Source organism: Bacteroidales bacterium (assembly GCA_023229505.1).
Taxonomy (GTDB): Bacteria; Bacteroidota; Bacteroidia; order Bacteroidales; family JAGOPY01; genus JAGOPY01.
In genome coordinates, this window is sequence record JALNZD010000014.1 from 1 (window position 1) to 57,671 (window position 57,671).

49 protein-coding genes (1 of these 49 running past the window's edge) are annotated in these 57,671 nt (G+C 41.7%); 23 read left to right on the forward strand and 26 right to left on the reverse strand.

Annotation, left to right across the window (positions count from 1 at the left end):
- Positions 1–125 precede the first annotated feature (125 nt).
- The 3 genes from M0Q51_06645 (at position 126) to M0Q51_06655 (ending at position 6,875) form a co-directional block, all read left to right on the forward strand.
- Positions 126–3,458, forward strand: coding sequence for a T9SS type A sorting domain-containing protein (locus M0Q51_06645; GenBank protein ID MCK9399659.1), 3,333 nt, complete (start codon positions 126–128; stop codon positions 3,456–3,458).
- A gap of 30 nt (positions 3,459–3,488) precedes the next feature.
- Positions 3,489–6,323: an immunoglobulin domain-containing protein gene (locus tag M0Q51_06650; protein MCK9399660.1), complete on the forward strand. Its 2,835-nt coding sequence runs from the start codon at positions 3,489–3,491 to the stop codon at positions 6,321–6,323.
- 369 nt (positions 6,324–6,692) lie between these two features.
- On the forward strand, positions 6,693–6,875 hold the full coding sequence (locus tag M0Q51_06655) for a hypothetical protein (GenBank protein ID MCK9399661.1): 183 nt from the start codon (positions 6,693–6,695) through the stop codon (positions 6,873–6,875).
- 302 nt (positions 6,876–7,177) lie between these two features.
- Here the strand turns inward: M0Q51_06655 and sppA are convergent, their stop codons facing one another.
- The 3 genes from sppA to M0Q51_06670 are packed head-to-tail and all read right to left on the reverse strand — an operon-like array spanning position 7,178 to position 10,981.
- Entirely contained in the window at positions 7,178–8,947 is a 1,770-nt protein-coding gene (gene sppA, locus M0Q51_06660) for a signal peptide peptidase SppA (protein MCK9399662.1), read from the reverse strand.
- The gene (locus M0Q51_06665; protein MCK9399663.1) at positions 8,944–9,732 is read right to left on the reverse strand and encodes a UDP-2,3-diacylglucosamine diphosphatase; all 789 of its coding nucleotides are present in this window, start codon (positions 9,730–9,732) and stop codon (positions 8,944–8,946) included. The genes sppA and M0Q51_06665 overlap by 4 nt, the downstream gene beginning before the upstream one ends.
- A gap of 55 nt (positions 9,733–9,787) precedes the next feature.
- Positions 9,788–10,981, reverse strand: coding sequence for an AhpC/TSA family protein (locus tag M0Q51_06670; protein ID MCK9399664.1), 1,194 nt, complete (start codon positions 10,979–10,981; stop codon positions 9,788–9,790).
- Between the two features lie 168 nt (positions 10,982–11,149).
- On the opposite strand from M0Q51_06670, the gene M0Q51_06675 reads away from it, so the two are divergent.
- Positions 11,150–11,545, forward strand: coding sequence for a hypothetical protein (locus M0Q51_06675; protein MCK9399665.1), 396 nt, complete (start codon positions 11,150–11,152; stop codon positions 11,543–11,545).
- 9 nt (positions 11,546–11,554) lie between these two features.
- Here the strand turns inward: M0Q51_06675 and M0Q51_06680 are convergent, their stop codons facing one another.
- Both M0Q51_06680 and lpxK read right to left on the reverse strand, forming a co-directional pair.
- A complete protein-coding gene (locus M0Q51_06680; GenBank protein MCK9399666.1) occupies positions 11,555–12,382 on the reverse strand; it encodes a purine-nucleoside phosphorylase in 828 nt (275 codons plus the stop codon).
- Complete coding sequence (gene lpxK, locus M0Q51_06685; protein ID MCK9399667.1) at positions 12,354–13,421, reverse strand: tetraacyldisaccharide 4'-kinase; 1,068 nt, start codon at positions 13,419–13,421, stop codon at positions 12,354–12,356. Before lpxK ends, M0Q51_06680 begins: the two co-directional genes overlap by 29 nt.
- Positions 13,422–13,572: 151 nt before the next feature.
- On the opposite strand from lpxK, the gene M0Q51_06690 reads away from it, so the two are divergent.
- The 5 genes from M0Q51_06690 to M0Q51_06710 all read left to right on the forward strand — a co-directional run bounded on the left by M0Q51_06690 (position 13,573) and on the right by M0Q51_06710 (position 19,403).
- Entirely contained in the window at positions 13,573–14,667 is a 1,095-nt protein-coding gene (locus M0Q51_06690) for a Nif3-like dinuclear metal center hexameric protein (GenBank protein MCK9399668.1), read from the forward strand.
- An 11-nt stretch (positions 14,668–14,678) separates the two neighbouring features.
- Entirely contained in the window at positions 14,679–15,485 is an 807-nt protein-coding gene (locus M0Q51_06695; protein MCK9399669.1) for a C4-type zinc ribbon domain-containing protein, read from the forward strand.
- Between the two features lie 120 nt (positions 15,486–15,605).
- Positions 15,606–16,070, forward strand: coding sequence for a PspC domain-containing protein (locus tag M0Q51_06700; protein ID MCK9399670.1), 465 nt, complete (start codon positions 15,606–15,608; stop codon positions 16,068–16,070).
- Between the two features lie 3 nt (positions 16,071–16,073).
- Positions 16,074–16,994: a DUF5668 domain-containing protein gene (locus M0Q51_06705; GenBank protein MCK9399671.1), complete on the forward strand. Its 921-nt coding sequence runs from the start codon at positions 16,074–16,076 to the stop codon at positions 16,992–16,994.
- A 96-nt stretch (positions 16,995–17,090) separates the two neighbouring features.
- A complete protein-coding gene (locus M0Q51_06710) occupies positions 17,091–19,403 on the forward strand; it encodes a TonB-dependent receptor (protein ID MCK9399672.1) in 2,313 nt (770 codons plus the stop codon).
- A 17-nt stretch (positions 19,404–19,420) separates the two neighbouring features.
- Here M0Q51_06710 and M0Q51_06715 read toward each other — a convergent pair whose 3' ends face one another.
- Complete coding sequence (locus M0Q51_06715) at positions 19,421–20,125, reverse strand: response regulator transcription factor (GenBank protein MCK9399673.1); 705 nt, start codon at positions 20,123–20,125, stop codon at positions 19,421–19,423.
- Positions 20,091–21,413, reverse strand: a complete 1,323-nt coding sequence (locus M0Q51_06720) for a HAMP domain-containing histidine kinase (protein ID MCK9399674.1) — start codon at positions 21,411–21,413, stop codon at positions 20,091–20,093. The genes M0Q51_06715 and M0Q51_06720 overlap by 35 nt, the downstream gene beginning before the upstream one ends.
- A gap of 142 nt (positions 21,414–21,555) precedes the next feature.
- On the opposite strand from M0Q51_06720, the gene M0Q51_06725 reads away from it, so the two are divergent.
- Together M0Q51_06725 and M0Q51_06730 are read left to right on the forward strand one after the other, a co-directional pair.
- Positions 21,556–21,852, forward strand: coding sequence for a hypothetical protein (locus M0Q51_06725; protein ID MCK9399675.1), 297 nt, complete (start codon positions 21,556–21,558; stop codon positions 21,850–21,852).
- A gap of 98 nt (positions 21,853–21,950) precedes the next feature.
- Positions 21,951–22,388, forward strand: coding sequence for an OsmC family protein (locus M0Q51_06730; GenBank protein MCK9399676.1), 438 nt, complete (start codon positions 21,951–21,953; stop codon positions 22,386–22,388).
- A gap of 45 nt (positions 22,389–22,433) precedes the next feature.
- On the opposite strand, the gene dtd is transcribed toward M0Q51_06730, so the two are convergent.
- Positions 22,434–22,886, reverse strand: a complete 453-nt coding sequence (gene dtd / locus M0Q51_06735; GenBank protein MCK9399677.1) for a D-aminoacyl-tRNA deacylase — start codon at positions 22,884–22,886, stop codon at positions 22,434–22,436.
- Positions 22,887–22,987: 101 nt separating this feature from the next.
- Between dtd and M0Q51_06740 the strand changes: the two genes are divergently transcribed.
- Positions 22,988–23,710 carry a pyridoxine 5'-phosphate synthase gene (locus M0Q51_06740; GenBank protein ID MCK9399678.1) on the forward strand — a complete coding sequence of 241 codons (723 nt, stop codon included), beginning with the start codon at positions 22,988–22,990 and terminating at the stop codon, positions 23,708–23,710.
- Between the two features lie 18 nt (positions 23,711–23,728).
- Positions 23,729–24,502, forward strand: a complete 774-nt coding sequence (locus tag M0Q51_06745; protein MCK9399679.1) for an alpha/beta fold hydrolase — start codon at positions 23,729–23,731, stop codon at positions 24,500–24,502.
- A gap of 6 nt (positions 24,503–24,508) precedes the next feature.
- Here the strand turns inward: M0Q51_06745 and tatC are convergent, their stop codons facing one another.
- The 8 genes from tatC to M0Q51_06785 form a co-directional block, all read right to left on the reverse strand.
- Complete coding sequence (tatC, locus tag M0Q51_06750; protein MCK9399680.1) at positions 24,509–25,351, reverse strand: twin-arginine translocase subunit TatC; 843 nt, start codon at positions 25,349–25,351, stop codon at positions 24,509–24,511.
- Positions 25,352–25,410: 59 nt separating this feature from the next.
- Entirely contained in the window at positions 25,411–25,914 is a 504-nt protein-coding gene (locus tag M0Q51_06755) for a DsrE/DsrF/DrsH-like family protein (GenBank protein MCK9399681.1), read from the reverse strand.
- A gap of 23 nt (positions 25,915–25,937) precedes the next feature.
- A complete protein-coding gene (locus M0Q51_06760; GenBank protein MCK9399682.1) occupies positions 25,938–26,249 on the reverse strand; it encodes a TusE/DsrC/DsvC family sulfur relay protein in 312 nt (103 codons plus the stop codon).
- A 41-nt stretch (positions 26,250–26,290) separates the two neighbouring features.
- Positions 26,291–26,980 carry a DUF1641 domain-containing protein gene (locus tag M0Q51_06765; GenBank protein MCK9399683.1) on the reverse strand — a complete coding sequence of 230 codons (690 nt, stop codon included), beginning with the start codon at positions 26,978–26,980 and terminating at the stop codon, positions 26,291–26,293.
- 17 nt (positions 26,981–26,997) lie between these two features.
- Entirely contained in the window at positions 26,998–28,230 is a 1,233-nt protein-coding gene (locus M0Q51_06770) for an NAD(P)/FAD-dependent oxidoreductase (protein MCK9399684.1), read from the reverse strand.
- A gap of 151 nt (positions 28,231–28,381) precedes the next feature.
- Positions 28,382–28,801 (reverse strand): PIN domain-containing protein, encoded by a 420-nt coding sequence (locus tag M0Q51_06775; GenBank protein ID MCK9399685.1) that lies wholly within the window; start codon positions 28,799–28,801, stop codon positions 28,382–28,384.
- Positions 28,801–29,049 (reverse strand): DUF6364 family protein, encoded by a 249-nt coding sequence (locus M0Q51_06780; protein ID MCK9399686.1) that lies wholly within the window; start codon positions 29,047–29,049, stop codon positions 28,801–28,803. Before M0Q51_06780 ends, M0Q51_06775 begins: the two co-directional genes overlap by 1 nt.
- 67 nt (positions 29,050–29,116) lie before the next feature.
- Complete coding sequence (locus M0Q51_06785; protein ID MCK9399687.1) at positions 29,117–30,385, reverse strand: S-adenosylmethionine:tRNA ribosyltransferase-isomerase; 1,269 nt, start codon at positions 30,383–30,385, stop codon at positions 29,117–29,119.
- 54 nt (positions 30,386–30,439) lie between these two features.
- Here M0Q51_06785 and pssA point away from each other — a divergent pair, with 54 nt between their 5' ends.
- Positions 30,440–31,171 (forward strand): CDP-diacylglycerol--serine O-phosphatidyltransferase, encoded by a 732-nt coding sequence (gene pssA / locus M0Q51_06790; protein MCK9399688.1) that lies wholly within the window; start codon positions 30,440–30,442, stop codon positions 31,169–31,171.
- On the opposite strand, the gene M0Q51_06795 is transcribed toward pssA, so the two are convergent.
- Positions 31,151–31,573, reverse strand: coding sequence for a DCC1-like thiol-disulfide oxidoreductase family protein (locus tag M0Q51_06795; protein MCK9399689.1), 423 nt, complete (start codon positions 31,571–31,573; stop codon positions 31,151–31,153). The genes pssA and M0Q51_06795 overlap by 21 nt on opposite strands.
- Positions 31,574–31,686: 113 nt before the next feature.
- On the opposite strand from M0Q51_06795, the gene icd reads away from it, so the two are divergent.
- Together icd and M0Q51_06805 are read left to right on the forward strand one after the other, a co-directional pair.
- A complete protein-coding gene (gene icd, locus M0Q51_06800; GenBank protein MCK9399690.1) occupies positions 31,687–33,057 on the forward strand; it encodes an NADP-dependent isocitrate dehydrogenase in 1,371 nt (456 codons plus the stop codon).
- A gap of 106 nt (positions 33,058–33,163) precedes the next feature.
- Positions 33,164–34,486, forward strand: coding sequence for a citrate (Si)-synthase (locus M0Q51_06805; protein MCK9399691.1), 1,323 nt, complete (start codon positions 33,164–33,166; stop codon positions 34,484–34,486).
- On the opposite strand, the gene M0Q51_06810 is transcribed toward M0Q51_06805, so the two are convergent.
- Together M0Q51_06810 and M0Q51_06815 are read right to left on the reverse strand one after the other, a co-directional pair.
- Entirely contained in the window at positions 34,461–35,705 is a 1,245-nt protein-coding gene (locus M0Q51_06810) for an ATP-binding protein (GenBank protein ID MCK9399692.1), read from the reverse strand. The two genes, M0Q51_06805 and M0Q51_06810, sit on opposite strands and share 26 nt — an antisense overlap.
- Positions 35,706–35,731: 26 nt before the next feature.
- Positions 35,732–36,340, reverse strand: a complete 609-nt coding sequence (locus M0Q51_06815; GenBank protein MCK9399693.1) for an ACP phosphodiesterase — start codon at positions 36,338–36,340, stop codon at positions 35,732–35,734.
- A 68-nt stretch (positions 36,341–36,408) separates the two neighbouring features.
- Here M0Q51_06815 and M0Q51_06820 point away from each other — a divergent pair, with 68 nt between their 5' ends.
- The 3 genes from M0Q51_06820 to M0Q51_06830 all read left to right on the forward strand — a co-directional run bounded on the left by M0Q51_06820 (position 36,409) and on the right by M0Q51_06830 (position 39,997).
- Entirely contained in the window at positions 36,409–38,034 is a 1,626-nt protein-coding gene (locus M0Q51_06820) for a thiamine pyrophosphate-dependent enzyme (protein ID MCK9399694.1), read from the forward strand.
- Positions 38,035–38,040: 6 nt separating this feature from the next.
- Complete coding sequence (locus M0Q51_06825) at positions 38,041–38,625, forward strand: indolepyruvate oxidoreductase subunit beta (GenBank protein MCK9399695.1); 585 nt, start codon at positions 38,041–38,043, stop codon at positions 38,623–38,625.
- A 103-nt stretch (positions 38,626–38,728) separates the two neighbouring features.
- Complete coding sequence (locus tag M0Q51_06830; GenBank protein ID MCK9399696.1) at positions 38,729–39,997, forward strand: peptidoglycan DD-metalloendopeptidase family protein; 1,269 nt, start codon at positions 38,729–38,731, stop codon at positions 39,995–39,997.
- A gap of 87 nt (positions 39,998–40,084) precedes the next feature.
- Here the strand turns inward: M0Q51_06830 and M0Q51_06835 are convergent, their stop codons facing one another.
- The 6 genes from M0Q51_06835 to hisS all read right to left on the reverse strand — a co-directional run bounded on the left by M0Q51_06835 (position 40,085) and on the right by hisS (position 49,673).
- Positions 40,085–40,918, reverse strand: a complete 834-nt coding sequence (locus M0Q51_06835) for a DUF4361 domain-containing protein (GenBank protein MCK9399697.1) — start codon at positions 40,916–40,918, stop codon at positions 40,085–40,087.
- A 43-nt stretch (positions 40,919–40,961) separates the two neighbouring features.
- Positions 40,962–42,503, reverse strand: a complete 1,542-nt coding sequence (locus M0Q51_06840) for a SusD/RagB family nutrient-binding outer membrane lipoprotein (protein MCK9399698.1) — start codon at positions 42,501–42,503, stop codon at positions 40,962–40,964.
- Positions 42,504–42,525: 22 nt separating this feature from the next.
- A complete protein-coding gene (locus tag M0Q51_06845) occupies positions 42,526–45,687 on the reverse strand; it encodes a SusC/RagA family TonB-linked outer membrane protein (GenBank protein MCK9399699.1) in 3,162 nt (1,053 codons plus the stop codon).
- A 246-nt stretch (positions 45,688–45,933) separates the two neighbouring features.
- The gene (locus tag M0Q51_06850; GenBank protein MCK9399700.1) at positions 45,934–46,380 is read right to left on the reverse strand and encodes a hypothetical protein; all 447 of its coding nucleotides are present in this window, start codon (positions 46,378–46,380) and stop codon (positions 45,934–45,936) included.
- A 27-nt stretch (positions 46,381–46,407) separates the two neighbouring features.
- The gene (locus M0Q51_06855; protein MCK9399701.1) at positions 46,408–47,931 is read right to left on the reverse strand and encodes an aromatic amino acid ammonia-lyase; all 1,524 of its coding nucleotides are present in this window, start codon (positions 47,929–47,931) and stop codon (positions 46,408–46,410) included.
- 359 nt (positions 47,932–48,290) lie between these two features.
- Entirely contained in the window at positions 48,291–49,673 is a 1,383-nt protein-coding gene (gene hisS / locus M0Q51_06860; protein ID MCK9399702.1) for a histidine--tRNA ligase, read from the reverse strand.
- A gap of 95 nt (positions 49,674–49,768) precedes the next feature.
- Between hisS and M0Q51_06865 the strand changes: the two genes are divergently transcribed.
- Together M0Q51_06865 and M0Q51_06870 are read left to right on the forward strand one after the other, a co-directional pair.
- The gene (locus M0Q51_06865; GenBank protein ID MCK9399703.1) at positions 49,769–50,965 is read left to right on the forward strand and encodes a glycosyltransferase family 4 protein; all 1,197 of its coding nucleotides are present in this window, start codon (positions 49,769–49,771) and stop codon (positions 50,963–50,965) included.
- Positions 50,965–52,125: a glycosyltransferase gene (locus M0Q51_06870; GenBank protein ID MCK9399704.1), complete on the forward strand. Its 1,161-nt coding sequence runs from the start codon at positions 50,965–50,967 to the stop codon at positions 52,123–52,125. The genes M0Q51_06865 and M0Q51_06870 overlap by 1 nt, the downstream gene beginning before the upstream one ends.
- On the opposite strand, the gene M0Q51_06875 is transcribed toward M0Q51_06870, so the two are convergent.
- Positions 52,058–53,530 carry an LptF/LptG family permease gene (locus M0Q51_06875; protein MCK9399705.1) on the reverse strand — a complete coding sequence of 491 codons (1,473 nt, stop codon included), beginning with the start codon at positions 53,528–53,530 and terminating at the stop codon, positions 52,058–52,060. The genes M0Q51_06870 and M0Q51_06875 overlap by 68 nt on opposite strands.
- Positions 53,531–53,666: 136 nt before the next feature.
- Between M0Q51_06875 and M0Q51_06880 the strand changes: the two genes are divergently transcribed.
- Entirely contained in the window at positions 53,667–55,538 is a 1,872-nt protein-coding gene (locus M0Q51_06880; protein MCK9399706.1) for a T9SS type A sorting domain-containing protein, read from the forward strand.
- Positions 55,539–55,696: 158 nt separating this feature from the next.
- Positions 55,697–57,671 carry the 5' portion of a T9SS type A sorting domain-containing protein gene (locus tag M0Q51_06885; GenBank protein ID MCK9399707.1) on the forward strand. 56 nt of this gene lie beyond the right edge of the window, so the window shows 1,975 of its 2,031 coding nt (coding positions 1–1,975); the start codon lies at positions 55,697–55,699; its stop codon lies off the right edge, out of view.

Below are 57,671 nucleotides of genomic sequence, written 5' to 3' on the forward strand. Positions count from 1 at the left end.
CGCTTCAATGGCTACCCGGGCCTTAAAGGCCGACGTAAATTTTCTTCTTTTTGCTTTCATAATACCACTGTTAAAATTAGACTTTTTTCAACTTAACCAGTGGTCTGAATTTTGGGGAGTATTATATGAGTGTATTGACTTCTATTGGAGGAGATCTACTTATACAGTCCAATGATAACTTAGCAAGTCTGATTGGATTAGAAAATATTACCACAGTTGGTGGTAACCTTACGATTAATTACAATGATGTGCTGCCTGTTTTGACTGGATTGGAAGGCTTAACCTCGGTGCTGGGCGATCTGATAATTTCCGGATATAATATTACAAGTCTTACCGGACTTGAAAGCATGACTGCTGTCGGTGGAAATCTTAAAATTTTAGGCAACACATTACTGATTAGTATGGCAGGATTGGATAATTTGACTTTCATTGGGGGAAACTTTATTATTGACCACAACCCTGCTTTGACAAGCATTTTAGAATTGAATAATGTTTCTTACGTTGGGGGTGGTCTTTATTTTCAGAATAATGATTTATTAACAAGTCTGGCGGGATTAGAGGGCTTGAATTCGGTTGGAGACCTATCTTTGGTCTACCTCCCTCTTACAGATCTGACCGGGTTGGAGAATCTGACTTCAGTTAGGTGGAGATTGTTAATTTATTTATGCAATGCTCTTGAGAGTCTAAATGGATTAAATAACCTGGACTCTATAGGGGTAGAATTGCAATTAGGGGGTAACAGTTCACTGACAAGTCTTGCTGCGCTGAATAATTTGACTTATATCGGAGATCTTATTCATATTAGTGGTACTGCCCTGACCAATCTGACGGGATTGAATAGAGTGACTTACATCGGGGGATCGCTTAACATTGGTTCTAATCCTGAAATGACAAGTTTAACCGGATTAGATTCATTGAATTCAGTTGGCAGTATGCGCATTTCGCAAAATAGTGCTTTATTGAGTTTAGAGGGCCTGGAAAGTGTGACTTCTGTCGTGGAAGATGTCACTATTTTTTACAACGACTCCCTGCTCGACCTGACGGGATTAGAAGGCCTTACTTCAGTCGGGGGTAGATTGATAATAAATACCAATAATGCTTTGAGCAGTTTAACGGGCTTAGATGCATTGACAACCATCGAAGGAAATATTAAGATAAATGATAGTCCTGCCCTGATAAGCATGGCAGGGCTTGAAAGCCTGAATTCCATAGGAGACAGCCTTTTCTTGAAAAACAATACTGCCCTTACCAGTTTGGCTGGTCTGGATAATTTGACCTCCATCGGTGGTGGACTTTGCCTGGAAGCCAATAACAACCTAAATACCCTTTCCGCATTAGGGAATTTGACTTTTATAGGCGGAGATCTTAAGATTAATTCCACTTATGCTTTAACAAACCTTAGCGGCCTGAATAATGTCAATTATATCGGTGGCAATATTGATCTTGAATTAAATAATGCACTGGTTAGCCTGGCCGGGCTGGATGATGTCGATTCCATCGGAGGACTATACATCGGTTCTCATATTAACCTTATAAGCCTCGCTGGTCTGAATAATTTAATTGACATCAATGGTAATGTTGAAATACATGATAATCCTTTATTGCCAGCCTTCACCACTTTGAATTCATTGAATTCTATAGGCGGAGACCTCAAGATTTATAATAATCCAATGATAACCAGTCTTGCAGGTCTAGATAATATTGATGCAGGTTCAATCAGTAATTTATCCATCCATGATAACATTAACCTGGCCACCTGTGCTGTTCAAAGTGTGTGTTTTTACCTGGCAGCTCCCAATGGCACCGTCGAGATCTACAGTAATGCAGCGGGTTGTAACAGCGAGGAAGAAGTAGAATCAATCTGTGGAGAGGCATATCCTTTGAATTTGTCGGTTTATGCGCAAGAAGATACAGTATGCATAAATGATTCAGTACTTCTTTCTTCCACTGTTATCGGAAATATTGGTGAGTGCAGCTTCTTATGGACATCCCAGCCTGCCGGATTTTATTCGACACTTCAAAATCCGAATGCTTTTCCTGATCAACCAACCTTATACAGATTGTCGGTTACTGCCGGTTATCAAACGGCTGAAGATTCTGTATGGATTTACACTTTTCCATTGAGTTTATCGGTTTATTCACTTGAGGATAGTGTTTGTGCTTATGATGCAGTAAATCTTTATTCTACAGTTTCCTGTGATAGTGTAGATTACAATTTTTCCTGGACATCCCAGCCTCCTGGATTTTATTCGAACCTGCAAAACCCTGTTGCATTTCCTGAACAATCAACATTATATATATTATCGGTTAGTGCCACTTATCAAACGGCTGAAGATTCTGTTTGGATTTATATCTATCCTTATCCAACACAGTTTTCGCTTTTAAACGGTGGATTTATTTGTGATGGAAGCTCAGGATTAGAACTGGGTCTTGATGGTTCAGAACTAAATAATGATTATGAATTGCTCAGAAATTCAAACATTACAGGAATTACTGTTCCGGGAACAGGTTTTCCGATCAGTTTCGGATTTCAAAATATTGAGGGGAATTATGCGGTAGGTGCAACAAATGGGGTGACTGGATGTCAAGGACAAATGGCAAACACTGCCGATATATATTATTTCAATTATAATTCAACGGATCAGATTTGCTTGGTCAATGTAGATTCTTCAACCATGAAGAACATGATTATGTGGGATAAAACACCAGATGATGCGATTGCCTCATATAATATTTATCGGGAATCAACCTCTGGTGGAAGTTTTGAAATGATGGGTAATGTTTCTCACACTATAATGAGCGTCTATTTAGACAACACTTCTAGCCCGCTCCAGAGATCGTTCACCTATGGAATAACTACTTTGGATACTTGCAATAATGAATCATCAATGAGTGCGGTTCACACGACTATGCACTTAAATATCAACACAGGCATTAATTCGTACAATTTAATCTGGACTCCGTATCATGGATTTGATTATCAGACCTATTACATTTATAGAAGACAAGCGCCTGAAGGGTTTCAGATTATTGATTCTGTCCCAAACAGCATCACTTCTTATACCGATTTGAATCCCCCGGCCGGAATCCTTGACTTTGTCATCGAGATCAGAAATGAAAACGGTTGCAATCCACAGAAAGATAATAAATCATACATATCAGTATTTTCCAATATTATCAGCACCAATGTCGGGATAGAAGATCTGGAGAAATGGTCTGGTATCATATCGGTATTTCCCAATCCAACCCGTGAAGTTTTAAACATAGAAATCGGCGGGATTTCCGGAGAGTTTGAAGCTGATATCTACATCCACGATATAAATGGACAAAAATTAATCTCTAAATATATCACCACAGCAAAGACGAGCATTGAAATTAAAGACCTCAGACCAGGTGTTTATATTTTACAAATTAAGCAAGGGAACACAGTGATCACCCGCCGTATGGTTGTGATTTAATTTTATCCATATAACCAAAAACCAAGCCTTATGAAAAAGTTATTTTACCTTTTTTATCTTTTGATAGCTTTAACGAGTTATAAAATCAATGCCCAAATCATCAACATCCCCGATGATTTCCCAACAATTCAGCAGGGAATTGATGCTTCACAGGTTGGGGATACGGTATTGGTGCAGCCGGGAACATATGTTGAACAAGTTATTTACAATGGAAAAAATATTACCGTTGGCTCTCTCTATCTATTGACAGGGAATGAGGATTACATTGAACAAACAATAATAGATGGAGGGGCTTATGGGTTGCCTTGTGTTAGGATTATTAATGCAGAAACGGATGCGAAGCTAATAGGTTTGACACTACAAAATGGTTTTGTCGGTTCAGAAACATATGGTGGTGCAATGTATATTACAGGTTCTAGTCCATATCTTGATCATCTTATAATTAAAGATAATAACTCTCAAAGTGGAAAAGGAGGAGGAATTAGTTGCATTTATAGTATCGGTACTGTTACTATTAAAAATTCAAAGTTTTTCAATAATATTTGTAGTAGTGAAGGCGGAGCAATTTTTTTATTTGGTGGCGATGCTGATATTATCAATTGTGAATTTTATAATAATACTTGCAATAATGGTGAGCGGCGAGGTGGTGCAATTCATATAAACAACATTAATAATAGACAAACAGAAATAATCAATTGTGCATTTTATAATAATAGTGCAAACAATGGTGCCGCAATCTATTTTGCTGAAAGTGGCTGCTTAACATTGATTAACTCAATCATATATAATAATACCGGTGAGACAGCTTTATTTATACTAGGAGGCTCAACAGATTGTGTCAACTTTGTTAATACTATAATATCCAACAACAGTACACCAATCGGGATTTTAAAGCCAGGGACAATTGCTCCAAGAATGATTAACTCAATTGTTTCAGGGCATTCGGAATTTAATATTAAAATAACTGGCGGCGGCCCTATTTATATAGACTATAGTATAATTCAGGGAGGAACTTCAACAATCAGTGTCGTATATCCAGAGCAACTTCAATACTGGGAAAATAATTATGATGGAAATCCATTATTCGTCGACCCAATCAACGGGGATTACAGGCTCTCTGATTGCAGCTCAGGAATCGGAGCAGGAATAGATTCACTTGTAATGGCTGAACAATTAGTCACAGCACCAGATTATGATTTCTTAAATTCAACAAGACCTCAACCTCTGGGTTCATTTCCTGATATCGGGGCATATGAAAATTTACTTGGTATTCCCCTCACACCACCAACAATCACCTTACAACCCATCGGAACTTCAAAGTGTGAAGGTGAATCATATACAATGATAGTGGATGCCATAGGATCACCAGAAATTTTATTTCAATGGCAAAAAAATGGTAATGATATATCTGGAGAAAATAACAATGTATTGATATTAAATAATTTGACTCCTCCTGACGAGGCTAATTATCGATGCCTTGTGACCAATTCCTGCGAGACCAAGTATAGTAACCAGGCGTTTGTTGAAGTAAAAGAATACCCGGATGTGACTTCACAACCCCAGAGCGAAATATTGTATTTCGGGAATGTTGCACAATTTATAGTCGGGGCAACTGGTGATGATCCCCTTTTGTACCAATGGTATGGCCCTTCGGGATTATTGGAAGATGATACTTTGTCCCAGCTAACAATCACAATAGTTTCCGCAGCTGATGTCGGAAATTATTATTGTACCATCACTAATGTCTGCGGCTCTACCACAAGTAATTCCGCAACACTGACTGCCTATGACCAACTCATTATTAGTGCTGGTACAGATGAATCTATAATGTTAGGAGATAGCACGATTTTAAACGGAAGTTACACGGGTGGATCACCTTCGCTTGCAATTCATTGGACTCCCGATACATTATTGTACGACCCAAATATCTTGAATCCTCAAACTGTGGCACTATTCAGCAGCCAGGCCTTTACTCTTACTATTAACGATGTATTGGTGGGCTATCAAACCAGTGATGAGGTTTCTGTAACTGTTATTGAAGATGACACCTTAGAATACTTTAGTGGCGAAAATGACACCTTGTATCAATATCTGACAAGGGGAAATTGTGGATATATCTCCGGCAACAATTGTGACCTGGATAAAATCAAGGCTAACTATTTCACGGATGAATTGATTTCATATGATGTTGAGAAAGTACTATTGCGGTTTGGAAAAGCTGTTAAAACGAGTGCTGGCGAAGTTCCGGTTAAGATAGGAATATGGGCCAAATCCGGCGATAATGATAAGCCGGGGGATCTTATTAATAATATAACCGTGCCCTTGTCCCAGATTGTTCAGGATTATACAGCCGGAATCATGACAACCGTAACTTTCCCAACACCAGTTGCTGCTCCCAAAGACTTTTTTGTTGGCGTATTTCTTCCACTAAGTACTGGTGATACGGTGGCTTTGATGACAAATATTGATGGAAACTCTGAAGCCGGGATAGCGTGGACACTTAATGCCGCTAACGAATGGATTTCTTATTCATCAGATCCGAGGTTTTTCTTACGAGTTTCCAATGCCATTTTCCCCGTTGTCAGGCAAAATAATGTGGGGATAAATGAATTCATTGGAACGTCCGATAAATTAATAATTTTCCCCAACCCCGCCAACGACATCCTATACATCATGCTTAATGAGAGTATGCAAATTATTAAGGCAGAGATGATTATTTATGATTTACAAGGAAAGGCTCATATCTCACAGCAGATTGAGAATGATAAGAGCAGTATTTGCATCAGTAACCTCAGACCTGGAGTTTACATCATTAAGGTTAAATATGATCAAACTTTAATGACCAGGAAGCTCATCGTGTATTAGTGAGTTTTTAAGGGTGCCCCTTGAATGCGTCACCCCCCATCCGTCATCTGAAAAAGATAAACCCTTGCAAGAGTACTTCCTGCAAGGGTTTTCAATTTTCATTTGTGCCCAGAGCGGGTCATGTTGGGAAAGAATCAGGGATAGCACTCAGGGTGATATTTTTCGAGCGTAATTTAAGGAGGTGTCCGATACCCTCTATTGTCCTCCACATACCAAGCAGGAAATGGAAGATTGGAAATCACAAATTGTGATATCCAATACTTTCGATTGATCCATGGTCATTCTTCGCCAGCAAAAGTGAGTTGGCAGGCATATAAATATAAACCTGAACAGAAAAATGCCTTATCTTAGCATAAAACTTTAAATAATATGCTGACCAAGAAAAAATTAAAAGAGACCATCGACAAATTCCCGGAAAGATTTACTGTTGACGAACTCATTGATAAGATTATTTTAATAGATAAAATTGATAGGGGTAACCTTCAGTCCGAAAAAGGGGAGATCATTTCCGAGGAAGAATTGGAAAAAGAAATTGAGAGATGGTTCAAATAAACTGGACAAAGCTGGCGGTTGAGGATTTGAAAAGCATATCAGATTATATTTCAGGAGATTCCATAAGATATGCAAGAATTCAAGTCCTTAGACTGAAATTAAGGACAGAAATATTAAAATCCAATCCCCTTTCAGGTAAGCCTGTGCCGGAATTTGAAAACGAACAGTTCAGAGAGCTGATTGAAGGGAATTATCGTATCATATATAAGATTGTCAACAAAAACAGAGTTGACATTTTAACTATTCATCATTCATCAAGAGACTTGACACGAAGGCGAATCCGATAAAAGAAAAATCCAATTCTACCTCACCTTAATATCATAAGGAAGCCTGGCCTGGATGCCCTGATAGTCCTTTATTTGCTTCAGATACTGGTAATAAGGATAATATTCACCAAGTTCTTTTTCCATCCTTCCTGCGCTTGTGTTCCCGGTGAATTCATCCAGAATTTGCTGGAAAGGGTCTTTCTGAGCAGGCAGCGACAAAATGTTGTATTCCCCTACAGCAGCAAGTTCGGCAGCCAACCTGATTGCATCCTGCAACCCGCCAAACTGGTCGATCAGACCAAGTTCCAAAGCATCTGCACCGCTCCATACACGACCCTGCCCGATGGAATCGACCTGGCTGGCCTCCATTTTCCTTCCGGCTGAAACCAGTCCGAGAAAATTATTGTAAATCTTATCGACCTGCCGTTCAAACAGAATCGTTTCATAGCTGGTCAAAGGCCTGATAACATTGGGAAAATCGGAATATTTATTGGTCAGTGCGTGATCAAAGGTTATACCGAGCTTATCGTTAAATAGTCCCTGCATGTTCGGGATTAAGCCGAAAACACCGATCGAACCGGTAATGGTCGAAGGATCTGCTAAAATCTTGCTGGCCGAGGCAGATATCCAATATCCTCCTGAAGCGGCAACATTTCCCATTGAAACAACCACCGGTTTTTCTTTTACCGCCAATTCCACTTCGCGACGGATGACTTCCGAGGCCGTTGCACTGCCTCCCGGAGAATTTACGCGGAGGACAATGGCTTTCACTTTATCATTTTCCCGGGCCTGACGAATTGCTTCCGACATTTTGACTGAACCAACGGTCCTGTCATCGCCTTTCCCGTCAATGATGTTTCCAATAGCATAAATTACAGCAATTTTATTCGAAGAAAATTTTTCTTTAACCTTAGGAGGAACCATCGTGTATTTGGCCATAGAAACCGTTGCGATCTTCTCATTTTCTCCCAGGCCGGTCTTTGCCCTGAGTTCTGCCAGTAATTCATCTTTATAAAAAAGTCCGTCTACCATTTTCGAGGCTAAAGCTTTGTCAGCATCAAGGGCGTCCAGGTTGTCTGCAATCAAATTCAGTTGATCCTGGGAAAGGTTTCTGCTTGAAGAAATATCGGCCAGCACGATTCCCCACATACCGGTAATCATCGCGTTTAACTGTTCACGGTTGGCATCGCTCATCTTATCGAGCATGAACATTTCGACTGCGCTTTTATATTTTCCGTGCCTGATCACCTGCATATCGATATCCAGTTTTTCAAGCGTACCTTTCAGGAACATAATCTCTGCATCAAGCCCCCTGAATTCAATGGCGCCATCGGGATGCAGATAGATCTTGTCGGCAACGCTGCCTAAGTAATAGGCTGACTGCGAGTATACTTCACCATAGGCGATGATAAATTTCCCGCTTGTTTTAAAATTGAGCAATGCCTGCCTGATTTCCCTTATCATGGTCAACCCTGATGGAACAATTCCCAGGTCTAAATATATCCCCTTGATGTTAGGATCAGACTTAGCTTTTTCAATATTCTTCAAAATTTCATCAAGGCCTGGATTTTGTTCCATGTCGAATCCGGCAGGGGAGAAGAAGCTGAAAGGATCTTTCGGCTCCCGGTCAAGGATAGGTTTGTCCAGCTTGATTTGAAGCAAAGTGTTTGGCTCAATGGCAACGGCCTTTTTGTCGGCGAATGAAGCCAGTGAAGCAATGAGTCCCACGAAAATAAAAAACACCACCACCAGGACAATAATGAACCCCAGCATGGAAGCGAACATAAATTTCAAGAAGTCTTTCATAATAGTTCATTTTTAAAATATTTCAAATTCAAATCCTTACCATCAAATTCCGCATAAGTAAAATTAGTAATCCAATCGCCCAGTATAACCATATGGCGACCTGGTTGTAATTCAACATCAGCTGGCCTGTGGCGATGACCAAAGACAAAGTAATCAACCTCAAGCCCGTTTTTTAAAAGACCGGAAGCGTATTTATACAACATTTCATCTTCGATCCTGCTTAAATTTTCCTTTTTGTTTTCCTTTATCATATTGGCCAGGCGGCTTTTACTACTGAAATACAAACCCATCTTCGCACCAACATCGGGGTGCAGCCAGCGGAACAAAAATTGATTGAACCTGCTGCTGAAAACCTTTTTAAGAAATTTGTAACCATTATCACCTGGTCCTAAGCCGTCGCCATGAGCAAGGTAAAACATTTTTTCCATTATCTTAAGGATTTCGGGATGCGGATGCAATTGAATGTTAACCTCTTTTTGAAGATATTCAAAAGCCCAAATGTCATGATTACCGGTGAAAAGATGAACGGGGATGCCTTCTTCCGTCATTTGTGCAAGTTTTCCCAGCAGCCTGACATAACCTTTCGGCACGACCGTTTTATATTCAAACCAGAAGTCGAAAATGTCTCCCATAAGAAATATCTCAGCTGCATCCTTTCTTGCATGGTCAAGCCATGAGACGAGCATTCTCTCGCGTTGCAGGCTGCTTTCATAATCCGGAATCCCCAAATGAAAGTCGGATGCAAAATAGATCTTTTGTAGCGGCTTGTTTTGCTTAGATTCCAATCAATTCCCGATTTTTATACAATATTAATAAACTTATATGGAAAACCGATAGAAGTTATTGGCTTAACTGGTCGATTTCCGAAGCGAGAGCTTTGAAGTTATTTCCCCTGTAACGGATCATCATCTCTTTATCAAGCAGTATAAAATACGGGAGATCTTCGGGAATATTGAACAATGATTTAGCCGAGGAATATATATTCAGGTAATCAGTAACATTTGTCCACTTTTGAAGCCCATCCATCCGGATAGCATCTTCCCATGGTTCCTTATAGCTTTCCAGGCCGATGGCATACACAGCCGGCTTTACTTTGCCAGCTTTATTAATCAATTCTTTCATGGTAATATTTGCTTTTCTGCTTTGCTGATCCCAGGAAGCCCAAAAATAAAGAACCACCGGCTTTCCCAGCAGGGAATACAAAGGCACGGCATTTCCCGAAAGATTTTGAAGACTTATATCCGGAACTTTTTGCCCGATCGCGAGGCGTTTTTCGATCATTTCGTATTTTTTCTGCTCTTCCCTGGCCATTTCCAACCGTTTTTTTTGTTCAACAAGATGCTTATTATCAGGATATTTTATGGATAAACAAGAATCGATCAGCATGAAATACCTTAAATCTTCTTTTTCAGTCAGCACCTTTCTTTCCCCAAAACGCCTGTTGATCACAAGCAGGGAAGCAAGCGAACCGCAATGGTTTTCCAGGAAGCTGATGGCATATTGACGTTGATATTTAAAAATTTCCTGATAGCTCTTGTCGAGTTCCATTTTTTTTGTCTGAAAACCGGCCGACCGCTGGTAATCGGTATAAGATTTGCTCAATGAATCAACCTTTTTACGATTGGCTTCAAGAAACATTTCAAAATCCCGGTATAATTCGGAATCCGGGGATCCTTTCACTTCATATTCTTTTCTCAGGTTGGGAAGATCTGAAGATATTTCCACCCGTTTTTCCTCATCCAGGACCAGAGTAATGTAATTTTTATTATCGACTTTGATGAGGTAAAACCCAGGGCACTGCCGCCTGAACCGGAAACTAAAAGAACCGTCTTCTGAAATCTCCGATGTATCCAGTGTTATAGCTTTATTAATATCGATTTCACTAAGGGTAACTGACTTGCCTTTGAATGCGGGAAATGATCCTTTTACAGTCGTATTAATCCCCTTTGGGTCATTTTGAGAGCAACCTGAAATGAAGACGATGAAAAGAAAGATGAAATAAATGAAGATGATATTTTTTCTTGGCACACTCATTTTTTGTCCGATTTTGATTAATTTGGACAAAAATACGACCTTTATTAACATTAAATAAACAGGAATGCCTGATGATTTTTGAATAGATTGATTTTCATAGGAGTATTATTACTTTTTGGAGCTGATTTATTTGCCCAGAAAATATTATTGGTCGAGAATATTCATTCTTTGAAAAATTTTAAATATTACGAGGGGGCTGAAATATTATTTCAACTCTCAGGAAGCAAGGGCAGGATTTCGGACCATATCTTTGACCTCACTGATACTTCTGTGATCTTTGAAGAACATGGTGAAGTGAAGATGAGCAATATATCTTTCATTTTTCGCGAGAATTGGCTGATCCAGATTTTAAGAGGATTAAGCTTAACCGGGGGAGTGGCTTATTTTGGGGTTGACAGTTTTAACCGGTTGATCAACCATGAAGGCCCTGTAATTCAAACCGAGACTTTGCTGATTTCCGGCGGGATGGTCGCTTTCAGTTTCGCTTTAATACCTTTCAGATACAGAAAAATCAATACTTCGGAAAAGTGGCAGCTAAAGTCCATTGACCCGGACGCTTTTTAGCCAATGTTATTATAAATAAACTTCGGCTAGTAATGCCTTGATCAGTCTGGTCATTTCAGGCTCAACGTGGCTTGCTGCGTCGATCACTTCTTCGTGGGTTATTTCCACTATTTTTCCTTCGACCCCCAAATCGGAAATAACAGAAATGGCAAAGACCGGCAAGGCCATCTGTACAGCGACTATAGCTTCCGGGACCGTTGACATGCCTACCGCATCAGCTCCCAGGAAGCGGACATATCTGTATTCAGAAGGAGTTTCAAAAGTCGGGCCGGTAACCCCGGCATAAACCCCTTTGCGATATTTTATACCCAGACGGCCTGCAATTTCTTCCGCCTTTCGCAGGATCCCCGGATCATAAGGCTGGTTCATGTCAGGGAAGCGTGAGCCAAATTCATTATGATGCCTGCCTTTGAGAGGGTTTTCATTCATGAGGTTCATCAGGTTTATATGATCTTCGATAAACATCATATCCCCAACGGCAAAACTGGGATTCAGGCCACCACTTGCATTAGACAGTATTAAAAATTTGACACCCAGAAATTTCATGACCCGAACAGGAAAGATGACATCCTTTAGGGGATAACCTTCATAAAAATGAAAGCGGCCCTTCATGGCTATGACATTCCGGTTATTGAGCAAGCCTGTAATTAATTCACCGGCATGTCCTTCAACGGTGGAGGCGGGGAAATGAGGTATTTCTTCATAAGGGATGATAACAGGGTTTTCTATTTCTTCAGCAAGGCCGCCCAGGCCGGTACCCAGTACTATTAAGGCTTCCGGCGCGGCTTTTATTCTTTCCCTGATGAAATCAACGGCTTCCGATACTTTTGTGAACATAATCCAGGATCAGCTTATCAAATCTTATTTCATCGCTATCATGGAATTTAATCCTGATGGGGACATAGTAGACAGGCAACACATCCAGGTAAGATGAAAATTCGTCCTTGTCGAGTCGCGTCGCGTCTTTTTCGGTGGTGAAGATAACTTTATCTTTTGAAATGATACTCTGGTATTCCTGTGATATTTTTTCAAAATCATTGATTGTATATTGATGATGGTCGTTGAAATCGATGACTATTAATTCATTACATATTCCACGCAGGTATTCCTGCAACGGATAAGAATTAGCCACCCCGGCCACCATGATGATATAATTATATTTTGCAGCAGCCGGTGTTTGATTGGAACAAAGTTTCAACGGAACCGGGCTATCATAGGAGATATAGGAATAGAAAAGCTTCTGATGCCGTCTGGGATTTAGTTCTTTGACCAGGTTCCGGCGTGTAATGGGTGAAAAAATCCTGGGGGTTTTTGTGACGATAATCAGATCAGCCCGGCGGGCGCCATTAGCACTTTCTCTCAGCATCCCGGTGGGTAACAGATAATCATGCACAAAAAGATGATGATAGTCGGTGAGTATGATCGACTTCCCCGGTTTTACATAGCGATGCTGAAAAGCGTCATCCAGCAGTATCACTTCCGTATCAGGTTTTGCGGCAAGTATTTTAGAAATCCCCCTTTTTCGGTCTTCATCAACAGCTAAAACCACATCAGGAAATTTTTTCAGGTACTGCATGGGTTCATCACCAATATCAATTTGAGTATGCTCTGATGTCACCATAATAAAACCCTTGGTTTTTCTCCGGTATCCCCTGCTGAGAATCGCAATTTTGTAATTACTTTTTAATAGCCCGGCCAGGTATTCGGTATGCGGGGTTTTACCTGTTCCTCCGGCGCTCAGGTTCCCGATTGATATTACCGGGATATTAAAGCTTTTGGATGGAAGGATTTTCCAATCAAATAGCTTGTTCCGGATACCCATGATAAAGCCATACAGGCAGGCAACAGGAAATAATATTATCTTTACAATAACCATTACTTTAATGTAAAAATTAACGGCATGTTTCGTCAGCTCAATTGTTTTATAACCTTAAACTAACTTTATATATTTATACGGATAATTACTTAAAAGTAATAGAAAATAACTAAATTTTTTTATTATTTAAATAGTTAATAATTGTTAAAGGATGAAAATCAATGAAATCGTTCAATCTCTTGAGGAATTAGCCCCTTTATCTTTACAAGAGGATTATGATAATGCAGGTCTGACTGTTGGGCAGCCGGATTGGGAAACAGATGGTTGTTTGATCTGTATCGATGTTAATGAACCTGTCATCGATGAAGCAGTTCGAAATAATTGCCGGCTGATTGTCAGTCATCACCCTGTTATTTTCAAGGGCCTGACAAGGCTGACGGGTCAGACCATGACTGAAAGAATTGTAGCCAAAGCCATTCGGGAGGGAATAGCCATTTGTTCCATGCATACCAATCTTGACAATGTCCTGGAAGGGGTCAACAGGATCTTTGCTGAAAAACTTGGATTGCTTAATCTTTCTATCCTCAGGAAAACAAGAGGCCTTCTCAAAAAGCTGGTTACATTCTGCCCCGTCGATTATGCCGGCAAGGTGAGAGAGGCCCTTTTCGAATCAGGCGCGGGCCATATCGGTGATTATGATCAATGCAGTTATAATGCAGAGGGATTGGGAACTTTCCGGGCCGGTGAGATGGCCAGCCCTTTTGTTGGCAAAATTGGTGAAATTCATTTTGAGAGAGAAGTCAGAATTGAGACGATCTTTCCGTCTTACAGGCAGAAATGCATTATAGAGGCTTTATTTAAAACTCATCCTTACGAGGAAGTTGCTTATGATATTTATCCGCTTGAGAATGAATTTGAACAGGCCGGAGCTGGAATGATTGGTAAGTTGGAGCAGAAAATGACTGAAAATCAGTTTCTCATGAAATTAAAAGACGTTCTTAAAATCCCATGCATCAAGCATTCACCACTGTTGGGCAAAATGGTCGGAACAGTTGCCGTTTGCGGTGGTTCCGGCAGTTTTCTGCTACAGGATGCCATTCTTCAACAGGCTGATTTCTTCGTTTCTGCTGACTTTAAGTACCATCAGTTTTTTGATGCTGATAGCAAAATTGTCATTGCCGATATAGGACATTTTGAAAGTGAACAATTTACTTGCGACTTATTGGCCGATTATTTGAAGAAAAAATTTCCTACCTTTGCAGTCCAAATTTCAGAAACCCCGGGTAACCCGGTTAATTATTTTTAATTCAACTATTAATGGCAAAGGAAAATACTATTAAAAAGAATGCCGTTTCAGCAGAACAGCTATCGGATGAAGGTATTCAAAGGAAAATAGAAGATACATTATTGGCGGTTTACCAGTTACAACAACATGATTCACAAATCGATAAAATAAGGATGATAAGGGGCGAACTCCCTTTGGAAGTCCAGGATTTGGAAGATGAAATTATTGGTTTGGAGACAAGGATAGAAAATTATCATGCGGAAATAAAATCCCTTGATAAACTGGTGGCTGAAAAGAAGCAGGCTATCAAGGACAGCGAATCGCTGATAAAGAAATATGATGAGCAGAAGATGAACGTACGGAATAACAGAGAATATGATTCCTTAACAAAAGAAATTGAATTCCAGACTCTTGAGATGCAATTGGCTGAAAAAAGAATCAAGGAGTATTCAGAAAGCCTGAACAGTAAAGAGTTACAGATAAATGAATCGGAAGCGGTTTTAAATGAGAGGAAAAGCGATCTGGAGATTAAAAAGAGTGAGTTGAATGATATCGTTGAAGAAACTGAAATGGAAGAAAAAGAACTCGCCAAGCGCTCTGAAGAACTCCAAAGCCGCATTGAAGACCGTTTGCTTGTTGCATACCAGCGCATCCGCAAGAATGCGCGCAACGGCCTGGCCATCGTTCAGATCGAACGGGATGCCTGCGGGGGATGTTTCAATAAAATCCCCCCTCAACATCAGCTTGATATCAGGATGCATAAAAAAATCATCGTTTGTGAATACTGCGGAAGGATACTTGTTGATGATGACATAACGAGCATGGCTAAAAAAAGCTAAGACAAATAAATTTCTATTAAAGATGGTCCATAAAGCCCTCTTTTTTTATTTGGAATAAATTGTAACACTTGTAATATTTGCACGTCTGAGAATTGTAAATTTGTTTAAATATTTTACAAGATGCAACGACAAGGACTTTACCGCAGCCGCAAAGACCGGGTTTTTGGCGGTGTCGCCGGTGGCATTGCCCGGTCATTAAATGCTGATCCTGCCATTGTCAGGCTAATTTTTGCCCTTATGATCATTGTTGGAGGGGGGGGTATTTTATTATACCTGATCCTTTGGATCGCCATACCTGAAGAACCTTTTCAATTTTATCAGGAAAATGAGGCTGCGGGAGGGGCAAATCCCGTCAATGAGGAAGCATCACCGGGTTCTCCAATTCCTCAGGTGGTGTATCCACCACGGCGGAATAACGGTACGCTGATCGCCGGTCTGATACTGATTGCCATTGGCGCAATATTTCTTGCCGATCGATTTTTACCCAATATCCGTATCCATTTACATGACTTCTGGCCCCTGATCATCGTAATTGCAGGAATTGCCCTGATTTTCAGCAGCCTCTCCGGAATAAAAAAATCTTAGCCTATGAAAACGAAAAATATTATTTGGGGCTTAATCCTGGTCCTGATCGGGGTTCTGTTCATTCTGAAAAACCTTGATATCATTTATTTCAGCTGGTACAGTCTCTGGAGGCTATGGCCATTGCTGCTGGTCCTGATCGGGGTTACCATCTTGCCGGTTAAAGATGGCATCAAGGTAGTCCTGACTATCATCGTTTTGATAGCTGCTGCTTTTTTCCTGATTTCTTTCCCTAATTTTCATAATTGGAATGATGACAGGTCGATTAACAATTCCCGGGACAGGATTGATGACAAGGATCCTCAGGACATTGACCAACGGATCTTTGAGGCTTATGACAGCACTATTAATGAGGCAGATCTCATATTTGATGCCGCTGCAGGGAATTTCAAGATAGGGCAGTCAACTGACGAGCTATTTGAATTTGACCGGGAAGGGAATCTGGGCAGATATACATACTCTATCAAGGATCTCGGGACAAAACGGGAAATCAGGATTGAACTGGAAGAAGGCCGGATTATAAGGACCGACCTGAGAAACAAAGTTACAATGAAGCTCAACACGAACCCGGTTTGGGATATCAAAGTCGATGTAGGTGCTGCCAATATTGAGCTGGACCTGTCTTCATTTAAAATCCGTAAACTTGAAATTGACGGGGGTGCTTCTTCCATCAATATTCGGCTGGGCACCCTTCAGGCCGAAAGTAAAATAAAAATCAACTCAGGTGCTTCATCGATCGATATTAAGGTTCCCCAGGAGTTTGCCTGCGAAGTGAATACAAGCACAGTCCTTTCCTCTAAAGACCTTGAAGGTTTTAACAAGGTCGGTAACGGAACCTATGTTACACCTGATTTTTCTGACAAAACTAAAAATATTGTCATTGAAGTTGAGGCTGCTGTTTCGAGCCTTAATGTTGAGCGCTACTAAAATATTCTTTCTTTAAAGTCAGGAATTATTTTTATCCTGCCTGTCGGGATTATTGATAATTTTGCCCTTTTCGCTCAATTATTCAATTCATAACTGATGAAACGCCTTATTCTTGCTGCCCATTTGCTTCTCATCTCTACACTTTCATTCAGTCAGACAGGTACGATAAAAGGTTTTATATATGACAAAGCTTCCGGTGAGCCGGTCATTTTCACCAATGTGTATCTTTATCAGACTTCTTATGGATCTGCGACTGACGTAAACGGTTATTTTATTATTACGAAAGTACCTGCAGGGGATTATACACTTATGGTGACATACCTTGGATATGACACTTTAAGAATACCGGTTAGTCTTCAGGCAGGAGGTGTTATTGCCAAACAGCTTTATATGCAGGGATCTGCCATTAATTTGGAAACCATAAACATTTCAGCTGAATACCAGGAAGCCAGGACCGAGACGAAAACTTCTGTCGTGAAGATAACCCCAAAAGATATTGGCCAGATCCCTTCAATCGGAGGTCAGCCCGACCTCGCCCAATACCTGCAGGTGATGCCCGGGGTGGTTTTTACCGGGGACCAGGGAGGCGAATTATACATCCGTGGCGGGTCACCCATCCAGAACAAAGTCCTGCTGGATGGTGTGACGGTTTATAAAGCATTTCATTCAATCGGATTATTCAGCGTTTTTGAAACTGATATTATCCGGAATGCTGATGTGTATACCGGTGGATTCGGCGCAGAATACGGAGGCCGGATATCATCGGTGATGGACATTACAACACGGGACGGAAACCGGCAAAGGTTTGCAGGAAAAATCGGGGCGAGTACTTTCGGTGCCAACCTGCTGTTAGAGGGCCCGTTTAAAAAGGCGAAAGAAAATGGTGGAGGCAGCACGGGATTTATCCTTTCTGCTAAAGGATCATTCCTTGAGCAAAGTTCTAAGTTATTCTACAATTATATCGATACAGCAGGCCTGCCTTTTAATTTCATTGACCTGTACGGGAAAATATCTGTTCAGGCAGCCAACGGGAGTAAGATCAATTTTTATGGTTTTCATTACCGAGATAAAGTCGATGGATATAAAGCCCTTTCCGATTTTAACTGGCACAGCACGGGCGTAGGTACAAATTTCCTCGTTATTCCTGGAAGATCATCTTTTATAATGGAAGGGCATATTGCCTATTCGGATTATACGATATCTCTCGCCGAAGAAACCAGTCCGGAAAGAACCAGTTCTATTTCAGGCTTTGATGTCGGACTTGATTTTACTTACTTCCTGGGCAAAGATGAACTTAAATTCGGTATTGAACAAATTGGTTCCAGCACGGATTATACCTTTGAAAATGCGGCCAAAATTGAAATCAAACAGGCGGAAAATACAACTGAGATCGGCCTTTATGCCAAATATAAACTTACGGCCGGTAAGTTTCTGATTGAACCGAGTTTCAGGCTCCAATGGTATGCTTCTTTATCCACTGCTTCCCCGGAACCCAGGCTGGCAATCAAATACAATGTCACTAACCATTTCAGGCTGAAATTCGCAGGCGGGCTTTATTCCCAGAACCTGATCAGTGCCCGTTCCGACAGGGATGTGGTTAATTTGTTTTATGGTATTCTTTCAGGACCTGATAATTTACCGGATTATTTTGACGGGCACCTCAGAAAACATGCCCTGCAAAAAGCGACCCACCTGATCCTCGGGACAGAGCTTGATATTAGCGGGAAAATATCTGTTAATTTTGAAGCTTATTACAAAATATTCAACCAGTTAACTAATTTAAATCGCAATAAGATTTATGACGAGGATAAATCTCCTGAAAAACCTGGTTTGCTCAAAGAAGATTTCATCTTAGAAAAAGGTGATGCATATGGATTAGATATAACCCTGAAGTATGACCAACGAAGGTTTTATTTCTGGATAGTTTACTCTTATGCATTTGTGAATCGTTATTATGAAGATATTGACAGTGTTCTTCAGCATTACTACCCTCACTTCGATCGCCGAAACAATATAAACCTGGTAGGAACTTATCGTTTTGGCTCCCAAATGACATGGGAACTCAGTGCCAGGTGGAACTTTGGCTCGGGATTTCCATTTACCCAGACGCAGGGATACTATGAAAAAGTCTCATTTGATAATGGCATCTATTCTGATTATATTTCCAACAATGGAGAACTTGGCATTATTTACGGCGATCTTAATGAAGGCAGGTTGCCTACTTACCATCGGCTCGACGTGAATTTTAAAAAGAGATTTTACCTGAGCGAAGTATCAAAGATTGATATCGATCTCAGCCTGGTGAATGTATATAAGCGGAAAAATGTGTTTTACCGTGACCGGATCACCGGCGAAATCGTCAATCAGTTGCCATTTATGCCCAGCCTGGGTATTACCTGGACCTTCTAACAGCAGAATTGCAATCTTTACTTTGCTTCCAGCTTGAATCCCGTTCCATGGACGTTAGTGATATAAATGGTAGGATCTTCTTTTAAGTACTTCCGGAGTTTGGCGATAAAGACGTCCATACTGCGCCCGATAAAATAATCATCATTACCCCAGACTGATTTTAAGGCAATTTCGCGGGCAAGCAAATGGTTCCGGTTTTCATAAAGTAATTTTAAAAGGGCGTTTTCTTTGCGCGTGAGGACCCTTTCTTCTTCATCAAGCCGGAGTATCATATTTTTATGATCAAAAATATATCTTCCTATTAGGTACAATGGCTCTTCTTCCTTGACCGATGTCTGCAATTGGGCCATATAACGTTTCAGAATAGCCTGAATGCGCAGGCTGAGTTCTTCCGTGCTGAAAGGTTTCATGATATAATCATCGCATCCAAGGCGGAATCCTTTGATACGGTCCTCTTTCAGTGATTTGGCTGTAAGAAAAACAATCGGAATCGCTTCATTGATCTTTTTAATCTCTTCGGCAAGCGTGAACCCATCCATGACCGGCATCATGATGTCGAGAATACATAAATGAAACTGGCTGTTACGGAAAGCCAGGAGACCTTCTTTTCCATTTCTGCAAAGTGTGATATCATAATTCATCATCTCGAGGTAATCCTGAAGGACAATGCTTAAATTAGGATCATCTTCAACGAGAAGAATCCGTGGTTTCGTGTTGGTCATAATCCTTTGCCGATTTTAAAACGAAGGGTAAATATACATCAAATCTGCTTCCCTTATTCAATTCGCTTTTTAAATTTATATGACCACCATGGGCTTCAACAATGGTTTTGACATAGTATAATCCAATGCCAAAGCCTTTTACATTATATATGTTTCCGGTTGGGACCCGATATAGTTTTTTAAAAATCTGTTGCTGGTTTTCGAGACTTATACCAATTCCCCTGTCCTCAACTGAAATGATGAGGCCCCTATCGGTATTTTGCGTGCCTATTCTTATCCACGGCGCTTCAGGGGAATATTTGTTCGCATTGTCAAGCAAATTTGTGATGACATTTGTCAAATGCACCTTATCAGCATAAATATGGAATTTATTCGCACAATAATGAGTCTTAATTTCCCCATTCCTTTCCTTAACGGTTAAGCCAAAATTTTCAATCACTTCATTGATAATCTCATGCACATCGATCTCTCTTTTCTTCAGTCGGAATTGTCCTCTCTCCAGCAAGGATACGCTTAGAATCTGTTCTACATGATTTTGCAACCGGGTGTTTTCATCGAAAATAATTTTAGCGTACCGCTGAGTTCTGGCAGGATCCTCCAAGATGGATTTTTTCATGAGCATTTCACTCGCTAAAGAGATGGTTGCAATCGGGGTCTTAAACTCATGGGTCATATTATTGATAAAATCGGATTTCATTCCCGAAACCTTCTTCTGGCGGTTAAAAATATATAGGGAATAAGGAAAGCCAATGATAAGGATTATGGCGAATATGATAGAAAGGATAATCCAGTTCACCATCCTCATCAGGATCAGGTTTTGCTCGTCCGGGAAATAGGCTGATAATACATAATGATCAGAATCAAAGAAACCTATCATAGGAACCTGATGGTGGGAAGAAACCAGTTCTTTCCCATAGCGTTCATAAATCCCGGTAACTATTGAACCATCCCTCAAATCTATAATAGCAAATTCATACCCTTTTCCGATTTTCATGCAATTGAACTCTTCACTAATCTTGAAATTAAGCAGGTTAAGGTTCAGATCATGGATATCCGGCAAATTAGCAGGTGGATTTTCCATATTGGAACCGGATTTTTTTCCAGACTTTTTCAACTCGAAATTCAGCATCTGGTCCGAAACCCCCTTTAATGCAATCCTCACACTGCCGGTGAACTGCTCATCCATCAGGTTGTAAGCCTCCCTCACATAATATATCTGCGTGAAGAAAATTCCCAGCAATGCTATGGAGTTTATTAAGATGATCAGCTGAAAAAGATTCTTCTTCATTTAGTTAAAATATGCGGAAATTTAAAGATAATTAAATGTTAACATATAATTAACAGTTTTTAACAACCGTTTAACATTGGATGTATGGAATAGATGCTATATTTGCTTCAGAAAACATAATTAATATTATAAATTCAAAAGTATGAAAAAACTCGTTCTATTTCTCGCAATTATCGGCTTTGTGGCTTTTGGCGCCTTAAGCATTCAGAATCTTGTAGCATCTTCCACGCAGGTTGAAATGGTAAAGTTCGATAAGGACCCCAAAAAAGCCAGTGACAAGAAGGTCTCAGAATCTAAAGACACAAAGACTGAAGCTAAAACTACAGAAGCCGATGCTAAAGATTGTCCTTCAACTTGTTCAGATAAGTCAGCTTCTTCCAAATCATGTTGTGATAAGGAAAAAGAAAGTTGTTCAAAATCATGTCCTGATAAAAAGTAAGAATTTTTCTTTAATTAATTTGGTTTTTGGCCTTCCGTAGCGATGTGGAAGGCTTTTTTATTGAATGAAGATCACTAATTTAGCTGAATAATAATCAAGTGGAAACAGCCAAAACTATTTATCGGGGCGATCTCAGGACAGAGGCGCTTCATGTACAATCCGGTGTAACGATTACTACGGATGCACCCTTGGATAACCAGGGCAAAGGTGAGTTCTTTTCACCAACTGATCTTGTGGCAACAGCGCTGGGAAGCTGCATGCTTACTATTATTGGTATTGCTGCACGAACACACGGTTTTAGCATTGATGGGACTGAAGCGGCTATAACTAAATTGATGCTTTCCAATCCGAGAAGAATAGAAGCGGTGAGAATTGAGTTTAATTTTCCAGACTTTGCTTATTCGGATAAACAAAAAGAAATTATCGAAAGAGCAGGCCGCACCTGCCCGGTTGCACTGAGCCTACACCCGGATTTAAAGCAGAATATTACTTTCAATTTTAAGAGTCAGGACTCAGAATTAAAAATTAAAAATTAAAATCCCCAACTTAACATTCAACATTTAAAACTTAAAATTAAATTTTTATTCCCTTGACTTGCTGTCGATAATAATAGTGACCGGCCCGTCATTGATAAGCTGAATCTGCATCATGGCGCCGAATTCCCCGGTTTTAACGTCTTTTCCCAGATCAGAACTTAATTGCTTTACAAATTTCTCATAAAGCGGAATAGCGGTTTCAGGCCTGGCTGCGTGGATATAAGATGGCCTGTTCCCTTTCTTTGTGCTGGCATGCAGGGTAAACTGACTTATTACCAATATTTCACCATTTACTTCCATAACCGGAAGATTCATTACCCCGCCGGTATCATTGAAAATCCTCATCCTGCAGATCTTTCCGCAAAGCCACCCGATATCTTCCTGTCCGTCAGATTCTTCAATACCTAATAAAACAAGTAAACCTGGACCAATCCGGCTCTTTAAATTACCGCCAATGCTGACGCTGGCTTGTGTAACCCGTTGGATAACTGCTCTCATGATATTTCAAAGTTCGTGAAGATTTGCCAATCAGCAACCATCACCCTTTAAATTTATTAGCTTTGCTTTCCGGTATCAATATTATTTACTATTCAGGACTTATGGTTCGTTTGAGTGTTAATATCAATAAAATTGCCACGTTACGCAATGCCAGGGGCGGCAATGTGCCCGATGTTGTGAAAGCAGCCCTGGATTGTGAAAGATTCGGCGCCCAGGGAATTACCGTTCATCCCCGGCCGGATGAGCGTCATATCCGGTTCCTGGATGCACGGGACCTGAAGCCATTACTCAAGACCGAATTCAACATTGAAGGGAACCCAACCCCGGATTTTATCAAGCTGGTGCTGGAGATTATCCCTGCCCAGGTGACTCTCGTTCCTGACACTGCCGGCCAGCTTACATCTGATCACGGCTGGGACACGATTAAGAACCTCGGAAAACTCAGGGAAATCATCGCTGAATTTCATCGTTCAGGCATAAGAACTTCCATTTTTTTAGATCCTGATGTTAAAATGATTGAGTATGCGCAGGCAACGGGTACTGACAGAATTGAGCTATACACTGAAAGCTTCGCGAAGGAATTCCCGAAAAACAGGGATGTAGCCATCCTTCCGTATGCAGAAGCGGCAAATGCAGCGCAGAAGCTAGGTCTTGGGCTCAATGCAGGTCATGATCTCAATCTCGATAATTTGAATTATTTCGCCGCGAATATTCCGGGGTTACTGGAGGTTTCCATTGGCCATGCCTTGATTTGTGATGCTCTTTATTTTGGGTTGGAGAATGCCATTCAACTTTACCTGCGGCAGTTAAAACATACATTTTAATCTTAGGATCAATACCTGATGGATCTTTTTTACAGGGAATATGGAGAAGGACAGCCTATAGTCATTCTTCACGGATTACTGGGGATTTCCGATAATTGGGTGGGTATTGCCAGGAAGATTGCTGAGGAAGGATACAGGGTGTTGATCCCGGATCAGCGCAATCATGGGCAATCGCCGCAACATCCAGTCTTCAATTATTATGCTCTGACGGATGATATCTCGGAATTCATTGAAACAAAAAGTTTAGACAAGCCCATCATCCTGGGTCACTCAATGGGTGGAAAGGTCGCGATGCGCTACACGCTGGAAAATCCTAATTCAGTGAGCAGGATAATTATTGTCGATACCAGCCTCAGAACGTACGTCAGGTTTGATTACCATCTTAAGTTTATCGATGCAATGCTTTCAGTTGATTTCAGCCGGTCAGGCAGCCGGCAGGAAGTTGAAAAGGTGCTTTCAGAGAAAATCAGCGATGAACGCCTGGTTCAATTCCTGTTGAAGAATCTTTATTGGAAGGAGAAAAATCTTTTGGCATGGCGGCCTAACCTGCAGGCAATCAGCTATCACATTGAGGCAATGTATGACGGGGTTTTTTATTCGACCCGTTTTGAAAAACCGGCCCTTTTTATCAGGGGAGGCAAATCAGATTACATCCTTGAGGAGGATTATACGGCCATTTATCAGAATTTTCCTCAGGCGATTATCAGGACCATTGAAAATGGCACTCACTGGGTCCATGCCGATGAGCCTGCAGAATTCTATCGCCTGTTATTAGAATTTTTAAAATCCTGAATGCCTTTAACCAGCAAATTTAGCCGTTTGTTTTTTATATACCCTTACCGAAACAAAGATGCTGAATTCGTAAAGCCCCATCAGCGGGATGGTAACAAGTATCTGGCTGAAAACATCAGGCGGGGTAATAATAGCAGCAATTGTGAGCAGGATGACCAGCACATATTTCCGGTTCTTTTTCATGAATGCAGGTGTCAGGATGCCCACTTTTGTAAGGAAGAAAACAATAATGGGCAATTCAAACACTAAGCCGCATGCCAGGGTAACAGATACGACAGTGCTGATATATGAACTCAGCGTAATGGTATTGGTGACCGCAGTGCTCACCTGGTAGGATGAAAAAAAGTTGATGGTAAGAGGGACAATAAGATAATAGCTGAAGAGCATGCCAATAATAAACAGAATAGAGCTATACACAACCGCACCTTGTGAATATTTTTTTTCATTGGGTAAAAGGGCAGGCCTGATAAAACTCCATATTTCCCATAACAGGTAAGGAATAGCAATTACAACAGCTGCCATCATCGAAACATAGACATGGGTCATGAACTGCCCGGACATCTGGATATTAACGATTTCCATGGGGACGGTGCCCATACATAAATCCAGGGAAAGCCATCTGCCTATCGCACAGAAAGCCCGGTAAGTAATAAAATCGGGATCTTTCGGAGCCAGGAGGATTTCATCAAAAATAAATCTGCGCATTATAAAAGCTGCGATTGCCAGCAGGAGCAGTATAATGACTGACCTGACCAGATGCCATCGCAGCTCTTCAAGGTGCTCCCAGAAGCTCATCTCCTTTTCGGGAGATTTTTCGCCTTTCTTTTTATTTGAAGTTTCTTCAGCCATTCCTGGTAAATTCAGGCAAAATTAGTAAAAAGGAAGGCTTTATGGAGAATAAAAATTCATCAGGTAAAGATGATCTGTGAGCCTTCTCCACCTGCTAATTCATAAAACTCGCCGACAGTAATAATTCCTTTTACATGTTCACTCAGATCTTCTTTGCGAACTTTGAACATATCTGCAGCTAACTTGCAGGCATAAAGATTGCCACCTCCGGCTACAAACAATTCGATGAATTCGCTGACCGGCGGAACATCCAACTTGTCCATCTGTTTTTTCATCATGGATGAAACCATCGCTTCCATGCCAGGTATTACACCCAGCCAGGTCGGCATACGAGCCCCACCAGGAAGTCTCATCGCAGGATTGCCTACGACACCCGTATGTAGTTTATCCATCCTTCTTTTCATGATGGCTTCAAGACCGAAAAAGGTGAAGAAAAGGTTCGCTTCTATTCCCTCCATTACGGCGCCGTTCCCCATCACAAAAGCTGCATAAACATCTTCAAGAGATCCTTTTGCACAGATGATGGAAACTTTCTTAATCGGATTTGATTTTACATTACTCATAATAGTTTTTTGTTATTAGATTGTCAGACACAGCTTTCCGGTTTCGGAATGCCGGCTATTTTTGTGGATTTTTTTAATGGTGCTCCGGGAAACATCTGGTAAAAATCTTTCACATCAACGATACCGGATTTATTGATGCCGCGGATAGAAAGCGCTTCGCCCTTAGCAAATCTTTCCCGTAGATAATTAAGGACCAAAAAATGCTTTTCGGTCAGTACAACTCCTTCTTCTTTTGCAATTTCTATTGCAATTTCCTTTGTCCATTGAGATGGATTAGTGAAGTATCCTTCATCAGTGACGTCAACCGTGATGCCTGCATAAGTTTTATTTGCCATAGGATTGAGATTTAATTAGAATGAAAGAATATTAAAAAGAATTACTGCTTTACTTGGGAATTTTCGGGTTGTATTTCGTTCAACCGTTTCAGGAAAGTGATCATGAATCCTATCCCTTTTTTCATTTCCGGCTTCCGGAATTGCATTAATGCCTTGAAAAGAGAGTACTCCTCAATATTTTCCATATCAAGATTTTTATAAATAGCCAAAGCATTATTAATAGCTTTCAACATGTCAGGCTGGGTGAGGTTCCTGAAAGTTTCCATAATGAAAACGATATTGTCGGACAGTGCTTTGATATCTTCTGCCTTAAAATGGGTGACGATGTTATCGAGCGACCTGCTGAGCTCGCGGAAAAAGTCGATATAACCTCTTTTTTCCAGTTCATTCAGCTTGCTTATCGCATCGAGACCCACCTGGTGAATGATCGGGCTGACATCTTTCAGGAAGTCATTGATACTCTCGAGTACTTCCAGAAACTCATTTATATTGCCAATATTTCTGATCAGCTTCAAGCCAATCCCTGCCAGCGCATCCGGGTCAACTTCCACCCCTGCTTTATCCAGCTGTATTACTGTGTTTTTAAAAACATCCTTCCCTATGATATAAGCATCATCGGCCAGGTCTTGTAACGACTGACGCGATTCCCGCTGGGCATATACCTCTTCCAGGATAAGATCCAGCTTTTGGTTGATCGCATCGATTTGGGCCTGAATAATTTCTTCTGACATGGGTTGTAGATTTAATACTATTCAAGTTTTTTACCAGCCATCGTCATCTGCGTGTCAATTGGCATTTCTTTTCCTTTCAGCAGGATGTTCCAGTAAATCCAGCGGAACAAGAGTTTCCCGTAATGATTCATCCGGGTTTCCTTTAACAAGCCAAAAGGACCAAGGCCTGGAAATGGGAAATGACCCGGCAATGGCTCTGTTTCGTAATTAAAGTCGATCAGGGCTCCCATGCCATGACCGGTTTCAATATAGCAGTTTGCATGGCCATCAAAACTTGCGGTGAACGGCCGGTTTTCGATATAGCAAAGGATGTTTTCGTGGAGGATCTCCGCCTGAAAATGAACTACAGATCCGGCTTTTGAAGTGGGAAAATTCCCCGCATCACCAATCACAAAAATATTCTCAAACTTTTCCGACTGAAGTGTGTGCTTGTTGGTCGGGACGAAATTGAAATCATCTCCCAGTCCGCTTCTTTCAATCATCTGGTCTCCGGTATGAACAGGGATCGTAACCAGCAGATCGAATGGAACTTCAGTGCCGCCATAGTCGATAATCTTTTTATTTTTGTTATCGACTTCAGCCAGGCTGAAATCAGTAACAAGTTTGATATTTTTTTCCTCAAGAAGATTTCCAAGCATTTGGGATGCTTTTGGTTTGGTAAAAGCACCCGAAAGGGGAGTGACATAGGTAATAGTGACTTTCTGACGCATTCCCCTCTCGATGAAGAATGCATCAGCAAAAAACGAAAATTCCAGTGGTGCTACCGGACATTTAATCGGCATTTCAGCGATATTTACCACCAGATTTCCTCCTTCCCAGGTTTTAAAAAACTTCTGCAACGCCAGGGCGCCCTTAAGGGTGTAGAAATCAAAAATGTTCTTATACCATAATTCTCCTTTTAGGCCCGGAGTCTCTTCAGGATTAATATGTGTACCTGTGGCAATTATCAAGATATCATAATTCAGGGCCTCACCATCTGCCAATAAAACCCTGTTTTGGCCGGTGTCAACCTTATCAATTTTTCCATAAATAAAGTTCACTCCATAGGGAATGAAATTATTTTTGGGCTTTATCACATCCCTTTCCTGGTACATGCCAAAAGGGATAAACAGGAAACCCGGCTGATAATAGTGGATTTTCTCCTGGTCAATGATCGTAATATGCCATTCGTCCCTGGGTAAATCTTTTCGCATCTTATTTGCCATGATGGTGCCGCCTGTGCCTGCACCTAAAATCAGAAGCTTTTTCATATTATGTGAAATTATTAACAGCAAATTTATAAATAATATGCCAATTGACATAGGTACAACTAAACATTACTGCAATTTAGACAGGTTTCTAAAGAAGGAGCAGGACGAGAATGGGAGGCTGGGCCATCTACTCGATTGCAGGCAGGCCTGATTATTTTGGTAATGATTTAAGGTACAATTCAGGAGAGAGTATTGAGAGATTACTATTTTGGTAGTCCTTTAAATTCCGGGTGATTAAAACTTTAATTTGAATATCTTTCTTTGCAGTTTCATTTTGAATGGAATCTTCGAAGTCCTTAAAATTAGACTTCAGGGAATCAAGAATTGCCTTTTTGGTTACATCAACTATTTCAACAACTTCTGCAAGTTGACTAAGCTTAGATATTACTTTTGAATGTGAGGAAAACTTTTTCAATAAGTAATAGCAGTTTGCAAAAGTTAGAGCTGAGACGCAAACCTGAATATTTTTGTATTCTGAAAGAGAAAGAATAATTGCAGCTTGCTCGGAGTAAGGCTTTCTATCAATAAGAAAATCGATAATTACATGTGTATCAACAAATACTTTTTGCATTATTTATTATATTTTTCAGAAAGAATCTTAGACAATTCGGTCTTATAATCGAAATCTTCAGGTGCTTTAAATGATCCCATAAGAGCTTTTACTTTTGGGCTAATACTAAAATCGTCTTTGTCAGAAGAGGTAATATTTTTCAAATAATTTTCTATCAGGTCAGAGAGACTTCTGCCTGAATTTTTCGCGTATCTCTTAGCTTTAATGATAATTTGGTTATCGATTGAAAGTGTCAATTTGGTATTCATATACGTGCTAATTAGAATGCAAATATACGTAATTAAATTATTTGAATTAAGTTATTTTATGTCGGGGTCATCTACGAATAAAGAACAAACAACTATCGCCATAACTCAGAAACCGGAAATCATGATCCAGGGCGTATTGATAGGCTTTTCGCCAGTCGTCACCGATAAAGGCTGCAATGAGCAGAAGTAACGTGCTCCGCGGCTGGTGGAAATTGGTGATGAGGATATCGGGAAAACGAAACCGGTAGCCCGGGGCGATCATAAGGTTTGTTTTGCCTTTCAGTGATGTTGAACCGGATTTTTTACATGCATTGATTACTGCATCAAGAGAATCTTCCCGGGTTATTGTAAATTCCCCGAGCAGATCATAAGGGTCCCATTGTCCGACATTCATAACAAGTCCGTCAGAAAGTCCGTTGATAACCTTAACGCCATGCCAGTAAAGGCTTTCCAGCAAGCGGGTGGTAGTAGTCCCGACTGCTATGATTGGTTTATGAAGGGATGTCCTAAGCGATTCTAATGATTCCACTGGTAAATAAACCTGTTCAGCATGCATTTCATGACCGCCAAGATTACCCGAGATCACAGGCCTGAACGTTCCGGCCCCTACGTGGAGGATGAATTTGAGAAAATCAATGTTTCTGTCTTTAAGCGAAGCTAACACTTCATCTGAAAAATGCAAACCGGCAGTCGGGGCAGCAACTGATCCATCATGCCTTGCATAAATAGTCTGATAAGTCACTTCATCCTGTCTGACCGGCTTCCGGTTTATGTAAGGCGGAAGAGGGATTTTGCCGAACTGTTCAAGGACTTCGGAGAAAGTCAGGCCGGCTGGTGTCCACCTGAACTGGATTTGTGAAGTGCCTCCTTCTATCTTCATCACCCTTTCGGCATAAATTTTAATTGATTGCCCGTTATGATCCACGGAAATTTCTATTATCCCTCCCTTCCATCTCTTTGAATTTCCAACCAGGCATAGCCATTCAGCCTTCTCCTTTTGCTGAAAAGCCTGTTGATGATCGCGAAAAGGGGCCAGGGGCTCCAGGCAAAAAATTTCGATATGGCTTCCCGACTTTTTATGAAATAATAACCGGGCATGAATTACCCTTGTTTCATTTAAAATGACAAGGCTGTCAGATGGGAGATAATGACCGAGGTTAAAAAAAATATCTTCAGAAACCTGTCCCTGCTTGTAAATCAATAATTTCGAATGATCGCGCCTTTCCAGGGGAAATTGTGCAATTCGATTATCAGGAAGGGGATAATCATAACTGTCGATACTCAGTAGTTTCGGATTTATTTCATCTTCCATCAGGCAATTCCGATTATTTTTCATGCAAAGATAAAAAACCCTCTTTGTTTTGTATTTTTGCCCATATACCCGCTTTTGATGAGAATCAAAAATAATATTCCCAACCTGATAACCCTGCTGAACCTGATCAGCGGCAGCATTGCCATTATTCTGGCCTTTTCCGGGGAAATGATCCTTGCTTCCTGGTTCATCATCCTGGCAGCAATCCTTGATTTTTTCGACGGTATGATAGCAAGGCTTTTAAATGCGCGGTCTGAAATAGGAGCCCAGCTTGATTCACTAGCCGATGTTATTTCCTTTGGCCTGGCCCCGTCTGTCATAATGTATCAGCTTATCCTGCAAAGCCCGGGCATTCCATCCTGGAGCGCGGCAAGTGTGCCGCTGCTCCCGTTTGCAGCATTATTACTGGTTGTCAGCGGTGCTTTCCGCCTCGCTAAATTCAATACCGACCCCAAACAGGAGGTCGAGTTTAAAGGTTTGCCGATTCCATCAACCGGGCTGTTTATTGCAGCACTGCCCCTGATCATTAACCAATACAGGGAATCGGAAGGGCTGATTAAATTTATCCAAAACCATTATACACTTTTAGCAATCATTCTTTTCCTGTCATGGCTGATGGTTTCAAACATTCCAATGATATCACTGAAATTCAAGTATTTAAAATGGAAAGGGAATACTTACCGGTTCATTTTACTGGGTTCATCTATCGTTCTGATTTTACTCTTTCAATATAGTGCAGTCCCTATGATCATCTTTTTATATATTATCCTGTCTGTTGCAGGTACTTATTCAACCAATAATTCTTCCTGAGGTTTCCTGATCGGGAATCCGGCATTTCTCCCTTGTGCCGAACCATTTGGCTCTGTTCCGCGCTATTATGTCGTAGATCCCATCTCTCCATGGGCGGGGAATGATCAGGAACATGGCAAAGACCGAATAGGGTAGCCCGAGATAACCGGCAATCTTTAAGACCGCCGTTGATTTCATAAAAAACCGGCCTTCGTCGTAGAAGATGATTGTATCTTCTTTTACTGGCTGATTTTGAAGTTGTTGAAGGAAGGCTAATGCATTATCCGATTGTAATGAAGCAAATTTTAGCCTTTTTTTATGATCTTTTTTAAGAAGGAAATCCACAGCTCGATTACACAGGACGCAAACTCCGTCGAAGAATACGATTTTTTGCCATTGATAAGGATTATTCATGTTTCTCATTTGCTTATATTAATTAAACAAAAAATAAGATAGATGGTTTTCAAGATATTAAAAACTTTGTATATTTACCAGCCTTTTCCACTTTATTAGTGTACTAACGGAAAACCCATATTATGACTGGAGAAAAAATCAAAAAGACAGGTGGACAGTTGAATGTACCTGATAATCCCATCATTCCTTTCATCCGGGGGGATGGCATTGGCCCTGATATTTGGGCAGCTTCAGTGCGTGTATTTGATGCTGCTGTTCAAAAAGCTTACAATGGGAAGCGTAAAGTATCATGGCTTGAAGTGTTTGCCGGTGAGGAATCTTTCAACCGGACCGGTGAGTGGCTTCCACAGGAAACCATTAATCATTTCCGGGAATACCTGGTTGGGATCAAAGGCCCGTTGACCACACCGGTTGGAGGGGGGATCCGTTCGCTGAACGTTGCCCTCAGGCAAACTCTCGATCTTTACGTCTGCCTGAGGCCGGTGAAATATGTTAAAGGTGTGCCGTCTCCTGTCAAACACCCCGAGTTGGTTGATATTGTTATTTTCCGGGAGAACACGGAAGATATTTACTCGGGCATAGAATGGAAAAGCAAATCTCCTGAAGTACAGAAGGTTATCCGCTTTCTCCAGGAAGAAATGAAAGTGAAGAATATCCGCTTTCCTGAAACTTCCGGTATCGGGATCAAGGCGGTCTCTGAGGAAGGGTCAAAGAGGTTGATCCGTGCCGCAATCCAGTTTGCCCTCGCTGAAAACAGGAAATCGCTTACCCTGGTTCACAAAGGCAACATCATGAAATTTACTGAAGGGGCATTTATGAATTGGGGTTACGAACTGGCTTGTAACGAATTCCGGGATCATATTGTCACCCAACGGGAAAGCTGGATTTTATCCAATGTCGATAAAAATTCGGGTATAAGCGTCGAAGAAAATGCCAAACTTATTGAGCCTGGATACTATATGATGACCCCGGACCAGCAAAAAGCTGTGAGAGATGAGATTTTGGATTGTTTGAAACTGATGTCAACGCATGGCAATGGCCAGTGGAAAAAGAAACTGCTGATTAAGGACGCTATTGCGGATATCACGTTGCAGCAGGTTTTAACCAGGGCTAATGAGTTTGATGTGGTGGCCACCCTGAACCTGAATGGCGATTATATCTCCGACGCCCTGGCTGCGCAGGTTGGCGGGATCGGTATCGCCCCGGGGGCCAATATCAATTACGACACCGGTCATGCGATCTTTGAAGCAACCCATGGAACTGCACCTAAATACGCAGGCCTCGACCAGGTGAATCCCGGATCGGTGATCCTGTCGGGTGCCATGATGTTCAAATACCTGGGCTGGCATGAGGTTCATGACCTGATCTGGAAAGGTCTTGAAATTACCATTTCACAAAAGAAAGTCACTTATGATTTCCACCGGCAGATGGAAGGAGCTGCTTTATTGAAATGTTCCGAATTTGCCACCGCAATCATTGAGAATATGAAGTGATAGAAAAGTCTAAATTGATCAAACATTTTCTATATTAGCGCGTTAAAGAAGATATGACTGTAAGACTGTAAGACTGTAAGAAAATTAACTACAAATCAATTTATTCATGATAGGACTAAAAGAGAAACTTCGGCAAAAAATTGAAGAATGGAGACCAAGAACCAAACGATTGGTTGAAGAATTTGGTGATGTCGTGATCGACCAGGTCACCGTTGAAAAACTTATTGGCGGGATGAGGAACCTGAAAGTTCTTATTACTGATATATCCTATCTGGACCCGAATGAAGGCATCCGTTACCGGGGATATACTTTGCCGGAGGTGATAGAAAAGCTCCCAAAACCTAAGGGTGCTGAAATGCCTTACGTTGAAGGAGTTTGGTATTTATTGCTGACAGGGGATATCCCGACTCAACAGGACGTAGAAGAAGTTGTGGAAGAGTTCCAGAAAAGAAGGATACTACCGAAAGTCATATACGATGTGATTGACGCGGCGCCTTGCTGTAATCACCCGATGACTACCTTTGCTTCCGCTATCCTGGCTTTACACCCGGAATCTTTTTTTGTTAAGAAGTATAATGCCGGCATTTCAAAGTCTGAATATTGGGACCCGATGTTCGAAGATTCCATGAACCTGTTGGCGAAGCTTACTGAAATTGCCACCTATATCTATACTAAGCTTTACCGGGATGGGAAACGCATTCAATCCAACCCGAACCTTGATATGGGCGCCAATTTTGCTTTCATGATGGGTATTAAACCTCCATATGATGATGTTTCACGCATGCATTTCATTCTTCATGCCGACCATGAAAGCGGCAATGTGAGTGCACATACCGGGCATCTGGTTGCCAGCACCTTATCTGATGTATATCTATCCATTGCAGCGATGATCAACGGTTTAGCCGGCCCGTTGCACGGATTGGCCAACCAGGAAGTACTGCGCTGGTTGCAGGACCTTCGTGAACAACTTGGCGGTGATGATCCCACGGAGGAAGCTGTCAGGCAATATGTCTGGGAAACCCTCAATACTGGTCATCTTATCCCTGGATACGGCCATGCCGTATTGCGTAAAACCGATCCGAGGTATCTGATCCAGAGGGAATTCAGCCAGAAACATATGGCAGATGATCCGCTTTTCAAATATACCGACCTGCTTTACAAAGTGGTTCCCGAAATCCTTGCAGAACAGGGAAAGGCTAAAAATCCATGGCCAAACGTCGATGCGCAGTCCGGAATAATCCAATGGCACTATGGCGTCAGGGAATACGATTTTTACACCGTATTGTTTGGCATTGGAAGAGCTATTGGTATTTGCGCCAATATCATCTGGGATCGTGCTTTGATGTATTCCCTTGAGCGCCCTAAATCCATTACTACAGAAATGCTTGAGGAAATGGTGGGGATTAAGAAGAAGGGAGTTCCACAATAAATTTTGTTCCCTCTCCAATTATGCTTTCACAGCTGACTTTGCCTTTCATCGCTATTGTATATTTATAAACAATAGCCAATCCCAGTCCGTCCTGGAAAAGCTCCTGATCTATCATAGAGGTTTGCCGGTTATATTGGTCAAATATTTTATGGATCTTTTCCTGTTCAATACCAGGCCCTTCATTCTGGATAGTAAACAAAATATTTCCTTTTTTTTCAATCAGATGAATAGTGATTGATCTTTCCTCAGGGGTAAATTTGACGGCATTGGACAGTAAATTATCGAATATCTGGGTCACATAAACCCGGTTTAGTTTTGCTGCAATATCGGATAAATCCACCTTCAGCCGGATCCCTTTTTGTTCAATAAAATAACGGTAGTTTTCGATCAGTTCTTCAAGAATTGCCCGTATATTCAGCGGTTCCATCTTTAATTCAAAAACTTTTGATTCGATGGTGCTGACATCAAGAATTTCATTAATAAGATTGTTTATGCGCCTGATGCTGTTCCGGATAATGGCCAGGCCTTCCCGTTCGGTCTCATCGACATGCCCTTCGCGTGCATCCAACATTTCTGCCATGCAAAGGCTGCTGGTCAGAGGGTTTTTTATTTGATGAATGACTGTGCTGATAAGGTGATTTTTTTCTTCATTCAGCTTGGTCAGGTCATAATTCTGCTGCTCCAGTAAGACCTTTTGCTGGGAAATGCTTTCGCTTTGTTTTTCGATCAGATCTTTTTGCCGTTGAATCTTCAGGTAGCTTTTCGACAGCTTCTCTTCCAACACGTTCATGTCGCGCATTCTATGGATTAATTCCCTTAAAACTCCCCTGAGAATGTCAGGGTTACCTGCTGCATTCCGGTAAAAATCACGGTAATCAAGCCGGAGCAGCAAACAATTCTCGTCGGCTGTAACGGAAGCTGACCGGGTCCGCTGATCGATCAGGGCGTATTCGCCAAATACCTGCCCGGAAACCAGTCTGGCAAGAACATGATTCCCGTCGTGAACCCTTACTTTACCGCTTGCAATGATAAAAACCGCATCCCCTTCCTCACCTTTGCGGATGATGGTGCTTCCTTTTAACACTTCTTTTTCGGTAAGTGACGAAGCCATTTCCATCAGAACATCCTTGCCTGCTCCATCGAAAATAGGCAATTTGCTTAAAAACTCGAATTTTTCTTTGTCAGGCAGCAAGGCTGTTGATTTACTATTAATTGTCAAATTTAGTTAAAATAGGGATAAAAACATTATTCTATAGACGATGAACCGGCCTGAAGGTTACTTCTGTATCTATCAATATGATAGATTATTTCAGGGAAAAAGGCCCTGAATTCGTTTTCATATAAGGCATAATCGGCCTTCAGGTCCTGGATTGCATTCTCCATTCCTGAGGGGTGGCTTGTACGCCTCGACATTCCGTTAAATACCTTTTGAAGACTGTTGAGGTCACGATAACCGACCAGCCAGTTTTGGGTGATCATAAAAGGCAATATCCGTTTTGATCTGGGTGGAAGCAGGTGAAAGCGGCGGACAAGAAGGAAATACGTCCGGGCGACAAGCTGCTGCAAGTTTTCATAAGAAAAATCAGACCAATATTTAGCCAGGAAATGGTCATAATAAAGGTCGACAATAACACCTGCATACATCCGGTAATTAGCTGACAGGCGGCTTTTACTGGTTTTAAATACCGGGTGCTGATCTGTAAAACGGTCAATTTCACGGTGAAGCCTTATCCCACGCTCCATTCCTTCAGGGAAATTCTGTAATGAATTTCCTTTTACAGCATCAGCTACAAAATTTCCCACAATTACATCTTCTTCTTTCCCGGAAAGGTATAAATGGGCTAAAAAATTCATTTTTTTTATTACAAATTTATTTTATATTTGTCATTAAGCCATCTATAATTAAATTAGGAGAAAAACGCATGGAGAAGATGCTTCTGTTGGGCAATGAAGCTATAGCACAATCAGCCATAGATGCTGGACTATCAGGGATATATGCTTATCCTGGTACCCCATCTACTGAAATCCTGGAATATGTTCAAAGGTCAAAAGAAGCCAGGGAGAAAAAAATACATTCAACCTGGTCAACTAATGAGAAGACAGCCATGGAATCGGCATTGGGGATGTCATATGCCGGAAAAAGGACGATGGTTTGTATGAAACATGTCGGGCTTAATGTTGCTGCCGATCCATTTATTAATGCTGCCATAACTGGCACAAACGGCGGCCTGATCGTCGTGGCAGCCGATGATCCTTCCATGCACTCCTCGCAGAATGAGCAGGATTCCAGGTTCTATGGCAAATTTGCCATGATCCCCATCCTTGAGCCAACCAACCAACAGGAAGCCTATGACATGGTGCGCTATGGATTCATGATTTCGGAGAAATACGGCATCCCGGTGCTGTTAAGGATTACTACCAGGCTTGCACATTCCAGATCAGGGATTACACGTTATGAAAGCCTGCCACAAAATGAGGTTCATCTTCCCGGAAATCCCAGGCAGTTCATTTTATTACCGGCTAATGCACAAAAGCAATATAAATCCCTGCTGCATAACCAGGCACTTTTCGAAGAGGAATCTGAAATTTCTTCTTTCAATAATTATAAGGAAGGTCGTGATAAAAGTCTGGGTGTTATTGTTTGTGGCATTGCATATAATTATCTGTTCGAAAATTTTCAGGAGGATGAATTTCCTCACCCGCTTCTGAAAATCGGCCAGTACCCTCTGCCTTACAATCTTATCCGGAGGATTTATCAGGATTGTGGAAGCATTCTGGTTCTTGAAGAAGGATACCCGATACTGGAAGAATTGCTGCGAGGAATACTTGATAACGGGAAAAAAATACTTGGCAGGATGGATGGCACCGTTCCCCGTGATGGAGAGCTTAACCCGAATATAGTTGCGCGTGCTCTTGGATTAAAGGAAGAGTATGGTTTGCCGGTCCCGCCAGTCGTAAAATCCAGGCCGCCTTCCCTTTGCAAAGGGTGCCCGCATATTTATTCTTATAATGCCTTGAATGAAGCATTGAGTTTTTACTCGAAGGGCAGGGTTTTTTCCGATATCGGCTGTTACACACTGGGTGCGCTGGAACCCTATGGGGCCATAAATACATGTGTGGATATGGGAGCGTCCATTACCATGGCCAAAGGGGCTGCTGATGCGGGATTTGTCCCGGCCGTCGCGGTAATCGGCGACTCTACCTTTACTCATTCGGGCATGACAGGGCTTCTGGATGCCATAAATGACAAGTCACCAATTACCGTTATGATACTCGATAACGCTACGACGGCCATGACAGGCGGGCAGAAATCGGCAGCAACAGGTAGGCTGGAAGATATCTGCCTGGGGCTTGGTGTTGAGAAAGAACATATTCATGTGGTCAATCCTTCACCTAAATACCATGAGGAAAACTTACAGATTATCAAGGATGAAATCAATTATCAGGGTGTTTCAGTAATAATCCCAAGACGTGAATGCATCCAGACGGTTGCCAGGAAGATCAGGGATGATAAAAAGCAAAAGCAACAGGAAGAAGTCATGGAATAAAGTAATATGAAAAAGGATATTATTCTTGCAGGCATTGGCGGTCAGGGTATTCTGTCCATAGCAGCAGTCATAGGAATGGCTGCGCTCAACTCGGGATTACAACTTAAGCAGGCCGAGGTGCACGGCATGAGCCAGCGGGGAGGTGATGTTCATTCAAACCTTCGCATTGCCGACCACAAGATCTATTCTGACCTCATTCCTTATGGCAGGGCTGATATGATCATATCCGTTGAACCGATGGAATCTTTACGGTATTTACCCTGGTTATCCAAAGATGGCTGGCTGATCTCCAATAATGTCCCGCATGTCAATATATCTGATTATCCGGATATGGATCAGGTATACCTGGCCATTGAAGCCGTTAGCCAGCATGTACTGATCAATGCGGACCAGGTTGCCAAAGACCTGGGCATGACCCGGTCGGCGAATATGGTTATTCTCGGTGCGGCCTCACCCTGGCTGGGAATTAAATATGAAGAGCTTGAAAATGCAGTTAAAAATATTTTCGCTTCAAAAGGCGCTGATATTGTCGGCCAGAACCTGAAAGCGCTCGCTGCAGGCATGGACTTTGCCATGAAGCACCATTCCTGATATTTCCATTCCAGTTAACTTTACAACTTCTCATCTTTTTAGAGAAATCTTCCAATTAATTTTTATATTTTTGGCCACTGGCTTTCATCAGTCTGTTAATTTCATGAAGCAAAAGCTGATCTTAGGTTTACTCATTCTGCTGATTCTCGGGATTTTGGCGCTTATTCCTTATTTGATCGGCTACTATGGCGAGAAACCTGCTGTTATTACTGAAACCATCGACTTTCCTGCTGAACAACATTTCGAATATGGTATCAATTGCGATTCCCTGAGGATCGAAAGAGGGGTAGTACGCAAGAACCAGTCATTATCTGAAATACTTTCTTTCTATGATATCGGGAGTGAAATCATTCACCAGATTGCCAGTATGTCCAGGCCTGTTTTCGATGTAAGGAAAATGAAAGTGGGGAATCCATATACTATCTTGTTTTCAAAAGATACCGTCCCGGAAATGCTTTATTTTATTTATGAAGAGGATGCTGTTTCCTATATCACTTATGGATTGGAAGATAAAATCACGGTAAAAAAAGGGGAGAAGCCCCTGATCAGGGACGTGAAGACTACCAGTGGCATCATCGAAACCTCCTTATGGAACGCAATGGTTGAACAAGGCGATGATCCGGGCCTGGCAAGCGAATTGTCGGAAGTCTATGCCTGGACGATAGATTTTTTTGGGATTCAAAAAGGGGATTATTATAAAGTTGTTTATGAAGACTTAAAGGTGGAGGGGAAATCAATTGGCGTTGGAAAAGTCCTGGCTGCCTGTTTTCATCACATGGGCTCTGATAATTATGCTTTTCGTTTCGGAACAAAAGGTGAGACGGGGTATTATGATGAAAAAGCGCAAAATCTTCAGCGTGCATTTTTAAAGGCCCCCTTACGTTTTAAACGCATCAGTTCCAAGTTCACTTACAGCAGGATGCATCCGGTATTGAAGATCAGGCGGCCTCACCTCGGTGTCGACTATGCCGCTGATTATGGGACACCGGTGCAGACTATAGGCGAGGGAACGGTAATCGATAAGGGGTGGGATAAGAAAGGTGGTGGAAACTATATAAAGATCAAGCACAATAGCGCCTACACCACTTTATATATGCACCTTTCAGGCTTTGCCAAAGGAATTAAAGCAGGAGCGAGGGTTCACCAGGGAGATATTATCGGTTACGTTGGAAGTACGGGTTTATCAACAGGCCCGCACCTGGATTTCAGATTTTTTAAAAACGGCCAGGCGGTAGATCCTTTAAAAGTTGAATCCCTGCCTTCAGAGCCTGTTGCCAGGGAATACCTGGAAGAGTTCAATCATCTGAAGGACTCTTGGAAGATTACACTTGATTCATTGGTGGTTGTCAGATTCTCTACGCCCGAAATGTAGTGTCCCCATGCAGAAATAGCTACTTTATCATAAAAAAAGGCTGTCTCAATTGCGAGACAGCCTTTATTATAACAAAATAATGATTTCTTATGGGATCGGAGTATATTCCTCATCCATTACCCTATTCCCTGAAGCTCCTACATAGAAATAATACAGGTAGAAGTGGCCGTTTGCAGGGTCAAAATAGGACCTTTTATCTGTTTGTGCAAACATATCTGTTGGTGCACCATTGGAGAAAGACACATCATTTGTGGCCGGGTCAATAGTGATAGTCACTGAGTATCCTGCTGCGCCTAAGTCACCTGCAGGTATCGAACAGGAATATGCACTTAAAGGCGTAAGGAATTTCTCTTCGTTAATAGGCCTGTCGCCTGCAGTCGGGTGATGAAACACACCGACGCATTGATAGAATCCGGCATATATATTGGCTACAGCAATGCCGGTAACAGAATTATTAACTACTTTACGCCCATCAGACGCCATAACGCTTATATATGATAATTCCCAGGAATCACCAATTGGCAGCAATGTTTCATCTGATGGGAGACCTTCTCCATCAAGTACCAGATCTTTTTTAAGATCCGCATAAGTGATAGAATAGGTCTTAACAATCTCTTCTGTTACATTTGCAGAAGCCACATCAATGGTACTCATTAATACTTGGTTGGATTCTGAGCCGGCAGCCAGGCTTATATATTTATTATATACTTCAATCGTGGTAATACCAGGGCCCATAGGAATAGTAACAGAAATGTTTACCGTAGGAGTAGCTCCTAGTTTATAAGGGATACTTCCTGTTGGGATAACTAATCCTCCTGTTTTCGCATCTTTCGTTACAAGATCTTCTGATTTATTACATGCGTTGACGAGGAATCCAAGCGCAGCAAAAACCAGCAGGAACAATTTTATTTTTGATTTCATATGATTGAATTTTAAATTTTAAGTATTATTTGAGAGAAATTCATTAATCCAAATCCCACCATACGCGAGTGTTCAAATCATCAGGTCCTCCTAACAAGGTAACACCTTCAGCGAGACTAGACGGATTTCGTGCTGCTTCATCTGTTGGATAAGGAACGCGTACAGGAATTTTCCCATCATTCATGCCTTCTGCAGCAGGAGTGAGTACCGGGTAACCGGTCCTGCGCCATTCAAACCAGGCTTGCAGTCCCTGGTCAAACGTAGCAGCCCATCTTTGGGTAGCAATGAGTTGCATTCCATTGCCGGCATCCCAGCCATAAATATCATTAGCAATGAAGTCAGCGGCAAGGGAGTCGGATGTCCATTCCGGGCTGGCCAGATAACCGGCGTTATCAACAGCTGCAACCAGGGCATCGCCAAACTGAGCATAGGAACCATATATACCAGCATAGTAAAAGGTTTCGGCATCACCTGAAATGTAATTTTTAAATGCAGCTTCAGCAAGGATAAACTGCAGTTCTGCATAGCTCATTAACATGCCGGGAGGCATTGGAGTGCCTGCTGCCATAGCAGTAAAGTAGTTTCCCAGTTTAGAGGTATATTTTATGCCATTTCCGTTATAAGATGCAGCCTGTGATGAGGTCAGCCCATTTGGCATACCTTCCCAGGTATCGTTATCATCGAGATCTGCATAAATAGCTATTCTCCAGTCAGCTTTTGGAGAAAGAGCCCACATCATGTCGGTGATAGTCTTACTTACCCTGTGGTCATCACGCGTTTTCCTGTTTTCGTTAAGCGGGTGATTATTCGGGAATGAGCCTAAATATTGCAGTGCCGCATTATCCTCATTGCTTTCAAAAATGGGGTATGTTGCAGGGTCATTAACTATTTTGCTCATCTCAGTCGTGGCAAAAGCTTCATCTCTTCCCGACATCCTCAGCAATAATCTCAACCTAAGTGAGTTTGCGAACTTTTTCCATTTTGTGATGTCATTATTAAAGAGAATATCTCCTGCGATTGCATCACCATCAATGGTAAGTAAAGTATTAGCTGTATCAAGTTTTGCAATGATATCCCTGTAAATAGACTCTTGTGAATCATATGGAGGGAGAGTGTTCAAAGCACCAGTCCAGGCATTGAAGTAAGGAACTGGCCCGTGAAGGTCGGTAATAACTGATGTGATATAAACCTTCAGTACCAGTGCAACGCCTTTATAATTATCATGTTGCCTGGCAACAGCGGTATTATAAAGTGTTGTAACACACATACCAGGCCCTGCATAAAAATTAGACCAGGTAGCATTTACCACGGATGTGCGGTATATATAGCGGTCTTCATCGGTGTACTGAACTTTAGCTTCGTGTTGAACCCAGCAATTGCCCATTTCTTCACCCAAAAAGATCTCCTGTACCCTGTCAGTAGTCATTTCAATAACATTTGTCAGGAGCATATCGGGGGCCGCCTTGTCCAATCCGGCATTATTCGGATCTGTATTGATATCTTCAAAATTCTTTGTGCAAGAATCGAATATGAAGAGGAACGCTGCTAGTATCGCTGCAATTCCGACAATTCGTTTTATTTTCATGTTATTTTCAATTTAAGTGTTACTAGAATTTCAAATTAATATTAAAACCAAGACTTCTTGCTGACGGGAGCTGGCCAAATTCCAAACCCTGGACATTGCCATTCGTGAATGAGGTTTCCGGATCAACATGAGGGACGGTGCTGTATAATATTGCCAGGTTACGTCCGACGATCGAGATATTTATACCTTTGATCGGGAAGTTGCCAAGATTCTTAAAAGTATATCCGAGACGCACTTCGCGCAGTTTGACATAACTTGCATCAAAAATACTACCGGCAGGGATGCTGTTTGTGAATGCAGCATGGTTATACTCTTCAGCAGTAACCACCACATCATTGGGTACATAAGTAATATTGCCATCAGCATCCTCAACCTCTTTAACGCCGATACCAACAATACCACCTTCTCTTCCAATCAGCGTTTCTTCGATAGCTCCGGCATATCTTCCCCATGCATTGGTCATGCAATAAACATCTCCACCCATATGGACATCAATTAAGAAACTTAAATCAAATCCTTTAAAGTTGAATTCATTGTTTATACCACCAATCCAGTCAGGCTGGTAATTACCCAGGATTTTAAGGTCCCCTTTGACTGGAACTCCATTTCTGTTAATAATATTTCCGTCAGGGTCGCGTAGGTAATCAGCACCATACAACGATCCATAAGGTTGGCCTGGAATTGCCATTACTTTAAGATCCCAATAGGTTCCTAATTCATACTGCTCAACGCCTTCCGCTAATGAAACAACTTCGTTCTTGTTTTTTGCAAAGTTTAAGTAAATATCCCAGTTAAATCCTTTGTCAGATTTGACAGGAGAAGCACCAAGGGTGATTTCGATACCGCTATTATCAATCTGACCGGCGTTAATAAACTTAGATGTATAACCGGAACTTGCTGAAACCGGGATGGCGATAATCTGATTCTTGGTCTGCTGGTTGTAGTAAGTAAAATCCAGGCTGATCCTGTTCAGGAAGAACTTTAATTCAGCACCTGTTTCGAATCCATAGACTTTTTGAGGCTTCAGTTCAGGATTCGGAAGACCGTCAGGCACATATTGATTCAAATATTTTGTAGCCGAGTTCCATCCTGAACCAAAACTTAATACAGGAAGAAGATTATACGGATCGGTATCACTACCAACTACGGCATAGCCAACTCTAACCTTGGCATACGACAGAACCTTATTATCCATCTTGGCAAGATCAGTTATTACAGCGCTTAACGTAAATGAAGGATAGAAGTACGACCAGCTTTCCTTAGGCAATGTACTCGACCAGTCATTTCTTCCCGTAAATTCAAGGAATAAGGCATTTTTAAATCCTAACTGTCCTGAAAAATACAAACTATGAATACTCTTTTCACGGAAAAAACTGGTTGATCTTAAAGCAACTTTGGAGTTAGCCAGGGTATAAACATCTGCAACCGCTAATTCATCTGCTGCCCCAAAAGTCCGATGGAAATTCTGATTCATGATGTTGCCCCCAAGGTTTACATTTAAATCAAAATATTCACCCAGGCCCTTGTCAAACATGATCAAAGCATCCGTATTGATTTCCTTAAAAGTAGAGAGGGCTTCATCATAAAATCCATTTGGATTATCCATATCTCCATAAGCTGCTCTTTCAGTGCTTAAATTGCTGTAATTGTCGATACCGGTGCGAACAAATGCAGAAAGGTTTTCGGTAAATTTGTATAATACCTTTGCATTTCCGAAGAGCCTGTCCCTGTCAAGCGTATTTAAGTTCTCGTTAAGAGTGAAATAAGGATTATTATGATAATTATAATTCCAGTTGTATTTTGATCCATCAGGGTTTGTATAATTCTTCAGATCAGAATAATTTACCTGCCTTGATGCCCAGATAAACTGTTGAAACACATTCTGTGCATCATATCCGTATGCTGGTAAATTATCACTAGTTGCCGAAACGTAGTTAACAGACCCGGAGATGTTCAATTTATCGGTTGCATTGGCTGAAGCACCAAAAGCGAGTGTGTTTTTTTTGTAATCCGTATTCGGGAGCATACCTGTTTGATTCATATTAGTGTAGGATAAACGGAAATTCGCATCCGTGTAACCACCAACTATTGCTAAATTCGTAGTGGTAGTAACACCTGTTTCCAGGAAATCCTTAATGTTGTCAGGATGTGAAATCCAGGGAGTTGCTGTACGCACGCCATCGACTATCGGAGAATCATATTGAGGAAGCATTAGACCTGCATCCAGTTTTGGTCCCCAGCTTTCATCGACTCCGTCTTTGGTACCACCACCGGCTCCATCCACATAGGAGAATACGCCTTCCGCACCCTGTCCGTATTCATTCTGGTAATCCGGCAGTCTTAATGGTCTTTCAAAAGTGGTTGAATTTGACAATTCAATGTTCAGACCTTTTCTTGTTGTACCTGAAAGGGAGCCGGATTTAGTAGTGATCAGAATAACCCCGTTAGCTGCTCTTGAGCCATAAAGGGCTGCAGCATTTGGTCCTTTCAAAACGGAGATACTTTCAATATCATCCGGGTTGATATCGGCTGCTCCATTACCTCTGTTCGTTCCATTGTTTTTACTGACGACTCTTCCTTTTCCGCCTAATCCGTCTCCGGCAGCAAAATCATCATTATTTATGGGTATACCATCAACAACAAACAGAGGCTGGTTGTTGCCTCCTAATGAACCGGCTCCGCGGATCACAATACGTGATGAAGATCCAACGGCGCCTGAAGAATTTGTGATCTGAACACCGGCTATTTTTCCGCTGAGTGAATTGACGATGTTCGTTTCCTTGGCCTTGGCCAATTCTTCGCCTTTCATGTCCTGCACGGCATAACCAATTGATTTCTTTTCACGTGAGATACCTAATGCCGTGACGACCACTTCGTTTAGCCCGACCACGTCATCTTCCAAAGTGATATTAATGACGGCCCTTCCGTCAATTTTTTCCTCTCTGGTCAACATCCCGACAAATGAAAAGATAAGCTCATTATAGCCTGCAGGAACAGTCAGTACAAATTTGCCGTTAATGTCGGTAACTGTCCCTGTCAGTGTGCCTTTGACAACAATAGAAACCCCTGGAAGAGGTGTCCCGTCTTTGGCATCCGTTACCGTCCCTTTGACTTCCATTTGAGCCAAAGCGGCATGCATTCCTACGAATAGTAGAAACACGAAAAAAAGTGTAAATTTTCTCATAGAAGTAATTTTTGGTTAATTGAATATTTGAATTCGCTTCTGTTAGTGCAATATTACAATAATATTAATTTATTCACAATTAATTTTTAAGAATTATTTAACCAAAAATTAACAAAATGGTAATATTATTCTCTGATCGCGTGATAGATAAGTGGTAATAAATTTTAAAAACTGACTATTTATTTATATACAGTCTAGTTTCATGGAAAATCGGTAGAGCATGTATTTAATAACTGAGATGTCATCTCAATTGTAGCATCTCCTAGAAAAATGAGCGATTCCAAGGATGAAAATAAACCCGGTATGGATCAGGTAGCGTAACCAGTCAAAATTAAGAAAGGCCAGATCCAGGGAAAAGATGATAAGCGCCGCAACAAAAAAAAGGTAAAATCCAACTTTACGTTTAAGCAGGAAAAGGATTATCCCGGCAGTGGCAGCGGTATATAATGCTGCTCCAGCTATTACAAACCAGCGGAAAAAATATGGAGAGGGGTCTTCAGGTCCATAGTAGGAACTGATGGCTTGGTTAATATTTCGGGAAAACATTAATCCGGCAAGAAAAATCAAGGCCAGGATCAGAAAATAAGTCAGTGCCATGGATAATATTATCCTGCACAAAAAAGACCTTTTTTTTATCCTGGCTGGAGGCAGCTTTTCCTGTAAATCAGGTGAACTCATTTCAATAATTGTCATGTGAAAATGAACAAGCTAAGATAGGGATTATTCCAAACAGCCGATCTCTTTTTCGACTTCATTTAGTATTTCGCAGGATTTGACCAGTGCCTTCATGGTGTTATGGTCGTCGTAAAGCGGGCGGTCGATATCAAGGAAAGTAACATGTTTACGAATAACTTCCTTTGCTTTTGTCACCCCTTTACCGAACGTGAATTCACGGAAATCGAGGGCCTGTGCGGCGGCCATCAATTCTATCCCCAGGATACCATAAGCATTATCCAGGATCTGGAAATTCTTCAGGGCCACATTCATGCCCATGGAGACGAAATCTTCCTGGTCGGCTGCGGCCGGGATCGATTGGATCGAAGCCGGTGCGGACAGGATCCTTTGTTCCACGATCTGCATATCGGCCGTGTACTGGCTAAGCATCAGGCCGGAAAACATACCTGCACCTTTGGTCAGGAAAGCCGGCAATCCGACACTGAGGGCAGGATTTACCAACCGGTTCATCCTTCTTTCAGACAGCACGCAGATCATAGTGATAGCAGCACCTGCCATATCCATCGGCAATGCTACCGGGCTTCCCTGGAAATTAGCCCCGGTTAAGGTAAGGTTCTCTTCAGGAAAGAAGATAGGATTGTCGCCAACACCGTTCAGTTCTGTTTCAACCTGTTTTACAGCCCATGCCATAGCATCGTGAGCCGTGCCGATCACCTGGGGTGTCGAACGCATCGAATAAGCATCCTGAACCTTGGATTTAATTTTCCCTTCAATAAGGTCGCCGCCGGATATAAGCTTGTTAATGGCGCCGGCACTCCGGATTGCTCCTGAAAAGCCTCTTACTTCATGCAGCTTGATATTATATGGCTTCATATTGGCCTTGAGCGCTTCGAGCGACATGGCCGCGGCGATTTCAGCCTGTTTCAGCCAGTTGTTGGCATCGTAAAGAAAGATTGCGCTCATGGCGGTCATCACGTTAGAGCCATTTATGGTGGCCAGTCCGTCCCTGGCCTGCAAACCAGGCACCGGGATGCCGGCCCTGTAAAGTGCTTCTTTGCCATCAAGCAATTCACCTTTATAATATGCTTTGCCTTCACCCATCATCAATAAGGCGATCTGCGACATTGGCGCAAGGTCCCCGCAAGCGCCAACAGATCCCTTCTGGCAAACATAAGGCGTTACCTCTTTGTTGAGCATTTCCACCAGGGTTTGGGTGATAGCCAGGCGCATACCTGAATTGCCGTGCGCATGTACATTGATCCTGCCCACCATGGCGCCCCTTACCCACTCGATAGGCATTGGGTCTCCGATACCGGCCGCATGATTATATATAAGGTATCGCTGGAATTGCTGAACCTGTTCATCAGTCAGCACCATTTCCGAGAATTCACCGATCCCGGTATTGACCCCGTACATGATTTCACGGGCAACGATTTTCTTTTCCAACATGGCACGGCAGGCTTCGATCCTTGTGACCGCATCCGGGTGAAGTTCAACTTTTTCATTGTGACGGGCCACATTGACCACGTCTTCTATGGTGAGGCCGGAGCCTTTTATAACTAGGGTCATAAATTATAATTTTGAATGTTAAATGTTGAATTTTGAATTAATGTATTATTTGTGAACAAGAAGTGAATTTTAAATATCGAATCCTGAATTCAACATTTAAAATTCAACATTCAACATTTCAATAGAGTGCTGTGCGGTTGATCTTGATCTTAAACTTTAAAATCCAGCTATACATAAATTGGAGGTCAATTTGCACAAAATTAGAAAAATATTCACTATTGTCCGATTAACTTTTGTTTATCCCCAACAGGGAATTAAATCCAAATCGTATTCCACACTGCTACAACACTTTATCTGCTACGCAGAATTCGCCGTAGGTGATTTAGTATGGTAGAACAAAAGTTGCCCCATAAAAACAATTACCTCGTAGAGGTTTTAGTATCCTTAAACATGCTGATCAGCTGTTCAATTGTAAGGGCAAACTGCTCGCCTGATTTCATGTTTTTCACGGTAAGACTGCCACTGCTGATCTCATCTTCCCCGATTAACACAACATAAGGGATTTGTTTCTGGTCAGCATATTTCATTTGCTTTTTCAGCTTTCCGGGGTCCGGGTAAATTTCCGTGACAATCCCGGATTCACGCAACTGAACGGCAAGCCGGAGGCAGTATTTTTCTTCCTTTTCACCAAAATTGACAAATAAAACCCGGGTTTCTGAAACATCGTGTTCAGGGAACCGGTTTAAAGCAAGCAATACATCGTAAATCCGGTCAGCGCCGAAGGAGATCCCGACCCCTGAAACACCCGGGAGACCGAAAACGCCTGTCAGGTCATCATATCGTCCACCCCCGCAAATACTTCCAATCTCAACTTCGTTTGACTTAACTTCAAAAATAGTCCCGGTGTAATAATTCAGCCCGCGGGCAAGGGTAATATCCAGTTCACAGCCATCTACAATACCCAGGATTTCCAATCTTTCATAAATAGTGCGCATTTCGCTGATTCCCTGAATCCCCTGAGCAGACCCTTCCAGCATGGCCTGCAGGATTTGGATTTTTTCCCTATAATCTCCTTCCAGGTTCATGAAAGGGATGAGTTTGCCAATTTCGCCGGGTGTGAACCCTTTAGTAATAAGTTCTTCCTGAACTTTTTCCAGGCTAATTTTTTCCAGTTTGTCAAGGGCAACGGTAAGGTCTGTAAAACGGTCCGGCACGCCTGCTATTTCAGCCATTCCGGCCAGTATTTTCCGGTTATTCAGTTTTGTAATCACCCGGACATTGAGATTTTTGCAAATGTCATGAATGATCTGAACGAGTTCCACTTCATTCATTAGCGAATCGCTGCCGATCACATCCACATCACACTGGTAAAACTCCCTGTATCTCCCTTTCTGGGGTTTGTCGGCCCGCCAGACGGTCTGGATCTGGTAACGCTTGAATGGGAAGGTGATTTCATTCAGATGCTGAACCACGAAACGGGCAAACGGGACAGTCAGGTCATACCGCAATCCTTTTTCAGCGATCTTTTGCGTCAACTGGCTGAGGTTTTCTTTATCTACTTCACCAATTGCAATATCAGACAAATAGTTACCGGAGTTAAGTATTTTAAAGAGGAGTTTATCTCCTTCATCACCATATTTTCCGGTAAGTGTGGACAAGTTTTCCATAGCCGGGGTTTCGATAGGGACATATCCATAATGGCTGAACACTTTCCGGATATGCTCAAAAATATAATTTCGCCGCATCATTTCCTGCGGTGTAAAATCCCTTGTGCCTTTCGGGATGGTATATTTTTCCCCCATGATAAACTTATTTTCAGGATTTAACTTCGATCAATTTTAAGCAAAGGTCGCATTTTTCGCTTATTTTTGCCTCCTTCTGGATATAAAATTACCGGATGCACATCCTTCAGATAGCTAATAAGTTCCCTTATCCTCCAAAAGACGGGGGTTCTATCGCAACATTGAACCTGAGCAGGTCATTTGCTTCCCTTGGACACCGGGTTACGGTGCTGGCTATCAATACTTCAAAGCATTTTTCAGATCCTGCACTGATACCGGCTGAATTGTCCCAACAGATACGTTTTATTAGTGTTCCGGTGGATACGGATATCAGGATCCTGCGAATGATCAGGAACTTTTTATTTTCCGACAGGCCTTATAACGCGGAAAAATTCATCAGTCCTGACTTTGATCAAAAACTTCAGGAACTGCTGATTTCCAATAAATTCGACATCATCCAGCTTGAAGGCCTTTACCTGGCGCCTTATCTTAAAACCATCCGCACTCATTCAGCTGCGAAAGTCGTGATGCGTGCACATAATATTGAGCACGAGATCTGGGAAAGGACCGTCGCCCAGCAGAAAGGTCTGAAAAAATGGTATATCAGGAACCTTGCAGGCCGGATCAGACGAATGGAGCTTCAGTTTCTGAACAGTTATGATGCCGTCCTTCCCATTACTTCCCGCGATGGAGACATTCTGAGGAATTTAGGGTGCCGTTTACCCTCTCATGTTGTTCCAATGGGTGTAAACGCCGGCGAACTGCTTCCTGAGCATGGCATGCTCGAATTCCCGTCAATATTCCATATCGGGGCACTCGACTGGATGCCCAACCAGGAAGGGCTCATATGGTTTTTTGAAAATGTATGGGAGAAAATACTGGAAAAACATCCTGACCTGGTGTTTTACCTGGCTGGCAGGAATGCACCACGGCATTTCAAGACGCTTCCTTACCCCAATGTCGTTTTTTTAGGTGAGGTTGAAGATGCTTACAATTTTATCCGTAGCAAAGCTGTCATGATCGTCCCGGTTTTATCAGGAAGCGGGATGAGGATTAAGATCATTGAAGGGATGGCCCTGGGAAAAGCAATTGTAACAACATCTATTGGGACGGAAGGCATAGCCACTACACATGGCACAGATATCCTTATCGCTGATGACCCGGAACAATTTGCCAGGAACGTTTGTGCCCTGATCGAAGACCGGAATTATTGCCTGGAAATTGGAGAAAATGCCCGTAACTTTGTAACAGTCCATTATGATAACTTTGCCATCACTTCATCGTTGGCAGAGTTTTATCAAAGTATACTCTGATGATCCCTGAACTCATATTCTGGATAGTTGTTTTTCTGGTTCTGCATACTTACGTGCTATACCCATTGATCCTGCGTGTTTTTTCTGCAGGCAGGAAGGGAAATTCCCTGGTTTATGAACGGAATGAAGAATTGCCCGTAGTTTCCGTCATTATCTCTGCTCATAATGAAGAAGCCTGTATTAAAGAGAAAGTGCAGAGCATTTTTGCCGGCTTTTATCCTTCAGAAAAATTTGAAGTGCTGATCGGCTCTGATCATTCCACTGATAAAACGGGAGATATTATCAGATTGTTGATGAAAGATTACCCCACTTTAAAGTTTTTCGATTTTAAGGAAAGAAGAGGGAAGGGGAGCGTGGTTAATGATCTGGTTCAGAAAGCATCCGGGACGATCCTCGTTTTAACGGATGCCAATGTGATTTTCAATGGCGATACTTTATTTTACCTGGTCAGGCATTTTAAAAACAGCATGATCGGATTGGTAGACACCAATATGGTTAACCGGGGGATGAAGGAAGAAGGAATTTCATACCAGGAAAAGGCATATATATCGAGGGAGGTATGGATCAAGGACCATGAAAGCCGCTTGTGGGGCGCTATGATGGGACCATTTGGCGGATGTTATGCCATCCGGAAAGAGGATTATGCCCGGGTGCCTGCTAATTTCCTGGTTGATGATTTTTATATCAATATGAGGATTTTTGAGAAGGGTAAACTTGCTATTAATGATATTCGTGCTATTGTTTTCGAGCGTGTTCCGGATGAACTGAAAGTTGAATTCCACCGGAAAGTGCGGATTGGCACAGGAAATTTCCAGAATCTCCGGAAATTCTGGCGACTGATTTTTACTTCAAGGTATGGATTTGCTTTTCTCTCTCATAAAGTGATTCGCTGGTTCAGTCCTTTTTTCCTCCTCACCGCTCTGGCAACCAATATATTTCTTGCTTTCGGAAGCAGGTTTTACTTATGGATTTTGTTTTGCCACTTATCGATATATTTCATTCCTCTCATCGATTGGGCATTGAAGAAGCTCAATATCTATATCGGGCCATTCCGGTTGGCGACACATTTTTTATCCATGAATACCGCTCTGTTTATCGGGTTTTTCCGGTCGCTCGGAAAAGTCCGGTCAGGCGTTTGGGAACGAACCGAACGGGGTTAAATTTCATGAATACCTTATTCCAGATATCCATATCCATAAGCGGAGAATCGGTTGTGGCCTTAAAGGCAAGAAAGAATCCCAGTGGAAGAAGTATAATAGATGAAAGCCACATTCCGGCTGTAACTCCCATCGCACCTTTCAGGGCAGACTTTTCACCGATCATTGATATGATATGATACAGGATGAAAAATAAGATGGAGACCACTGCCGGAAGGCCTAACCCTCCTTTCCGGATAATTGCTCCAAGGGGTGCGCCGATAAAAAAAAGTACCAGGCAGGCGAATGACAAAGTAAACTTCCTGTGCCATACGATTTCGTGTTTAACCAGATATTCTTCACTACTGGTCAGCGACTGTATATGATAATCAAGTGTTTTTTTTATATTACGGGCTGATCTTAATGCAGCAGAAGTTATCCGGACCCGTTCCTCTCCGGAAAACTGATCAAGAAAATCCTGTTTGATGATAAAACCAGTATCCTGGCCCAGCTGGTAAGTTGAGTCCAGATTCAGATAAACCCGGTAATTGCGGGGAAAGTTTTCGGCCAGGTTAAAACGCCGGTCGCGGATGGAAGTTCCCAGGGAGTCGATAAAGTAATTCAACTGCCTGATATTCAACATCTGGTAATTGTTCTTAAAAAGATCTTCATTCGTCCGGTTAAGTTCAAATGCTGAAAGATCGAATTTTCTTTGTTGCATTTTGAAAAAGGTACGCTGGAACGGGTTGGTTTTTCTTGAATCTTTCTGGTCCACTTTATCCTGGTAATTATATCCATCATAAAGTGTAAAAAAAAGGTACCTGCCATCAGGGGTTGATTCCATCAGTCCGGAATCAGCCACGGTCACATCAGTATTACCCCATCGGGCAGTATGATTATAGATCATTACCTTATATATACTCTTCCCATCTTTTCCTTTTCTGCCGACCCTGATAACATAATCTTCCATATCGTTATAGAAGATGCCTTCTTTTATATTCACGGCCAGCTTTTTTTTCCTGACATCATGAAGAAGAGATTTGAATTTCAGGTTAGCGACCGGCAGCACATTATTGGAAAAATAAAAGGCAAATCCGGAAATGAGAATAGATAAGATAATCATTGGCTTCATGATGGTACGCAAGGAAATGCCTGACGATTTCGTGGCTACCAGTTCGTAATGCTCACCGAGGTTCCCAAAAGTCATCAGCGAAGAAAGCAGGATGGCTAAAGGCAAGGCAAGAGGGACGAAAGTGAAAGAAGCGTAAAAAAGCAGTTCGCCGATGATATACCAATCCAGGCCTTTACCTACGAGGTCATCGATATATTGCCATAAGAACTGCATGAGAAGAATAAACAGCGAAATGAAGAAAGTGGCCAGCAAGGGTCCCGCATAGCTTTTCAATACTAAAGCATAAATCTTTTTCATGACCGGCAAGCTTTCTTCAACGCAAAAGTAGGGTAATTAATTGCTGGTGAAAAAATATATTAATTGATGAATTTAAGATTTTTATATTATTTTTGCAAATCTGCGAACCAAACGTTTAATTAAATAAAGGAAAAAAATGAAAAAACTATTACTCTTAACCCTTGCGCTTATCATTGGGTTTACTGCTATCTCACAGATAGCAACTATGCCTAAACAACTGCTTAATAAAGCAGAGAAGGTTGAATATCAGAAGCCTATCAGGGATCTTTCTGATTTTTCAGTACCTGTCAATCCTACGGTGAGGTCCTATGCTACGGCCCCATCAGAAACGATTATTGGTTATTCGTTCTATGATTTGTGGTCAAATAACGCTTACAGCAACCGGTTTTACAGGTATGACGATGGTACCATGGCGGCTGTCTGGACCCGTGGTATGGAACCAACGACTTTTCCCGAGAGGGGAACCGGTTATAATTATTTCAACGGAAGTGAATGGGCACCGCCACCAGCAGCCAGAATTGAAACCGTCCGGACCGGCTGGGGCAGCTATGCACCCTATGGCCTTAACGGGGAAATCGTTGTTGGGCATAACGGAACAAATCTGCAAATCTCAAAAAGAGATAACCGATTCACCGGTGCATGGGTGGAATCCAGTTATGTTGGCGTAATCCAACCAACATGGCCCAAAATCGTGACTTCCGGTGATGAGAATCAGTACACGCATATTTTCTATAACTCCTATACTGCCTTAGGTGATCAGCCACAAGCAATTGTTTATACGCGTACTTCCGATGGTGGCGCAACCTGGGATCCGGCAGATATTGTTCTCCCTGGCATGGGTCCTGAAGATATTTTCGAGTTCTATTCGGAAGAATTCGTGTTGGCCAGCAAGGGTGATATTGTTGCCTTGTTTGTATGTAGCGCCTGGACTGACATGTTCATCATGAAATCAATGGACAATGGCGACACCTGGGAAAAGATCATGGTGAGGGAACATCCTTACCCACTTTGGGATTTTAATACTATGACTATGGATTCTACGCATACTTGCGACAACTCGGGAGGTATTGCTATCGATAATAACGGGAAATGCCATGTTGTTTTCGGTTTATCCAGGATTATAGTTGAGGAAATAACTAGCCCACCTGGTGGCTACGGCTTATTCTCCTGGGTTGACGGCATTGGCTACTGGAACGAGGATATGCCACCATTCTCAAATGATCCGCGTGCAATGGCCGGACCACAATACGGATATGAAGCTTCAGAGATGATCGAAGATTATAATTATATCGGTTGGGCACAAGATGTTGATGGCGACGGGGAACTTACCTATATTACAACTGCTGATGGTTTTCCAATGACGTACCGGAGTGTTGGATTATCAACGATGCCTACCATTTCGATTGATGATGAAGGCCGTATATTTATTGCCTTCTCATCATATACGGAAACCTTTGATAATACCGAGTACAATTTCCATAAGATCTGGGCACGCGCTTATGATAATGGCGTTTGGGGGCCCTTTTATCATGTGACCAGCGACATTATGCATATTTTTGATGAAAGTATTTGGCCTCTGTTTACTGCAAGTTCCGACGGTGACGTCCATATGATCTACAATACTGACGGAACACCGGGATTTGCCCTAAATACTCCTCCTGACCACGAATTCCAGGAAAATGCTATCTGGTATTCAGCAATTCCTAAAGATGACCTGCTGACAAGGATCGGTGACAACAATCTTCTCAGCACAACCAGTGTTTCCCAGAATTATCCCAACCCTTTCGACGGTACAACCACCATTACGGTCAACCTTCAGAAGGCAGCTAATCTTAACATGAAGGTTAGCAATATCCTTGGACAACAAGTAATGGATATGCAGAGAGGAAATGTTTCTGCCGGAACCTATTACTTCCAGGTCGATGGGACAAAATTGCAGGATGGCGTATATTTTTATACTGTAAAAGCAAACAACAGTGAGGTTACTAAGAAAATGATCGTTAGATAACCTTTTCTGATTATTGATCTGAAGCCGGACTTATGAATTAAGCCCGGCTTTTTTTTATGCAATTATTTATCAACGGGAATATTTACTTTTAAAAAAAGCATAACTTTATGGTTTGATTTGTGAAACCTTAATTAATAAGTTCAATTAAAAAAATTATTATGAAAAAACTATTACTATTATTAGTAGCAACATGTTTTATTTTTGTTGCAAATGCCCAAAAAGCTACAGAAGCTGTTAAAATGAATCAAGAAAAGTTACTTCATGATAGTGAATATCAAGGAGCAGTCCTTCCAGTCACAATTAATTACTCTAATGATGCGAAAGATAGCCGTGAAAAAATATATGTCGGAAGAGCGCATAGCCAAAGATCTTTTCGTCGTGAAGACTGTAAGGTTATATCTTATAATAAAGATTTGGATTTGATAGGTATATCTTTTATAATAGATAAAGAAACTTATCCCTCCATTGCTTTGAGTAATGGATCTGTTGGAATCTTCTATTCCGCTGATCATGGCCAAACATGGGTCGGACCAGTGCTCCTCTCTGATTTTAGCGCTGAGGGTTTGCGTAATTATTACTTATCAGGCGTTATTTATAACCCAAGCGACAATGTTGTTATAGAAAACGCTTATGGTGTATACCAGGGTGTTCCTCCTGATGATCCTGCTCTGGCAGTCTGGAACAAACAGGCGTTTGGAACAAGTACCCTTGGAGGTGCTAATTACTTATCGGAATACTTTGAAAACAGTGGATCGAATGATTATGATGGATACTTCAATCAATTAGGATTAACCCAAATAGAAGATTTCATGAAGTGCTTTAATATTTGGGCAGAAGGACCATGGGCTGGTTTTACAGCACTTAAAATGGAAGACATTCAAGGACTTTACAATGGTACCGGATTTGACTGGGAACTGGAACATTCTGTCATAGATATGCCTTTTAATCTGGATCCCACAGATAATACAGCCATTTGGTGTGGTAAATGGACCTTTTCTGATGTAGCAGCAGATATGGTTTGGTCAGATGATGGTGAGATTGGATATGCATGGATGGTTGGTGCAACTTCAGAAAATTTAGAATCTGGTTACCAACCACTTCTGTATAAAACCACTGATGGCGGAAATAGTTGGGATTACATTGAACTTGACTTCCAGGAAAGTCAGTGGCAGGATTTCTTTCAAAACGGCGCAACCGCTCCCGAAGACTGGTTAATTCTCCCCTGTCATAATCAAGGTGTTTGGCAAGACTTTACTATTCCATGGTTCGATGCTACTGCAGGTGCAGTTGATGCTGAAGGGAATTTGCAATTATTTGGAGCTGTGAGCAGCCACTACACTGACTTTATTCATAACGGTTATTATTACGATAGTATTGGTTTCAGATATAATTTCTGTGGTAATCTGTTTAAATTCACCATTGGAGATGAATTAATTGATATTATGTTTGTTGATACATTAGCGACAAATGCTGCCAGAGACCTTGTAGATGGAACAACCAGTGACTCATTGTATTGTGGCACTAATGGCTGGCAGCACAGACTGCAAATTACTAAAGATGAACGCTCAGAAGAATTCTTTTTAACATGGACAGATTCAGAACCAGGGGATCGTGTACAGGAGAATATGCAGCCTGATATAAATGGTTGGTCTTATAATATAACTACCGGCGAACATACAGATCCTGTTTGCTTCACTTGCGGTACAACATGGCCTTATGAACATTATTGGTTTGTCCAAGCATCTGATTATGCCTGTTATAATTCTGTTGATTCAACTTTTACTGTCCCTATGGTGAATGCTGTTAGTTTAAATGATTTTTTTACTAACGCAAGTGGCTCTGCGGATCCTATTGATGTTGAATATGTAACTGGTATAACATTCGATGCAATTGATCCAATTCATGTTGGTGTAGATGAATTTTCAGGACTATCAAACATCAGCGTTTCTCAAAACCTGCCGAATCCGGTTACAGGTATCACTACCATCAAGATTAACAGCGAAACTGTTGCTCCGGTTACCGTTGAAGTTTCAAATCTTATCGGACAAATTGTTCACACAATAGATGCCGGTATCATTAACGGAAACATTAGCGTTAACATTGACGTAAGCAATCTTGAAGCAGGTGTATATC

Coding starts and splice junctions, on each gene's coding strand:
- M0Q51_06835 (MCK9399697.1), bottom strand. CDS start 40,918: ATGAAATCAAAAATAAAATTGTTCCTGCTGGTTTTTGCTGCGCTTGGA.
- M0Q51_06765 (MCK9399683.1), bottom strand. CDS start 26,980: ATGTCAGAAGAAATTATTCAGGCCCAAATCGATGCGATCAACCAAAAG.
- M0Q51_06825 (MCK9399695.1), top strand. CDS start 38,041: ATGAAAAAGGATATTATTCTTGCAGGCATTGGCGGTCAGGGTATTCTG.
- M0Q51_06780 (MCK9399686.1), bottom strand. CDS start 29,049: ATGAATACCAAATTGACACTTTCAATCGATAACCAAATTATCATTAAA.
- M0Q51_06840 (MCK9399698.1), bottom strand. CDS start 42,503: ATGAAAATAAAACGAATTGTCGGAATTGCAGCGATACTAGCAGCGTTC.
- M0Q51_06805 (MCK9399691.1), top strand. CDS start 33,164: ATGATAGGACTAAAAGAGAAACTTCGGCAAAAAATTGAAGAATGGAGA.
- M0Q51_06655 (MCK9399661.1), top strand. CDS start 6,693: ATGCTGACCAAGAAAAAATTAAAAGAGACCATCGACAAATTCCCGGAA.
- M0Q51_06695 (MCK9399669.1), top strand. CDS start 14,679: ATGGCAAAGGAAAATACTATTAAAAAGAATGCCGTTTCAGCAGAACAG.
- M0Q51_06740 (MCK9399678.1), top strand. CDS start 22,988: ATGGTTCGTTTGAGTGTTAATATCAATAAAATTGCCACGTTACGCAAT.
- M0Q51_06795 (MCK9399689.1), bottom strand. CDS start 31,573: ATGAGAAACATGAATAATCCTTATCAATGGCAAAAAATCGTATTCTTC.
- M0Q51_06830 (MCK9399696.1), top strand. CDS start 38,729: ATGAAGCAAAAGCTGATCTTAGGTTTACTCATTCTGCTGATTCTCGGG.
- M0Q51_06875 (MCK9399705.1), bottom strand. CDS start 53,530: ATGAAAAAGATTTATGCTTTAGTATTGAAAAGCTATGCGGGACCCTTG.
- M0Q51_06770 (MCK9399684.1), bottom strand. CDS start 28,230: ATGAAAAAGCTTCTGATTTTAGGTGCAGGCACAGGCGGCACCATCATG.
- M0Q51_06785 (MCK9399687.1), bottom strand. CDS start 30,385: ATGAAAAATAATCGGAATTGCCTGATGGAAGATGAAATAAATCCGAAA.
- hisS (MCK9399702.1), bottom strand. CDS start 49,673: ATGGGGGAAAAATATACCATCCCGAAAGGCACAAGGGATTTTACACCG.
- M0Q51_06845 (MCK9399699.1), bottom strand. CDS start 45,687: ATGAGAAAATTTACACTTTTTTTCGTGTTTCTACTATTCGTAGGAATG.
- M0Q51_06865 (MCK9399703.1), top strand. CDS start 49,769: ATGCACATCCTTCAGATAGCTAATAAGTTCCCTTATCCTCCAAAAGAC.
- M0Q51_06775 (MCK9399685.1), bottom strand. CDS start 28,801: ATGCAAAAAGTATTTGTTGATACACATGTAATTATCGATTTTCTTATT.
- M0Q51_06680 (MCK9399666.1), bottom strand. CDS start 12,382: ATGTTCACAAAAGTATCGGAAGCCGTTGATTTCATCAGGGAAAGAATA.
- M0Q51_06855 (MCK9399701.1), bottom strand. CDS start 47,931: ATGACCCTAGTTATAAAAGGCTCCGGCCTCACCATAGAAGACGTGGTC.
- M0Q51_06760 (MCK9399682.1), bottom strand. CDS start 26,249: ATGGCAAATAAAACTTATGCAGGCATCACGGTTGACGTCACTGATGAA.
- tatC (MCK9399680.1), bottom strand. CDS start 25,351: ATGGCTGAAGAAACTTCAAATAAAAAGAAAGGCGAAAAATCTCCCGAA.
- M0Q51_06705 (MCK9399671.1), top strand. CDS start 16,074: ATGAAAACGAAAAATATTATTTGGGGCTTAATCCTGGTCCTGATCGGG.
- M0Q51_06725 (MCK9399675.1), top strand. CDS start 21,556: ATGAAAAAACTCGTTCTATTTCTCGCAATTATCGGCTTTGTGGCTTTT.
- sppA (MCK9399662.1), bottom strand. CDS start 8,947: ATGAAAGACTTCTTGAAATTTATGTTCGCTTCCATGCTGGGGTTCATT.
- dtd (MCK9399677.1), bottom strand. CDS start 22,886: ATGAGAGCAGTTATCCAACGGGTTACACAAGCCAGCGTCAGCATTGGC.
- M0Q51_06700 (MCK9399670.1), top strand. CDS start 15,606: ATGCAACGACAAGGACTTTACCGCAGCCGCAAAGACCGGGTTTTTGGC.
- M0Q51_06850 (MCK9399700.1), bottom strand. CDS start 46,380: ATGACAATTATTGAAATGAGTTCACCTGATTTACAGGAAAAGCTGCCT.
- M0Q51_06650 (MCK9399660.1), top strand. CDS start 3,489: ATGAAAAAGTTATTTTACCTTTTTTATCTTTTGATAGCTTTAACGAGT.
- M0Q51_06745 (MCK9399679.1), top strand. CDS start 23,729: ATGGATCTTTTTTACAGGGAATATGGAGAAGGACAGCCTATAGTCATT.
- M0Q51_06710 (MCK9399672.1), top strand. CDS start 17,091: ATGAAACGCCTTATTCTTGCTGCCCATTTGCTTCTCATCTCTACACTT.
- M0Q51_06815 (MCK9399693.1), bottom strand. CDS start 36,340: ATGAATTTTTTAGCCCATTTATACCTTTCCGGGAAAGAAGAAGATGTA.
- M0Q51_06720 (MCK9399674.1), bottom strand. CDS start 21,413: ATGAAGAAGAATCTTTTTCAGCTGATCATCTTAATAAACTCCATAGCA.
- M0Q51_06820 (MCK9399694.1), top strand. CDS start 36,409: ATGGAGAAGATGCTTCTGTTGGGCAATGAAGCTATAGCACAATCAGCC.
- pssA (MCK9399688.1), top strand. CDS start 30,440: ATGAGAATCAAAAATAATATTCCCAACCTGATAACCCTGCTGAACCTG.
- M0Q51_06870 (MCK9399704.1), top strand. CDS start 50,965: ATGATCCCTGAACTCATATTCTGGATAGTTGTTTTTCTGGTTCTGCAT.
- M0Q51_06670 (MCK9399664.1), bottom strand. CDS start 10,981: ATGAGTGTGCCAAGAAAAAATATCATCTTCATTTATTTCATCTTTCTT.
- M0Q51_06715 (MCK9399673.1), bottom strand. CDS start 20,125: ATGACCAACACGAAACCACGGATTCTTCTCGTTGAAGATGATCCTAAT.
- M0Q51_06755 (MCK9399681.1), bottom strand. CDS start 25,914: ATGAGTAATGTAAAATCAAATCCGATTAAGAAAGTTTCCATCATCTGT.
- M0Q51_06645 (MCK9399659.1), top strand. CDS start 126: ATGAGTGTATTGACTTCTATTGGAGGAGATCTACTTATACAGTCCAAT.
- M0Q51_06690 (MCK9399668.1), top strand. CDS start 13,573: ATGAAAATCAATGAAATCGTTCAATCTCTTGAGGAATTAGCCCCTTTA.
- M0Q51_06880 (MCK9399706.1), top strand. CDS start 53,667: ATGAAAAAACTATTACTCTTAACCCTTGCGCTTATCATTGGGTTTACT.
- lpxK (MCK9399667.1), bottom strand. CDS start 13,421: ATGGTTATTGTAAAGATAATATTATTTCCTGTTGCCTGCCTGTATGGC.
- icd (MCK9399690.1), top strand. CDS start 31,687: ATGACTGGAGAAAAAATCAAAAAGACAGGTGGACAGTTGAATGTACCT.